Annotated in this window: 56 protein-coding genes (2 of these 56 only partly in view); 27 read left to right on the top strand and 29 right to left on the bottom strand. The window is 57.3% G+C overall.

Annotation, left to right across the window (positions count from 1 at the left end; genetic code table 11):
* On the bottom strand, positions 1–869 hold the 5' portion of the coding sequence (gene gap / locus BXY66_RS11400; protein ID WP_132860224.1) for a type I glyceraldehyde-3-phosphate dehydrogenase. The gene continues 139 nt to the left of window position 1, outside the view; 869 of the gene's 1,008 nt are visible here — the first part of the coding sequence; the start codon lies at positions 867–869; its stop codon lies beyond the left edge, outside the window.
* 157 nt (positions 870–1,026) lie between these two features.
* On the opposite strand from gap (BXY66_RS11400), the gene BXY66_RS11395 reads away from it, so the two are divergent.
* The gene (locus BXY66_RS11395) at positions 1,027–2,016 is read left to right on the top strand and encodes a LacI family DNA-binding transcriptional regulator (RefSeq protein ID WP_132860223.1); all 990 of its coding nucleotides are present in this window, start codon (positions 1,027–1,029) and stop codon (positions 2,014–2,016) included.
* Positions 2,017–2,018: 2 nt separating this feature from the next.
* Here BXY66_RS11395 and BXY66_RS11390 read toward each other — a convergent pair whose 3' ends face one another.
* From BXY66_RS11390 to BXY66_RS11370, 5 genes are all read right to left on the bottom strand, one after another.
* Positions 2,019–2,723 carry a CbiX/SirB N-terminal domain-containing protein gene (locus BXY66_RS11390; RefSeq protein ID WP_132860222.1) on the bottom strand — a complete coding sequence of 235 codons (705 nt, stop codon included), beginning with the start codon at positions 2,721–2,723 and terminating at the stop codon, positions 2,019–2,021.
* A complete protein-coding gene (locus tag BXY66_RS11385; protein WP_132860221.1) occupies positions 2,720–3,280 on the bottom strand; it encodes a DUF4202 domain-containing protein in 561 nt (186 codons plus the stop codon). Before BXY66_RS11385 ends, BXY66_RS11390 begins: the two co-directional genes overlap by 4 nt.
* 110 nt (positions 3,281–3,390) lie before the next feature.
* Complete coding sequence (locus BXY66_RS11380) at positions 3,391–5,595, bottom strand: hybrid sensor histidine kinase/response regulator (protein ID WP_132860220.1); 2,205 nt, start codon at positions 5,593–5,595, stop codon at positions 3,391–3,393.
* 9 nt (positions 5,596–5,604) lie between these two features.
* Complete coding sequence (locus tag BXY66_RS11375; protein WP_132860219.1) at positions 5,605–6,786, bottom strand: FIST N-terminal domain-containing protein; 1,182 nt, start codon at positions 6,784–6,786, stop codon at positions 5,605–5,607.
* Between the two features lie 69 nt (positions 6,787–6,855).
* Complete coding sequence (locus BXY66_RS11370; RefSeq protein WP_132860218.1) at positions 6,856–7,524, bottom strand: response regulator; 669 nt, start codon at positions 7,522–7,524, stop codon at positions 6,856–6,858.
* Between the two features lie 137 nt (positions 7,525–7,661).
* On the opposite strand from BXY66_RS11370, the gene BXY66_RS11365 reads away from it, so the two are divergent.
* Positions 7,662–8,408 (top strand): META domain-containing protein, encoded by a 747-nt coding sequence (locus BXY66_RS11365; RefSeq protein ID WP_132860217.1) that lies wholly within the window; start codon positions 7,662–7,664, stop codon positions 8,406–8,408.
* 11 nt (positions 8,409–8,419) lie between these two features.
* Positions 8,420–8,605, top strand: a complete 186-nt coding sequence (locus BXY66_RS11360) for a CTP synthetase (RefSeq protein WP_132860216.1) — start codon at positions 8,420–8,422, stop codon at positions 8,603–8,605.
* Here the strand turns inward: BXY66_RS11360 and BXY66_RS11355 are convergent.
* The gene (locus tag BXY66_RS11355; protein ID WP_132860215.1) at positions 8,590–9,360 is read right to left on the bottom strand and encodes an alpha/beta fold hydrolase; all 771 of its coding nucleotides are present in this window, start codon (positions 9,358–9,360) and stop codon (positions 8,590–8,592) included. The two genes, BXY66_RS11360 and BXY66_RS11355, sit on opposite strands and share 16 nt — an antisense overlap.
* A 73-nt stretch (positions 9,361–9,433) precedes the next feature.
* Between BXY66_RS11355 and BXY66_RS11350 the strand changes: the two genes are divergently transcribed.
* A complete protein-coding gene (locus BXY66_RS11350) occupies positions 9,434–9,808 on the top strand; it encodes a hypothetical protein (protein WP_165929159.1) in 375 nt (124 codons plus the stop codon).
* Here the strand turns inward: BXY66_RS11350 and BXY66_RS11345 are convergent.
* On the bottom strand, positions 9,805–10,992 hold the full coding sequence (locus BXY66_RS11345; protein ID WP_132860213.1) for a winged helix-turn-helix domain-containing protein: 1,188 nt from the start codon (positions 10,990–10,992) through the stop codon (positions 9,805–9,807). The genes BXY66_RS11350 and BXY66_RS11345 overlap by 4 nt on opposite strands.
* Positions 10,993–11,083: 91 nt before the next feature.
* Complete coding sequence (locus BXY66_RS11340; protein ID WP_132860212.1) at positions 11,084–11,962, bottom strand: LysR family transcriptional regulator; 879 nt, start codon at positions 11,960–11,962, stop codon at positions 11,084–11,086.
* Positions 11,963–12,052: 90 nt separating this feature from the next.
* On the opposite strand from BXY66_RS11340, the gene BXY66_RS20495 reads away from it, so the two are divergent.
* Positions 12,053–12,259, top strand: coding sequence for a hypothetical protein (locus tag BXY66_RS20495; protein ID WP_165929158.1), 207 nt, complete (start codon positions 12,053–12,055; stop codon positions 12,257–12,259).
* 104 nt (positions 12,260–12,363) lie between these two features.
* On the opposite strand, the gene BXY66_RS11335 is transcribed toward BXY66_RS20495, so the two are convergent.
* Together BXY66_RS11335 and glyA are read right to left on the bottom strand one after the other, a co-directional pair.
* On the bottom strand, positions 12,364–12,900 hold the full coding sequence (locus BXY66_RS11335) for an RNA 2'-phosphotransferase (RefSeq protein ID WP_132860211.1): 537 nt from the start codon (positions 12,898–12,900) through the stop codon (positions 12,364–12,366).
* A gap of 68 nt (positions 12,901–12,968) precedes the next feature.
* Positions 12,969–14,261 (bottom strand): serine hydroxymethyltransferase, encoded by a 1,293-nt coding sequence (gene glyA, locus BXY66_RS11330; RefSeq protein ID WP_132860210.1) that lies wholly within the window; start codon positions 14,259–14,261, stop codon positions 12,969–12,971.
* Between the two features lie 181 nt (positions 14,262–14,442).
* Here glyA and BXY66_RS11325 point away from each other — a divergent pair, with 181 nt between their 5' ends.
* From BXY66_RS11325 to BXY66_RS11315, 3 genes are all read left to right on the top strand, one after another.
* A complete protein-coding gene (locus BXY66_RS11325; RefSeq protein ID WP_132860209.1) occupies positions 14,443–15,204 on the top strand; it encodes an NAD kinase in 762 nt (253 codons plus the stop codon).
* Between the two features lie 115 nt (positions 15,205–15,319).
* A complete protein-coding gene (locus BXY66_RS11320; protein WP_132860208.1) occupies positions 15,320–15,556 on the top strand; it encodes a hypothetical protein in 237 nt (78 codons plus the stop codon).
* 106 nt (positions 15,557–15,662) lie between these two features.
* Positions 15,663–16,097 (top strand): RrF2 family transcriptional regulator, encoded by a 435-nt coding sequence (locus BXY66_RS11315; protein ID WP_132860207.1) that lies wholly within the window; start codon positions 15,663–15,665, stop codon positions 16,095–16,097.
* Between the two features lie 40 nt (positions 16,098–16,137).
* Here the strand turns inward: BXY66_RS11315 and BXY66_RS11310 are convergent, their stop codons facing one another.
* A complete protein-coding gene (locus BXY66_RS11310) occupies positions 16,138–18,030 on the bottom strand; it encodes a propionyl-CoA synthetase (protein ID WP_132860206.1) in 1,893 nt (630 codons plus the stop codon).
* A gap of 286 nt (positions 18,031–18,316) precedes the next feature.
* On the opposite strand from BXY66_RS11310, the gene BXY66_RS11305 reads away from it, so the two are divergent.
* The gene (locus tag BXY66_RS11305) at positions 18,317–19,549 is read left to right on the top strand and encodes a hypothetical protein (RefSeq protein WP_132860205.1); all 1,233 of its coding nucleotides are present in this window, start codon (positions 18,317–18,319) and stop codon (positions 19,547–19,549) included.
* Positions 19,550–19,597: 48 nt separating this feature from the next.
* Here BXY66_RS11305 and BXY66_RS11300 read toward each other — a convergent pair whose 3' ends face one another.
* The gene (locus BXY66_RS11300) at positions 19,598–21,877 is read right to left on the bottom strand and encodes an NADP-dependent malic enzyme (protein ID WP_132860204.1); all 2,280 of its coding nucleotides are present in this window, start codon (positions 21,875–21,877) and stop codon (positions 19,598–19,600) included.
* Between the two features lie 151 nt (positions 21,878–22,028).
* On the opposite strand from BXY66_RS11300, the gene BXY66_RS11295 reads away from it, so the two are divergent.
* The 6 genes from BXY66_RS11295 to upp are packed head-to-tail and all read left to right on the top strand — an operon-like array spanning position 22,029 to position 27,664.
* Positions 22,029–23,120: a cupin domain-containing protein gene (locus BXY66_RS11295; protein ID WP_132860432.1), complete on the top strand. Its 1,092-nt coding sequence runs from the start codon at positions 22,029–22,031 to the stop codon at positions 23,118–23,120.
* Positions 23,117–23,524 (top strand): cytidine deaminase, encoded by a 408-nt coding sequence (locus BXY66_RS11290; RefSeq protein ID WP_132860203.1) that lies wholly within the window; start codon positions 23,117–23,119, stop codon positions 23,522–23,524. Before BXY66_RS11295 ends, BXY66_RS11290 begins: the two co-directional genes overlap by 4 nt.
* A gap of 15 nt (positions 23,525–23,539) precedes the next feature.
* Complete coding sequence (locus tag BXY66_RS11285) at positions 23,540–24,844, top strand: thymidine phosphorylase (protein ID WP_132860202.1); 1,305 nt, start codon at positions 23,540–23,542, stop codon at positions 24,842–24,844.
* Entirely contained in the window at positions 24,844–26,052 is a 1,209-nt protein-coding gene (locus BXY66_RS11280) for a phosphopentomutase (protein ID WP_132860201.1), read from the top strand. Before BXY66_RS11285 ends, BXY66_RS11280 begins: the two co-directional genes overlap by 1 nt.
* Positions 26,049–27,035 (top strand): adenosine deaminase, encoded by a 987-nt coding sequence (locus BXY66_RS11275; RefSeq protein WP_132860200.1) that lies wholly within the window; start codon positions 26,049–26,051, stop codon positions 27,033–27,035. The genes BXY66_RS11280 and BXY66_RS11275 overlap by 4 nt, the downstream gene beginning before the upstream one ends.
* Positions 27,032–27,664, top strand: coding sequence for a uracil phosphoribosyltransferase (gene upp / locus BXY66_RS11270; protein WP_132860199.1), 633 nt, complete (start codon positions 27,032–27,034; stop codon positions 27,662–27,664). The genes BXY66_RS11275 and upp overlap by 4 nt, the downstream gene beginning before the upstream one ends.
* A gap of 382 nt (positions 27,665–28,046) precedes the next feature.
* On the opposite strand, the gene BXY66_RS20490 is transcribed toward upp, so the two are convergent.
* Positions 28,047–28,325: a hypothetical protein gene (locus tag BXY66_RS20490; protein ID WP_165929157.1), complete on the bottom strand. Its 279-nt coding sequence runs from the start codon at positions 28,323–28,325 to the stop codon at positions 28,047–28,049.
* 175 nt (positions 28,326–28,500) lie between these two features.
* Between BXY66_RS20490 and BXY66_RS20485 the strand changes: the two genes are divergently transcribed.
* Entirely contained in the window at positions 28,501–29,085 is a 585-nt protein-coding gene (locus BXY66_RS20485; RefSeq protein WP_165929156.1) for an SPOR domain-containing protein, read from the top strand.
* A gap of 45 nt (positions 29,086–29,130) precedes the next feature.
* Here the strand turns inward: BXY66_RS20485 and BXY66_RS11260 are convergent, their stop codons facing one another.
* Together BXY66_RS11260 and BXY66_RS11255 are read right to left on the bottom strand one after the other, a co-directional pair.
* Positions 29,131–30,138: a hypothetical protein gene (locus BXY66_RS11260; protein WP_132860197.1), complete on the bottom strand. Its 1,008-nt coding sequence runs from the start codon at positions 30,136–30,138 to the stop codon at positions 29,131–29,133.
* 101 nt (positions 30,139–30,239) lie between these two features.
* Positions 30,240–31,868 carry an AMP-binding protein gene (locus BXY66_RS11255; protein ID WP_132860196.1) on the bottom strand — a complete coding sequence of 543 codons (1,629 nt, stop codon included), beginning with the start codon at positions 31,866–31,868 and terminating at the stop codon, positions 30,240–30,242.
* Between the two features lie 351 nt (positions 31,869–32,219).
* Between BXY66_RS11255 and BXY66_RS11250 the strand changes: the two genes are divergently transcribed.
* Positions 32,220–32,858 (top strand): Hint domain-containing protein, encoded by a 639-nt coding sequence (locus BXY66_RS11250; protein WP_165929155.1) that lies wholly within the window; start codon positions 32,220–32,222, stop codon positions 32,856–32,858.
* A 126-nt stretch (positions 32,859–32,984) separates the two neighbouring features.
* On the opposite strand, the gene BXY66_RS11245 is transcribed toward BXY66_RS11250, so the two are convergent.
* From BXY66_RS11245 to BXY66_RS11220, 6 genes are read right to left on the bottom strand one after another with little or no spacing between them, the layout of a single operon-like run.
* Entirely contained in the window at positions 32,985–35,183 is a 2,199-nt protein-coding gene (locus BXY66_RS11245) for a 3-hydroxyacyl-CoA dehydrogenase NAD-binding domain-containing protein (RefSeq protein ID WP_132860194.1), read from the bottom strand.
* A gap of 24 nt (positions 35,184–35,207) precedes the next feature.
* Positions 35,208–36,419: an acetyl-CoA C-acetyltransferase gene (locus BXY66_RS11240; protein ID WP_132860193.1), complete on the bottom strand. Its 1,212-nt coding sequence runs from the start codon at positions 36,417–36,419 to the stop codon at positions 35,208–35,210.
* A 23-nt stretch (positions 36,420–36,442) separates the two neighbouring features.
* Positions 36,443–37,081 (bottom strand): glutathione S-transferase family protein, encoded by a 639-nt coding sequence (locus BXY66_RS11235; protein WP_132860192.1) that lies wholly within the window; start codon positions 37,079–37,081, stop codon positions 36,443–36,445.
* 37 nt (positions 37,082–37,118) lie between these two features.
* A complete protein-coding gene (locus BXY66_RS11230; RefSeq protein ID WP_132860191.1) occupies positions 37,119–37,331 on the bottom strand; it encodes a hypothetical protein in 213 nt (70 codons plus the stop codon).
* 60 nt (positions 37,332–37,391) lie between these two features.
* Entirely contained in the window at positions 37,392–39,167 is a 1,776-nt protein-coding gene (locus tag BXY66_RS11225; RefSeq protein WP_132860190.1) for an acyl-CoA dehydrogenase C-terminal domain-containing protein, read from the bottom strand.
* A gap of 18 nt (positions 39,168–39,185) precedes the next feature.
* Positions 39,186–39,587 (bottom strand): MerR family transcriptional regulator, encoded by a 402-nt coding sequence (locus tag BXY66_RS11220; protein ID WP_132860189.1) that lies wholly within the window; start codon positions 39,585–39,587, stop codon positions 39,186–39,188.
* A 342-nt stretch (positions 39,588–39,929) separates the two neighbouring features.
* Between BXY66_RS11220 and BXY66_RS11215 the strand changes: the two genes are divergently transcribed.
* Positions 39,930–41,000, top strand: coding sequence for a GSCFA domain-containing protein (locus BXY66_RS11215; RefSeq protein ID WP_132860188.1), 1,071 nt, complete (start codon positions 39,930–39,932; stop codon positions 40,998–41,000).
* Positions 40,997–41,764, top strand: coding sequence for a hypothetical protein (locus BXY66_RS11210; protein ID WP_132860187.1), 768 nt, complete (start codon positions 40,997–40,999; stop codon positions 41,762–41,764). The genes BXY66_RS11215 and BXY66_RS11210 overlap by 4 nt, the downstream gene beginning before the upstream one ends.
* A 26-nt stretch (positions 41,765–41,790) precedes the next feature.
* Here the strand turns inward: BXY66_RS11210 and BXY66_RS11205 are convergent, their stop codons facing one another.
* Positions 41,791–42,168 (bottom strand): MerR family transcriptional regulator, encoded by a 378-nt coding sequence (locus tag BXY66_RS11205; RefSeq protein WP_132860186.1) that lies wholly within the window; start codon positions 42,166–42,168, stop codon positions 41,791–41,793.
* Positions 42,169–42,284: 116 nt separating this feature from the next.
* Between BXY66_RS11205 and BXY66_RS11200 the strand changes: the two genes are divergently transcribed.
* Genes BXY66_RS11200 through BXY66_RS11190 form a run of 3 tightly spaced genes read left to right on the top strand, consistent with a single transcriptional unit; the run spans position 42,285 to position 44,543 of the window.
* A complete protein-coding gene (locus BXY66_RS11200; RefSeq protein WP_132860185.1) occupies positions 42,285–42,707 on the top strand; it encodes a PaaI family thioesterase in 423 nt (140 codons plus the stop codon).
* On the top strand, positions 42,707–43,216 hold the full coding sequence (locus BXY66_RS11195; protein WP_132860184.1) for a PaaI family thioesterase: 510 nt from the start codon (positions 42,707–42,709) through the stop codon (positions 43,214–43,216). Before BXY66_RS11200 ends, BXY66_RS11195 begins: the two co-directional genes overlap by 1 nt.
* Positions 43,209–44,543: an MATE family efflux transporter gene (locus BXY66_RS11190; RefSeq protein ID WP_132860183.1), complete on the top strand. Its 1,335-nt coding sequence runs from the start codon at positions 43,209–43,211 to the stop codon at positions 44,541–44,543. Before BXY66_RS11195 ends, BXY66_RS11190 begins: the two co-directional genes overlap by 8 nt.
* Here the strand turns inward: BXY66_RS11190 and BXY66_RS11185 are convergent.
* Positions 44,533–45,333, bottom strand: a complete 801-nt coding sequence (locus BXY66_RS11185) for an ABC transporter permease (RefSeq protein ID WP_132860182.1) — start codon at positions 45,331–45,333, stop codon at positions 44,533–44,535. The genes BXY66_RS11190 and BXY66_RS11185 overlap by 11 nt on opposite strands.
* Before the next feature lie 139 nt (positions 45,334–45,472).
* On the opposite strand from BXY66_RS11185, the gene BXY66_RS11180 reads away from it, so the two are divergent.
* Both BXY66_RS11180 and BXY66_RS11175 read left to right on the top strand, forming a co-directional pair.
* Complete coding sequence (locus BXY66_RS11180) at positions 45,473–46,066, top strand: GcrA family cell cycle regulator (RefSeq protein ID WP_132860181.1); 594 nt, start codon at positions 45,473–45,475, stop codon at positions 46,064–46,066.
* 93 nt (positions 46,067–46,159) lie between these two features.
* Complete coding sequence (locus BXY66_RS11175; RefSeq protein ID WP_132860180.1) at positions 46,160–46,888, top strand: hypothetical protein; 729 nt, start codon at positions 46,160–46,162, stop codon at positions 46,886–46,888.
* Here the strand turns inward: BXY66_RS11175 and BXY66_RS11170 are convergent.
* From BXY66_RS11170 to gap (BXY66_RS11155), 5 genes are all read right to left on the bottom strand, one after another.
* Complete coding sequence (locus tag BXY66_RS11170; RefSeq protein ID WP_132860179.1) at positions 46,885–47,643, bottom strand: prephenate dehydrogenase; 759 nt, start codon at positions 47,641–47,643, stop codon at positions 46,885–46,887. The genes BXY66_RS11175 and BXY66_RS11170 overlap by 4 nt on opposite strands.
* Positions 47,644–47,843: 200 nt before the next feature.
* The gene (locus BXY66_RS11165) at positions 47,844–49,043 is read right to left on the bottom strand and encodes a multidrug effflux MFS transporter (protein WP_132860178.1); all 1,200 of its coding nucleotides are present in this window, start codon (positions 49,041–49,043) and stop codon (positions 47,844–47,846) included.
* Positions 49,044–49,052: 9 nt separating this feature from the next.
* Entirely contained in the window at positions 49,053–50,990 is a 1,938-nt protein-coding gene (locus tag BXY66_RS11160; protein WP_132860177.1) for an AsmA family protein, read from the bottom strand.
* Positions 50,991–51,073: 83 nt separating this feature from the next.
* Positions 51,074–51,217, bottom strand: a complete 144-nt coding sequence (locus BXY66_RS20480; RefSeq protein ID WP_165929154.1) for a hypothetical protein — start codon at positions 51,215–51,217, stop codon at positions 51,074–51,076.
* An 89-nt stretch (positions 51,218–51,306) separates the two neighbouring features.
* Positions 51,307–52,305, bottom strand: coding sequence for a type I glyceraldehyde-3-phosphate dehydrogenase (gene gap / locus BXY66_RS11155; RefSeq protein ID WP_132860176.1), 999 nt, complete (start codon positions 52,303–52,305; stop codon positions 51,307–51,309).
* 318 nt (positions 52,306–52,623) lie between these two features.
* Here gap (BXY66_RS11155) and BXY66_RS11150 point away from each other — a divergent pair, with 318 nt between their 5' ends.
* The 3 genes from BXY66_RS11150 to BXY66_RS11140 form a co-directional block, all read left to right on the top strand.
* On the top strand, positions 52,624–53,565 hold the full coding sequence (locus BXY66_RS11150; protein ID WP_165929153.1) for a hypothetical protein: 942 nt from the start codon (positions 52,624–52,626) through the stop codon (positions 53,563–53,565).
* Between the two features lie 145 nt (positions 53,566–53,710).
* Positions 53,711–54,169 carry a (2Fe-2S)-binding protein gene (locus tag BXY66_RS11145; RefSeq protein ID WP_132860174.1) on the top strand — a complete coding sequence of 153 codons (459 nt, stop codon included), beginning with the start codon at positions 53,711–53,713 and terminating at the stop codon, positions 54,167–54,169.
* Between the two features lie 2 nt (positions 54,170–54,171).
* Positions 54,172–55,305, top strand: partial view of a xanthine dehydrogenase family protein molybdopterin-binding subunit gene (locus tag BXY66_RS11140; protein ID WP_132860173.1) — the 5' portion only. 1,107 nt of this gene lie beyond the right edge of the window; 1,134 of the gene's 2,241 nt are visible here — the first part of the coding sequence; its start codon is at positions 54,172–54,174; its stop codon lies beyond the right edge, outside the window.

Raw genomic sequence — 55,305 nt, 5'->3', positions numbered from 1 at the left:
GAGTGCGGGTCGTGGTTGAAGTCTTGTGAAACCAGTGGCGCCTCTTCATACCCAAGCACGCCCTTCAGCGGACCTTCGGCAGCGGCTTTCATTGCTGCGTTAATACCGCCAACGGTCGCCTCTTTCTCGGGGACGATAACCAGATCAACCATGGAAACGTTGGCTGTGGGAACGCGCACTGCGGAGCCTTCAAGTTTGCCTGCCAGTTCCGGGAGAACCAGAGAAATGGCGCGGGCCGCTCCGGTGGACGTCGGTATCATCGACAATGCGGCGGCGCGGGCGCGATAGAGGTCCTTGTGGTTTGTGTCGTGGGTAGGCTGGTCACCGGTGTAGGCGTGAATAGTCGTCATGTAGCCAGTTTTGATGCCGTAGGTGTCTTTGAGAACCTTGGCCACCGGCGCGAGACAGTTGGTGGTGCAGGACGCGTTGGAAACGATGATGTCGTCAGCAGTCAGAGTGTCGTCGTTGACACCGAAAACGATGGTTTTGTCAGCATCTTTTCCAGGAGCCGAGACCAGAACACGTTTTGCTCCGGATTTCAGCAGAAGTTCAGCTTTGTCTTTTGCGGTGAAAATGCCGGTGCATTCGAACGCAACGTCTACGTCAGACCAAGGCAGGTCTTCTGGGTTGCGGATCGCTGTCAGGCTAATGGTTTGGCCGGCGACCTTCATTGTGTCGCCGTCCAGCGAAACGTCTGCATTCAGGCGGCCGTGAACGCTGTCGTATTTTAGCAGGTGCACCAGGTGATCGTTGGGAGACAGGTCGTTGATTGCTACAACTTCGATATCGGTTGCACCACTTTCAACGAGGGCCCGCAAAACTCCGCGGCCAATGCGGCCAAATCCGTTGATTGCAATCTTCGTGGTCATCTTAAAACTCCTAACCCGTAGACAAGCGCATTTCGATTGCGCTACCGTTAGCGCTATCGGTACAGTCGAACGCATCAGAAATCAAGGGGGTTGCGGCACGGCGTCCTTCACAAGTTTTGGGCTTGCGAAACTGGGGGCAGTGTCAGACCATCACGCCATGGGGAAAAAGCTGCTTCTCAAAGATATTGCCAACCTTGCGGGCGTCAGTGAAATGACAGCTTCGCGGGCCTTGAGGGGTGCGCCAGACGTGTCGCAGCGGACGCGCGAGAAGGTCGAGCAAATCGCCAAGGATGTCGGATATGTTCCGAATCGCATTGCCGGAGCGCTGGCCTCCAACAAGGTGAACCTTGTTGGTGTTGTTGTGCCGAGCCTGAATTCCTCTGTTTTTCCAGAGGTGCTCTCCGGCATTTCTTCCAAGCTTAAGGACACGCCTCTCAAGCCTGTAATCGGGGTGACGGCCTATGATCTTGAGGAGGAGGAGGAGGTGATCCGCGAGATGCTAAGCTGGCGTCCCGCGGGAATTGTCGTTGCGGGGTTGGAGCACACAGAGGCGGCCCGCAAGATGATGGCCAATGCGGATTGTCCGGTTGTTGAAGTTATGGATGTGGACGGCGATCCGGTACGCCATTGCGTGGGCATTTCGCACCTAGCCGCGGGACGTGCAATGGCGCGCACCATTCTGGATGCGGGTTACAAGCGTATCGGCTTTATCGGGACAAAGATGCCGCAAGATTTTCGGGCCGAGAAAAGGTTGACCGGCTTTCTGGAAGAGCTGGAAAAAGCAGGCGTCTCCCTGGCCGATCAGGAGCTTTACTCCGGTGCGTCTTCGATCGAGAACGGCCACCTGTTAACGAAGGAACTGTTGGCCAGAACACCGGACCTCGACTGCCTGTATTTTTCGAGCGATGTCATGAGCGTAGGCGCCTATATGCATTGCGTTGCTGCTGGGCTTTCGGTGCCGGATGAGCTGGCGCTGGCGGGTTTCAATAACCTGAACCTCTTGCGGGGTTTGCCGATCAAGCTGGCAACAACAGACGCGCACAGGTTTGCAATTGGCGAGGCCGCTGCAGATATCATTCTCGATGCTCCGAAAGCGGCGAAGCTTGTCCAGTTGGAACCGGAAGCCATTAGAGGCCAGTCGCTCTAATCCTATTGCCGCTCTTGCGTCAGGGCGCTTGCCACGAGTTCGGGAAGGGAATTGGCGTGCCCCAAAGGGGGCAACCGAAGTCCTACAAAGCCGGCATTGTCGAGCGCTTCAGGAATGTCTTCTTTGCAATGACCGCCTTCGAGCGCGAAAAATGGCAGGCAGATCGCCTTGGGGCCAAGATCACGAGCCGCGTCGAAGATAAACGGACTTTCTTCGATAAGGCCTTGAATAATATCAATTTCCGGGAGGCGTTCCGAGAGGGCTTCGGCGAAATTTCGGGTCGAAAGAGCCGCCTTGTCGCCCTTGGCGGAGCCATGGCCGGCAAGGAGAAGACGGGTGTCGGCCTGCGGCCATCCCTGAGCAATCAAATGGGATTGGATCAGCTCGGTTGCCAAATCTGGCAAGGCGGAATGGAAGCCGAGCGGAGGCAGAATGCGCAGGTTACGGCCTTTCAAACGGCGTGGCAGAACACGACCGACAAACCAGCCGTCTGCCATGAACATGGGAAAGACAAGCGCGTCTTCTTCCATGCTAAGAGATTGATTTTCCAGCGCTTCCGGTTTTGCGATGGTTGCGGATCTTATGTCCCAATCAGGTAAGAGCAGGCCGACCTTGGCCGCGAAACCGGAAAGCCAGAGTTCCGGTGGCTCAGGATCAGATGGCTGGCCGTGGGCCACGATCAGGGCTTGTTTGGGCGGAATGCTCATGCCTCAAAGGCAGCGGCGAGGTCTGCGGGCAAGTCGAATTCGGACAGCGCGCGAGTGCGGGCTTCGGGTGACATCTTTCGGGCGGTTTTTGTGACGATATCCAGAACTTTCTCATGCGGATGCTTTGCCGCAAAGGGAGCGAAGTACCATTTGACAAATACGAAACAAATAACGTCTTCAAGGGTTTGGACCTGATCGTTGCGTTTGATCCCTTCTTTGCGCAACATGGCGCCCGCTTTGGAAATGTCTTCGTCTGAATAGCCCGCGCCTGCCATGATCTCGCCAACGCGTGTTGCGTGATGCGCGCCGAGGTCGCGGCGCCACTTGAGATAACCTGCTCGACCTTCGGGATAGTCGGCGCGCAAAAGAACCCATCGTTCGATGTGCTGACCTCGCGCGGCGATCTGCAACACTTCGGACGCATTCGGGAAAAGCCGGTTGCACTCGGCGCTCATCCGCTGGCCATAAAGCAGCGCTTCCGGTTGTCCGTCGTCCATCCTCGGGTCTTTGGCATTGGCAGCGTCGATGGCTTTGAGGACAGAATCAAGCTTGGACATGGGGCGCTCCGGTGATTTTGATTTGCGGCGAATTTACGGGCAACTTCGGATGTCTGCAACGCGTCGGCAGAGCGTCGGTATCGTGTCGGTGCGGATTGTGGGAGGCGGGTTTACGAAAATCCGGGCTGGGCTTCCAGAGCCGCCCGCAATGCATCGAGGTCCAGCGGCTTGTAAAGCAGGCGGGCGTTCAAAGCGGCGGCCTCGTTCTGCACCTCCGGTTCCCGGTTGGCTGTTATCACGACAGCCGGGAGCGGACCGTAAATGGCCTGCAGGTCCGCAATCAGGCCGGTGCCGGTAGCGTCTTCGTCGAGCTGATAGTCTGCAAGGATGACGTCTGGCGCTATGTCGATTTCCTGAAGGAGTGCGATGGCCTCGGAGTGGCCTTCGCAAGCCAGTACGTCAGCTCCCCAGTTTTCAAGCGTCATGGATATCGCGTTGCGCAATTCTGTGTCGTTTTCCACTAGCAGAACAATGCGATGCGCCAAGGGAGTACCTGCAACAGGATCATCTTGTGGTTCCATGGCCGTATCTGTGGGGCAAGCCAGTGGCAGATCGACGGAAAAGCGGGTGCCGGAGCCCGGAGTTGAGCGCATGGTCAGCGGGTGCTGCAAAAGGCGACAGGCGCGGTCCACAATGGCCAGACCAAGGCCAAGACCTTCGGCGGCGCTTGCGGCGGCATTCACGCGATGAAACTCGTCAAAAATCTTGTCCTGCTGTTCTGGTGGGATGCCGGGACCGGTGTCATGGATTTCCACGATCACTCGATCGCCGCGACGGCGCGCGCCGACCAAAACGCGCCCATTGTCCGTGTAGCGGAGAGCGTTGGAAATCAGGTTCTGCAGGATGCGGCGCAGATAAGTGGCGTCGGAAGACACATGGGCCGAGTTTGGCACGACATCAAATTGAAGGCCTTTTTCAGCGGCCAGTGGCGCAAGTTCGTCACGCATCTGGTCCAGCATGACGCCCAAGGGGATTTCGCTGGGATGAATGGCGGCACGGCCTGAATCCAGCCGTGAGATGTCCAGCAACGCGCCGAGAATGTGTTCAACGCTTTGCAGTGCGCTGGATGCTTTTGTCAGGCGCTCGCGTTGATCCGGGTCCTCGATATCGCTGTCCAGCGAAGCCATATAGAGTTTTGCCGCGGAGAGCGGTTGCAAGAGATCGTGGCTGGCAGCTGCCACAAAACGGGATTTGGACGCGTTGGCGCGTTCGGCTTCTGCCAGAGCGTCCTGAAGTTCAAGCGTGCGCTCGGTTACTCGTTTCTCAAGGGTTTCATTGACTTGCGATATCGCGCGCATTGCAGCGCGTTCGGCGGTGATGTCGGTGAAGGAAATCACAAAACCACCGTCAGGCATTTGTTGCGCGAAGACGGCAAGAATGCGGTCGGTTCCGATCTCGACTTCGAAGCTGAGTGCCGCGCGTCTGTCTTTGCGCGAAGTCCAGCGGGGTAGGGCCTCCGCGTCTTCGGTCGAGGCAAATGAGACCTTGCGGCTGAGTTGTTCGAAAATGGTTTGGAAGCTTTGGCCGATACGGAACCGACCGATCTGGATTGACAGCAACTCACCCATTCGACGGTTCCAGCCTATGAGGCGCTGTTCGCTGTCAAAGATACCGACACCTTGATTGAGGTGCTCGAGAGTGGCTTTGATAAGTGCAGCCTGATCGTCCTTTAGCCGTTCACGTTCCTGTCTCTCCAACAGCATCATATCCGTGACGTCGGTTTGCAGAACGACTGTGCCACCGTCGCGGGTGCGGTGCTCCGATACCTGAAGCCACCGGTCGCCTGCCATACGAGCGTTGAAGACGACGTGTTGTTCCTTGTGTCGGGCCATGCGCTGTGCGGCCCACTGCGCTGGCGTCTCACCCTCTGGCAGTTCGAGGTAGGGGCTGGCGGAAACGATGTGGACGTAATCCCGGAACGGAAGGCCGGGCTGAAACTGATGGTGGACGTCACGCATGTGTTTCCCAAAGCGAGAATTGCACATCACGAGATGTTCATTGGCGTCAAAGAGGGCAAAACCTTCCTGCACGGTTTCGATTGCATTCGCGAGGTTGGCGCGGGCGGCTTCAGCTTCGGCGTTGGCGGTGGCCAGCTGAGCGTTGGAGGAATTTAGCAGGTCGAGTGCGTGTTCAAGCTCTCGAGTGCGGGCGCGCACCTCTTCCTCGAGCATGACGGCGCGTTCGAACTGGGCATAAGCGACACCGGCGGTGTCGGGGCCCTGCTCGGCGCGGCGCATGAGGGTGTCCACGATTTTGAGCAGCTTTTCGTTTTGCCGCGCAAGCGTATCGGTCGGGTTGATGAGTGATTGGGCCATGGGTCCGGCCTAGTCCGTTTCCGGGGGATAGATCGCGACACCGGTGAAGGTCTGGTTCACATGCATAGAGTTAACCTGTTCCCCGTAGGTGGAGAAGCCGACCACGTTGTGGCGGGCCATGACTTCCGACAGGCCTGTGGTCATCTGTTTTTGCGTCGCTTCGACACGACGCAACAAGCAATCGCAACCTAGGATCATATCGGGCGTTTTGCTCTCTGACAGGATCGACAGTTCCCGGTCCAGGTGAGTGACCATGTCTTCGGGTTCGGCAAGCGTGAGAACCATGCCCTCATCGATGGCACTAAAGAAAACGAGGTCACCGTTTTCCGCCACACGCTGAATCGCACGCACATGCGTCTGGTCACCAATGCGCACAACAACCGGATGTGCCGCAAACGTGAAGGTCGACAACTGTTCCGGATCTTTGCCAAGTATGCGGGCGTATTCGCGGGCCGCAGGTTCGGCGTTGATTTCAGAGACCAGCCGGTTGGCAGGGTCGGCGGCGGTCACAACCATACGGGCGTCTGTTGGTTGCAGATGGTCGGTCTTGAAAACACGCACCGGACAATTTGAGCGGACTTGAACGAGGACTGCCGCATTGTCGCGTATCTTGCCATCGAATATCAGATGCGTTTGTTCGAAGTCTTCGCCATCGCCTGCGGAGCCGCCGAACAGCGGGACGGGGCCGAGACCGACGGCGAGCTCGTTGGCAAGCGCGTCTTCGCGCAGTGACAGGCCATCCACCATCAGGAATGCAAATTCCGAGTGCCAATCGGGCTGCCGTGCGGCGAGCGCATTGCGATTGTGGATCATCTGCGGGATGCGCTCGGACGCGCGGATGTCGTTGAGGTCGTCAATCAGAAGCGTTGTGGCGGCAAAGTGGGCTTCGGGGAAGCCCACTGCAACGATCTCGCCCTCGGTATAGCCTTCGGCGCCAAGCTCGCCGGCCGTTGTGCAGCCCACAACCTGAGCATCGCCGAAACGGTTTTGGGCGGCCTCGAGAAAGGTTGTGAGGGGTGTCTGCGGGGAGAGGAAGAGGATCACCAGCGCCAGCGGATCCGGTCCCAGTGCAGCAGCCAGACGATCAATCGCGTCTGGCGCGTCACAAGGCGCAAACCCGCGGCGCACGTGCCCAGTGGCCTCCTCTCTCCACTGGGCGGGGTGGCGAGACTGGCCGGTCGCGCCGTCCATTCCTGTGATCTCCTCCCTTTGGCGGCCTCTCCCCAAAGCCGCGCGCGCAGCTTAGGCGCGCAAATGCGTCTAGCGCAAGTGTTCGTCGAAACTCGCTTCTTTGGCAATCAATACGGCCTGGGTGCGGGAGTGCACCCCAAGCTTGCGCATGATGGCTGTGACATGTGCTTTTACGGTGGTTTCCGCGATGGACAGGTCAAAAGCGATTTGCTTGTTGAGCTTGCCTTCACAGATCAGCTCAAGAATGCGGGACTGCTGCGTTGTCAGGGAGGCCAGACGCGCTACGGCATCCTGAGTCGCAGTGTCAGCTTCCGGAACGTGGTCTTCGGGAACAAAAGTGCGGTTGCGCGCGATGGCGTCGAGGGCTCTGCGGAACATGTCGCGCTGGCTGTGTTTTGGCACAAACCCGGCTGCACCCGCAGAGATAGCTGCATTAATCGTGCGCGCGTCCGCCATTGAGGAAACCACCAGAATGGCAGCATTTGTGGACTTTCGCAGCCTTATGAGACCATCAAAGCCGTTCACGTCGGGTAGGTTCAGGTCGAGTACAACGACGTCAGGGGACACACTGTCCAACGCCGTAATTGCCTCGGTCAGGCTGGCCGCTGTGGTGACCGTTTCCACCGAAGAAACCGCTTGAAGCGTCATCACCAGCGCGTCGCAAAACAATGGGTGGTCGTCGACAACCAAAGCTGTCTTGAAGCTGTTTCGGTGCGGAAGGCTGGAGAGAGCTGGCATCTGGTTCGCGTCGGTTGCTTTTGCTTAAGCGTAACATCGCCTGTCGGGATTGGAAGGGAGGCTAAAGTCGTAGCGCAGGCTTGTGTCATACGCAGACTGAAGTAGGCTCGGATCACGCGGTTCTTGGAGAATACGGTATGAAATGGTTTTGCTCTTCTGTTGTGGCGCTTGCGCTGACTGCCTCGGCTGGCCTGGCGGAGATGCTGGACCTCGAAGGCAGCGTGGTCTATCGCGAAAAGATTGCGATGCCTTCGGGAGCAATGGTCGAGGTGACTTTGCAGGATATTTCTCTGGCCGATGCGCCTTCGGTTGAGTTGGCAACGGTTGTGATCCGGCCAGAGGGGCAGGTGCCGGTGGACTACCGGCTGGTCTACGATAGCGGGATGGTGAAGGCGGGACACCGGTACGCCGTTCAAGCTAAAATTACGGTTGCGGACGACGTGATATGGCGCACCACGCAGGTGTTTCCCGCTTTGGGGGAGAACGATCCGGAGCGGGTGGATGTGATGGTCGAAAAAACGCAGCGATTTGAATTTTCAGGCACAAAAGTGCCCGAGCAACTTACCCAGTCGTCCTATATAGTGGTCGCAATGAACGGTGAGGCAGTTCAGACCGAACGCGTGCCAGAGCTTGTCTTTGCCGAAGACGGCAAGATCAGCGGGACCAGTGGTTGCAACCGGTTCAATGGCACAGTTGAGGTCGACGGAGAGGCCATGACTTTTGGGCCTTTGGCCAGTACGCGCATGGCATGTCCCGGTCCGCTTGATGCTCAGGAAGCCGCGTTTTTTGCCGCGTTGTCTCAGGTTACCGGCTTTGCCTTTGAGAATGGCGTTGCACTCACGGACCAAGGCGGCAACATTCTCCTTCAACTCATGGCGCAATAGCGGACGGACACATGTTTCACCTGACGCTGGTTCTGCACCTTTTCATCGGAGCGACGCTGTCAGGTGTCGCCATAGTCGGGGTGCTCGTGGCAGGGTTTAGCGGCCTTTGGATGATCCTTGGCGCCGCGCTTGCCGGAACGGTTATTGCTTTTCCGATCAGCAGGGTTGTTGCCAGAAAGCTCTATGACGCGGGATGAGCCAGCCATGCTTCGACTGAGGCAATGAATTCGCGCGGTTTCTCGGCATGAAGCCAGTGGCCCGCTCCGGTGATTTTGGCAAAGCGTGCTTTTGGAAATTTGCCGCGAATTGTCGTGCGGTGCTCGGGCAAAACGTACGTACTAGCCGCACCGGAAAGAAAGAGTGTGGGCCCCTCAAATACACCGTCCAGTTCGGGGAAGGAAAGAATTTTGTCCATCTCCCGTTCAAGAACATCAAGATTGAGGCGCCAGCGTCGTTCCTTCACATCAAGCGACTGGGTGAAGAAGCTTTGCAGCGTTGTGTCCGGAATACGCAGGGCAAGCTGAGCAGACGCGTCCGCGCGTTTGGTGACTTTGGTAAGGTCAACCGAGCGCATGGCTTCGATATTTTCATTTTGATCGTGGCTATAGGGCACAGGCGCGATATCTGCCACGATGAGGCGGTTCACCAACTCCGGTCGGGTCAGAGCGAGCGTCATCGCTGCTTTGCCACCCATGGAGTGCCCGCACACATCCATGCGTCCGCCGAAATGCGTGACAACCTCCGCCAGATCGTCTGCCATATCCATGTAGGAATGGCTGTCAAACCACGGGGAATTGCCGTGATTGCGTTGGTCTACGGCAATGACTTGGCGCTTGGGGGCAAGGCGTTTGGCTATCGCGCCCCAGTTTCGGCCTGAGCCAAACAACCCGTGTACAATCAGAAGGGGCGGTTCGGCGGTATCGGCAGGGCCATGATCGATCACATTCAGCATGGCCCAGCATTAGAGTGCATTTCAGGGAGGTTCCAGAGTTGAGTGTCCCTTGGCAAAGTCCTACACAGGTCAAATGATGGACGCTCAGACCCTAGATCGCAAAACCGACGAGGTACTTCTGCTTGCAAAGGCCAAATTCGGCGTGCGCAGCAAGTCTCTGGACAAGGCGATGAAGAAAATTGGCCGTCGGGTGCCAAACTGGTTGCACAAAGAAGCAGCTGTAATTGCGGATGCGCGCGGTTTGACCGGACACCCCAAGCTGATGATGCAGATGGATCATGTACGTGTGCAACGCGCGTTTGACAGCATCAAGGCGCATCTTGAAACAGTGGACCGGCGCGAGCGGCGGATTGACCGCATATTGGATGTTCTGGGTTCTGTGAGCTTCAACCTGATTGTTCTGACGGCGCTGGTAATCTTGTTCCTGCGCTGGCGCGGATTTATTTAACCCACGGGCGATGCGTCAGGGATGCGTGACGCGGCCCAGACAATTTCGGGTGTTCCGATGAAACGGCCCATGCGGTCAAGTTCCGCGTCCAGTTTGGCGGAGCGCGCGTTGGTCCATTTCACGCCCTTTTCCGCCCAAAGGCGGGTCACGGTGAGCGTGCCTTTCTTGCGGTCTGCCTTGGCCTCCAAGCGACCGACAAACCGGTCGCCTTCCAAGAGCGGGTAGACGTAGTAGCCCCAGATGCGTTTGGCGGCAGGCACGAAGATCTCGATGCGGTAGTCCATGCCGAATAGGCGTGAGAGGCGGTCGCGGTCGCGGATGACGGGGTCAAACGGGTTGAGGATGCGCAGTCGGGACGTGGGCGCGGGAGCGGATTGAATGCGGTCAGCAATATCGGGCGGCGCCAGCATCGGAAACCATTCGCGGTTCGCAGATTGCACCTCGACCTCCGCCAGGTCGGCTCCGGTCACCCAATCCTTGACCTCGGCGGTATCGACAGCCTCCCAAAACCGTTTGATATCTCCCGAGGTGGCGAAGCCAAGACGCTCAACGGCCTGACGGCACAACCAGTCGATTTGCTCTTCACGCGCAATCTGGGTTGTGCGGATATTTTCGGGGATGACCCGTTCCGGCAGATTGTAGAACTTTTTGAAGTTCTGTCGGTAACACGTTGCCAGATCTCCCGCGTACCAAAGGTAATCCAGGGCTTGCTTGTGGGGCGGACGGGACCACATTTCCTTTGGCCCCTCGATCTTGGTGTCGAAAGCCTCCGTCGATAGAGCGCCTTCGGTGGAAATCCGTGTTTTGATGTCATTCAGGTCCACTTTATCAAGCGCGGATTTGAACCAGCCCTTGGCGTCCATGCGGGCCTTGCGGCGCTCAAACTGTGCACGCCAATAAGGATAGGTTTCGATTGGCAGAGCGCTTGCGTCGTGGGTGAAATGCTCAAACACCGCGCGGTCTTGGCCCAAGAGCTTGTCCAGCATCGGCTCGCGGTAGTTCTGGTTGCGGGACCACAGGATGTGATGATGGGCGCGTGACAGCACTTGAATGCTGTCCAGTTGAACGAACCCGAGCTTCTGGATGGTCGCGCGTGGATCAGCGGGACCGGTGGGCGTTTCTGCGAGACCTTGATTGGACAGCCACAATCGGCGGGCGTCGCGGTTGGAAATACGATAAACCATGACGGCACCCTAGGAAGGTGATCGGAACAAATAAAGAACAATTTTGGAATTTGAAATCTCTGTTCCGCGGCGGAATTTTTCGTTCCGGATTTCAAGTTTCTTTTGTGGTGTCCAGCAGCCAGGACGTGAAAGTTTTCAGTGCCGGGCTTTGGTTGTCCGCGCGCGTAACCATGTAATAGCCCAATGGCGGTTGGCTCAGCGCGTGAACCTTTGTGAGCCGGCCTGCGTCAACGTCGCGTTCCACCAGCGATTTTGGGTGCACGGAGAAACCATGGCCCGAAAGCGAGGCTGATAGGACAAGTTCGTTTGTTTCGAGCAGGGTGACATTGTCCTCATGCAAGATGATGCCGGCATTTTCGAGTACGCGTCGGAGTTCGAGCATGTAGGGCTCCAGAATCCAGCGGCCGTCGGGAATGTCCTGCAGTTGGGGCGGTGGACCGTTTGGCAGCAGGTCGGGATGGCAGACAACCCAGAAATCTCCGCCCGTCAGAAGTCTGCTCTTCACTCCGGGCCAGTCGCCAGTGCCGTAGCGCAGGGCCAAATCGAAATTGTTGTGCTGCAAATCCATCACCTGAATGGCCGGAACAAGCTGGACGGTGATGTCAGGATGGGTTTGCCAAAAATCTGCCATGCGCGGGATCAACCAATTGGCGGCAAAGGACGGAGTTACAGTTACGCTGAGCGGACGTGTGGTGCCATAAGCCTGCAAGGCCTCAACTCCGGTCGCGATCTGACCAAAGCCTTTCTGCAAATGGTCCGCAAGCAACTGGCCGGCGGGTGTGAGCGACATGCCGCGACCCCGGCGGGTCACGAGTGAGGTCTGAAAAGTTCCTTCAAGCGTGCGTACGTGCTGTGCGATGGCAGCGTGCGTGACATTCAAGTCGCGTCCGGCCGCCGTGTAGCTTCCTGTCCGCGCGACCATGTCAAAGGCGCGCAAGGCAGACAAAGACGGAATTGCAGACCAGTCCATAATGTAAGCTCAGCTTTCAATTTAGAAATCATATTGAATCGAAATTTTTGACTGTGTCCATAAGAATATTCACATCCAGCAATCAAAAGGATGGACGCGATGTTTGGTATTTTTTCTGACGTTTTGCGTGTTGCGGCGCGCGAAGACCACTGGAGCCGGGCGGCGGCTTTTTCTTCCGGCTGCAAGGGGAAGTCAGAGAGCTATCCCCATCTTACGGCAGATCCGCTAGCTCGACGCGAGTATCTTCGCGATTTGGAGATAGACCTGTGCAAGGCAAAGACCGGGCAGCGCAGCTGACAGCGTCGTCAGGTGTCTTTGTGCCACTCCAATTAGGGCGCTCCGTGCATTGTCGGAACAGTTCCCGCCCGCTGGCCAATCTCTGGCTCACGAAAGCGCACTGTTCAGTGCCAAACCAAAAACTTCGGTGGTACATGATCCACCAGCCAGACACCGTTGTCGGATTGGTAGAAAACTGTTCCGGAGCGGGCCATATCACCTGAATTTACTGTGAGCACGACAGGTTTGCCATGGCGGCCGCCGACAGATGTTGCGGTGGCCGTGTCCGACGAGAGATGCACATGGTGCCGGCTGCCTTTGACCAACCCGTCGCGCCGGATGGACGCGAGGTGTTTCTCTGCAGTGCCGTGAAACAGCGTTTCCGGCGGCGCTTTCTCGGCAAGTGCGAGATCAACCTGGATGGAATGCCCTTGGTTTGCGCGAATGTGGTTTCCGTCCTCACTAAGGGCGAAACGCTGTTTTGCGTTGGTGCTCACAACTTCGGCGATCAACTCACGGGTGAGCGGGTGTTCCGACTTCTCGATTAAGTCGTCGGTCCGCGCCCATCCCCGGGCGTCAAGGTTCAGGCCGATGCTGTCAGGCGCGTGACGCAGGATGTAGCTCAAATACTTACTGGTCGTTTTCAAATTGTCTTTGGTCATGGCGCCAAAAGAAAAGGCCGCCGCTGGAATGTCCAGCGACGGCCAATCGATTTCTGCAACCTGTGGTTTTACAGGTTCGGATACATCGGGAATTTGGCGCAGAGATCCGCGACCTTGGCTTTCACCGCGGCCTCAACCTCGGCGTTGCCTTCCTCACCGTTGGCGGCCAGACCATCGACCACTTCGACAATCATGTCGGCAATGGCGCGGAACTCGTCTTCGCCAAAGCCGCGGGTGGTGCCTGCGGGGGTGCCAAGACGGATGCCGGAGGTGACCATCGGCTTTTCCGGATCAAACGGAATGCCGTTTTTGTTGCAGGTGATGTGGGCGCGACCAAGGGCTTTCTCGGTGGCGTTGCCTTTCACACCTTTGGGGCGCAAGTCGACCAGCATGACGTGGGTGTCGGTGCCGCCGGTGACGATGTCCAGACCGCCTTTGACCAGTTGATCGGCCAGCGCGACAGCGTTGGCACGGACTTGTTTCTGGTAGTCTTTGAATTCCGGGCGCAGCGCTTCGCCAAAGGCCGCTGCCTTGCCCGCAATTACGTGCATCAGCGGGCCGCCCTGAATGCCGGGGAAGATCGCGGAGTTGACCTTTTTGGCGATGGTTTCGTCGTTGGTCAGGATCATGCCGCCACGCGGGCCGCGCAGGGTTTTGTGGGTTGTGGTAGTAGCCACGTCCGCGTGCGGGAAGGGCGAGGGGTGTTCGCCCGCCGCAACCAGACCGGCGAAGTGCGCCATGTCGACCATCAGGTAGGCACCAACCTCGTCTGCGATTTCGCGGAACTTGGCAAAGTCGATCTGACGCGGGATGGCGGAGCCGCCAGCGATGATCAGCTTGGGTTTGTGCTCGAGTGCCAGTTCGCGGACCTGATCATAATCCAGCAGGCTGTCCTGCTTGCGCACACCGTATTGGATGGCGTTGAACCATTTGCCGGACTGGTTGGGCTTGGCACCGTGGGTCAGGTGGCCACCTGCGTCGAGCGACATGCCGAGGATGGTGTCGCCAGGTTGCAGCAGCGCGGTGAAGACACCCTGGTTTGCCTGAGAACCGGAGTTCGGCTGCACATTGGCAAAATCACAGCCGAAGAGCTCTTTGGCGCGATCGATGGCAAGGTTTTCCGCTACGTCCACATATTGGCACCCACCGTAATAGCGGCGACCCGGGTAGCCTTCGGCGTATTTGTTGGTCAGTACGGAGCCTTGGGCCTCCATCACTGCCGCGGAGACAATGTTCTCCGACGCGATCAGTTCAATCTCGTCGCGCTGGCGGCCCAGCTCGTCGGTGATGGAAGCAAATAGCTCGGGGTCACGGGAAGACAGGGACTCGGTGAAAAAGCCGGCGTCGCGGGTCGCAGTCATGGATGCATCTCCAGATCAGGTGTTCACGTTGGCCGCTAGCTAAAGGAAATATGAACGGGACGGAAGGTCATAAAACGACGCAATGTCTTGTCTGAACGCCGTGAATGGTGCAGGGGATAAACATATGCCGTCATAGGAAACTTTGTGACGGCTGTGAAACGATCTCGGCGGACCAGTAGAGATGCAGAAAAGAATCGCCTTTATGGCCAGTCGTGCTCCGGTCGCACAGACCGCGCGGGCTGCGTTGATCGGCCGGTATGGTGACTGTGCACCAGAAGATGCGGACGTGATTGTTGCGCTTGGTGGTGACGGATTCATGTTGTCGACGCTGCACGATACGCAGACGCTTGAAGCTCCGGTTTATGGCATGAACCGCGGGACCGTTGGCTTTCTGATGAACAGTTATCTGGAAAGCGATCTGCTTGAACGTCTCGCTGCGGCTGAGGAAGAGGTCCTGAACCCGCTTTCGATGCGAGCGACCTGTGCCGATGGGTCCGTTCACGAGGCGCTGGCGATCAACGAGGTGTCCCTTTTGCGCGCGGGGCCGCAGGCGGCGAAGCTCAAGATCACTGTGGACGGGCGTTTGCGGATGGAAGAACTGGTCTGCGACGGGGCGCTGGTCAGCACTCCTGCCGGATCGACGGCTTATAACTACTCAGCGCATGGGCCGATCCTTCCGATCGGCTCGGATGTTCTGGCTTTGACTGCGATCGCGCCATTTCGTCCGCGCCGCTGGCGGGGGGCTTTGCTACCCAAAGGCGCTCAGGTCCAGTTCGACGTTGTCGAGGCAGATAAGAGGCCTGTGATGGCGGATGCGGACAGCCGGTCGTTTGAAAACGTGGTGCGTGTCGAGATCCGGTCCGAGCCTTCTGTCGCGCACAAAATTCTGTTCGACCCGGGGCACGGACTGGAAGAACGCCTTATTAGAGAACAGTTTGTCTAAAGCAAGTTGCTGATTTTCCTAGGAAAATGAATATATATTCATCTTGAATGAATATTATATTGCAGAATCGCCATCGCCATATTAGTTCGTTTCATATGAATGATAAGGAATGGCCATGTTTGTAATTGTGTTTATCGCCGAAGCGTTGACTGCGGTTTTCCTCCTGACGTTTTGTCTTATGCTGGCGTCAGATGGGCTTATGGGGAAAGTGTTCGAGATCAAGGTGAAAGACGGGGTGGGGCGTTTTCTGATCCGCAACGCACAGGTCGCCTTTGTCGTGGGATATACTGCCTTCTTTGCCTTTTCGATTTATGAGGTCGTCGATGTCATCCAGAACGGTCCGGGAGTTTAAAATGAAAAACAGTCAAGTGTTCTACAAATGCCTTGCCGCGGGTCTCGTTTGGATTGCGGCGCCAGCCCCTCTTTGGATCATGCTGGCTTTTTCGGCGTTTCAGTAAATGCGCGTCACAACTCATAGCGACTACGGTTTGCGGGTCTTGATTTATGTCGGGCTCGCAAACGGGCGGATGTGCAAGATTCAGGAAATTGCGGAGTCCTACGACATCTCCCGAAGCCATCTGACGAAGGTGGTCTGGAAGCTGTCAGAGGCAGGTTTCCTGAAAACGACCAAAGGTCGAAACGGCGGAATGGTTTTGGCGCGGGCGCCCGAAGAAATCAATTTGGGCGCCGTTTTGCGATTGATGGAGAGCCGAACATCAACGGTAGAATGTTTCGGTCCCAACAACGCCTGCAAGATCACGTCATCCTGTTCGGCTCGCAGCATCTTTCGCGAAGCACAGGAAGCGTTTTTTGCCGTTTTTGACCAATACTCGTTACGCGAGCTGGTTGCACGAAAGTCAGATCTGATGCGGATATTTGAAATGATCGAGTGAGGCGCGGAGGTTGTCCGCGCCTCTTCTTTTGGAGCGCGTGTCAGCCGCCAGCGTAACCGATGGTTTTCAGCGCCTCGGTGATTTCGTCGAGGATTACAGGATCATCGATGGTTGCGGGCATTTTCCACGGCGTACCATCGGCGATGTTCACCATGGTGCCGCGCAGAATTTTACCGGAGCGGGTCTTGGGCAGGCGATCCACGACAACGGCAAGCTTGAAAGCGGCCACTGGGCCGATTTTTTCGCGAACCAATTTCACCACCTCTGCGGCAACCTCGGCGTGATCCCGATCACTTCCGGCATTCAGGCAAAGGAAGCCGACAGGCATCTGGCCTTTCAGTTGATCAGAAACGCCGATCACAGCGCATTCTGCAACATCGGGGTGCGATGCAAGAACTTCTTCCATGCCGCCGGTGGACAGGCGGTGACCCGCGACGTTTATGACGTCATCCGTACGCGCCATGATGTAAAGGTAGCCGTCTTCGTCGATCATGCCGGCATCGCCGGTTTCATAGTAGCCGGGGAAGGTGCTGAGATAGCTCTTGCGGAAACGGTCTTCGGCGTTCCACAGGCCGGGGAGGGTGCCAGGTGGCAGAGGCAGTTTGATTGCAATGGCGCCCAGCTCGTTCGGACCGAGCGGGTTGCCGCCTTCGTCGAGAATTTCGACATCGTAGCCTGGCATCGGGACAGACGGGCTACCGATTTTCACGGGGATCTCCTCCACGCCAAGCGGGTTGGCTGCAATGGCGAAGCCGGTTTCGGTCTGCCACCAGTGATCCACAACCGGAACCTTGAGGTGGTCAAAGGCCCATTGAATGGTGTCCGGGTCTGCGCGTTCGCCCGCCAGGAACAGCGCGCGCAATGAGGACAGGTCATAGTCCTTCATGAGCTGGCCGGTGGGATCTTCTCGTTTCACGGCACGGATCGCAGTGGGTGCGGTGAAGAAGCTGCGGACGTTGTGTTCGTCGATAACCCGCCAGAAAGTACCTGCATCAGGCGTACCCACAGGTTTGCCTTCGAAGACGACGGTTGTGTTGCCGTGCAGGAGCGGACCATAGCAGATGTAGCTATGACCGACGACCCAACCGACGTCGGAGGCTGCCCAGAACACATCGCCCGGCTTTACGTCGTAGATTTTCTCCATTGTCCAATAGAGCGCGACCATATGGCCTGCGGAGGCTCGGATCACACCCTTGGGGGCGCCAGTGGTGCCGGAAGTGTAGAGGATATAGAGCGGGTGGTTGCCTTCGACCGGAACGCAATCGGCTTCCGGTGTATTGGCCTGAAAGTCGTGCCAGTCCACGTCGCGACCATCGATCAGATCCGCGCGCTCTTGCTCGCGTTGGAGTATCACGCAGAAGTCCGGCTTGTGGTCTGCCAGTTCGATGGCGCCGTCAACAAGAGGCTTGTAGTGGACCACACGACCCGGCTCGAGGCCGCAAGAGGCAGCGATGATGGCCTTGGGTTTTGCGTCGTCGATGCGAACGGCCAGTTCGTTGGAGGCAAAGCCGCCAAACACAACAGAGTGTATTGCGCCGAGGCGGGCACAAGCCAGCATGGCCACAAGCGCTTCGGGAACCATCGGCATGTAAATGATAACGCGATCGCCTTTGGCAACACCTTTGTCTGCCAAGCCTCCGGCAAGTGAAGCGACTTGGTCGCGCAATTCGGAGAAGGACACCTTGTCTTTCTTGCCGGTGATCGGGCTGTCGTAGATGATCGCGGTCTGATCGCCCCGACCCGCTTCGACGTGTCTGTCGACAGCGTTGTAGCAAGTGTTGCCCAAACTGTCGGAGAACCATTCATACAGACCGTTGCCTTTGTCGGTCAGTGCTTTGCTGGGAGCTTTGTCCCAGTCAATATAGCTGGCAGCCTCAAGCCAGAAGCCTTCGTGGTCGTCCTGCCAGTTCTGATAGACGTCTTTGTACGACATGGGGTCCTCCTCTTCCTTGTCTCAGGCATAGGGGAGCAGGTGCCGTTGCGGCAAGAGCGGGAGGCTATGGCGTGGCAGATTATCGCAGAAAATTTGCAGAGTTTGCGATTTGACCCTGCAAAGATTTGCAAACCACTCCTTCTTTGGAATTCGCCGCAAACTCCGACTTGGAGGTTTGCAAAGTTGCAAATTTTTTGCCGCCGGACGAATCGCCACGGTAACTGTGAGGTTCTGTTGACAGCTTTGCTGTCGGCGCGTCATTGTTTTGGCAATAGAGGGAAAGCCAATGGCGGATATTCATTTACAACCGGATCAGAGCGTCGGGTTGGATCGGTTTTTCAAGATGAACTGGGTCTTCAGTGCACGGAGAGATCTGATCTTTCTGATTGGGTCGGTTCTGTCTGGATGGCTCATCTTTGGCATCTATCTGGTGCTGGGGTGGAACATGATCCTGGTATGGCTGGTTTGGGTCATCGTGTTGGACACGCCGCATTTCTTTGCCACTTACAGCCGCACATATCTTGATCGTGAGGCACGCAAGCAAATGCCTCGCCTTCTGATCCTGTCGCTTGGTGTGTTTCTGGTCGGGCCGGTCACGCTTGCAGTTTCTTATGGGCTTGAGGCCTTGGGGGCACCATTCTGGAAGGCACCTTGGTACGGGTTCATGATCGTTGTGAGCTTGTGGGCCTATTGGCATGTAACCCGCCAGCATTACGGGATTTTGCGGCTTTATCACCGTGTGAACGGAGAGACCGGCACCAAGGATGCGCGGATCGACAGTTGGGTGCTCTATGGCTGTCTGCTGGTGCCTTTTGTGGCGTTTCTGGCACGGCACGCGGGTGCGCGGCGGCGTGTGGGGCTTGAGGGGCGGCTGACCTTTCCGGAGCGGGACGCCGGGCAGTCATGGTTTGACTATGTCGCGGCTTTGCAATGGGAGCTTTGGGTTGTGTTGGCGACAATGGCGATCGTTGTCGGTCTGCTTGGCGTGTTTGTCGCGCGACAAGTGCAAAGGGTGAGCCGTGGCGACAAAATTGCCTTGCCCAAGCTTGCGTTTCTGGCGGCGGTCCTGCCGTTGCACCTTTACATGTGTTATTCGGACCACCTTTTGTTTACGAGCCTGCTCGTGTTCACCATGATTGTGACGATCTATCACGACGTTCAGTACCTCGCGATTGTCTGGTTCTATAACGAGAACCGCTATGGCGGAGAGCCGGCAAAGGCAGAGAAGACTTATGGGTTTGCAGCCAAGTTGTCGCGCAACTTCTGGATTTATCTGGCCTTTGCTATTGCGGCGATTTCCCTGCCTGTATGGGGGCTTGGTTGTCTGATCGGGCGCATCAAAGTTTGTGCGCCGGGACCGGTGTGGGGGGATCAGCTGGAAATTGGTGGAACCACGTGGATCGCGTTTTACGTGATGCTGACACTTGGTTTCCAGATGCATCACTATGTGCTGGACCAGTTCATCTGGCGGCCCAGTAAAGACAAGAAATTGCGCGAAGATTTGAAGGTAGAGGCCTGAAGATTCTTCAAGAGCAGGTGCGCGGGCGGCCGCGCACCTGGCTTTGTTTTAGCCGTAATGGGTCACCGGCGTTCCGGCGATCGCGGCCATGTTTAGAAGGCCACGGGCGGTGATGGACTGGCTCACGATGTGCGCCTTGTTGCCCATTCCCATCAGGATCGGTCCTACCTCCAGTGCATCGGCACGCATTTTCAGAATGTTGCGCACGGCGGAAGCCGCGTCCGCATGGGCAAATACCAACACATTGGCCGACCCTTCGAGGCGTGTACGAGGGAAGATGCGGGCGCGGAGTTCCGGATCGAGAGCCGTGTCGACGTTCATTTCGCCTTCGTAGGTAAAGTCGCGTGGGCGGCTGTCTAGGATCGCCATTGCTTCGCGCAGGCGTTTGCCGGAGCCTTGGCGATGGTTGCCAAACTGACTTTGCGAGCAAAGCGCTATCTTGGGTTCCAGACCGAAGCGGCGCACGTGACGGGCGGCGCCTTCGGTGATGCGCGCGATATGTTCGGGGCTGGGAAGCTCATGAACTTGTGTGTCGGCGATAAAGAGCGGACCGTCTTCAAGGATCATTAGCGACAGCGCGCCGTGTGGCGACAAGGAGGCATTGCCAAGCACTTGTTGCACGTAGTTCAGATGCCAGCGGTATTCTCCGAAGGTGCCGCAAATCAGACTGTCGGCCTCCTCGCGATGAACCATGATGGCGCCGATAGCGGTTGTGTTGGTGCGCATGATCGCTTTGGCGAGGTCGGGCGTGACGCCTTCGCGTTCCATGAGCTCGTGATAGCTGTTCCAGTAGTCAAAGTAGCGCGGGTCATTTTCCGGATTCACGATCTGGAAATCTGAACCCGGCCGGATCGTGAGGCCCGCACGTTCGCAGCGGGCTTCGATGACCTCGGGACGACCAATCAGGATGGGAGTTTCGGTGGTTTCCTCGAGGATCGCCTGCGCTGCGCGGAGTACGCGTTCGTCTTCCCCTTCGGCAAAGACGATGCGCCGGGCAGCGTTTGAGGCGGCTTCAAAAACAGGGCGCATAAGAAGCGCGGATTTGAACACCGACTGGTTGAGCTTGTGCGTGTAGGCTTCGAGGTCTTCGATCGGGCGCTGGGCAACCCCGCTTTCCATTGCGGCTTGCGCAACTGCGGCGGAAACAACGCCGACGAGGCGCGGATCGAAGGGTTTCGGGATCAGATAGTCGGCCCCAAAGGTGAGTTGCTCGCCTTTATACGCCGCGGCGGCTTCGGCGGAGGTGGTTGCGCGTGCCAGTTCGGCAATGCCGTTCACGCAGGCGACGCACATTTCATCATTGATCTCCGTCGCGCCAACATCCAAAGCCCCGCGGAAGATAAATGGGAAACAAAGGACATTGTTGACCTGATTGGGGAAATCCGATCGCCCCGTGGCGATGATGGCGTCCGGCGCAACCTTGCGGGCTTCATCAGGCATGATTTCGGGTGTCGGGTTCGCGAGCGCAAATATGATGGGCTGCGCGGCCATCTTGGACACCAGTTCAGGCTTGAGAACGCCAGGGCCAGAGAGGCCTAGGAACATGTCCGCTTCGTCCATTACCTCCGCGAGAGTTCGCAGGTCGGTGGATTGGGCAAATTCGGCCTTCTGCGGGTTCATGTCTTCGGTCCGGCCTTCATACACAAGGCCGTGGATGTCGCAGAGCCAAACGTTCTCGCGCTTGACGCCGAGCTTCAGCAGCATGTTGAGGCATGCGATCCCCGCTGCGCCGCCACCGGTAGAGACGATTTTGATGTCTTCGAATTTCTTGCCCGCCACCCTCAGGGCATTGGTTGCTGCGGCGCCGACGACAATAGCTGTGCCGTGCTGATCGTCGTGAAATACCGGAATATTCATTCGCTCTCGGCAGAGCTTCTCAACAATGAAGCAATCCGGTGCCTTGATATCCTCAAGGTTGATGGCGCCGAACGTCGGGCCCATTGCGCAGACAATGTCAGCTAGTTTCTCGGGGTCCTTTTCGTCAAGCTCGATGTCGAAGCAATCGATGTTGGCAAATTTCTTGAATAGGACGGCCTTGCCTTCCATCACAGGCTTTGAGGCTAGCGCACCTATGTTTCCAAGGCCGAGCACAGCGGAGCCATTGGAGACGACAGCCACCAGATTTTGGCGCGCTGTATAGAGTGCGGCGTTGGCAGGATCATCCTTGATCTCGAGGCAGGCTTCTGCGACGCCGGGGGAGTAAGCGCGCGAGAGGTCGCGCCCGTTGGCGAGCGGTTTGGTGGCGCGGATTTCGAGCTTACCCGGTTTGGGATTTGCGTGGTAGAACAGGGCCGCATCGCGGAGCGATTGGGTGCGGTTGTCGGACATTCGGGTTACCTCGGATCAGGGGTTTTCGGAGATAGTTGAGCCTTAAACTAGTTTTGTCGCGGTGAAAATGGGCAATCCTGACGCAACGGCAGCATCTTGAAATTTTGACCATTTGGTTTCATTCTCGGCCAAATCACGTGAGGGAGCAGATATTTTGGACATTCGGGCGGAGGTACGGCTTCCCACAGACGAGCTGCGGGACGATATCCCTTTTTACACCAAAACGCTGAAAATGCGGATGGATATGATCTATCCGGCGGACGATCCCACGATTGCCGTTTTTTCCGGACACGGTCTGCGGCTCCGTATCGAAAAAGGGGCGCCTGAAGGTCCCGGTATGATCCGTATCCTGACGGAAGATCCCGATGGTTTTGCAGAGGGGGCACGGGAACTGACCGCGCCGAACGGCACCCGGGTGGAGATCGACGAACTGAATCCGCCATTGGTATTGCCGAAGGTCCAGCACTCGTTTGTGGTGCGGCGGCTTGCGGATCAGGCGCCGTGGGTGATCGGACGCGCGGGGATGCACTATCGCGATCTGGTGCCGGACCGGTTGGGCGGCGCAATGATTGCGAGCCATATCCGTATTCCGGACGGCGGTCCGGTGCCCGATATGGTGCATTACCACAAAGTGGGGTTTCAGCTGATTTTCTGTGTGAACGGATGGGTGGATGTTCTTTATGAAGATCAAGGTGGGATGCGTCGACTGAACGCGGGTGACTGTTTCATCCAGCCGCCCGAGATCCGTCACATGGTGTGCGAAGCCAGTGATGATCTGCAAGTCATCGAGATCGGTGTGCCCGCTGACCACGTGACAGAGATCGATCATGAAATGGCATTGCCGACGCCGCATGAGCGCCCGGACAGGGAGTGGGACGGACAGCGGTTTGTGCACAATCTGGCAGAGGGGGCGGAGTGGACGGATTTCAGGCTGCCCGGGTTCGTGTGCCGCGACACGACGATTGCCGCGAACACCAGAAATGTTGCCGGCGTTCAAGTGATCCGGCGCGGCACGGGCAATCCCCAGTGGGCGCGGCATGACGCAGATATCCACTTTACCTTTGTGATGAAGGGCACGATGGTTTTGGAGGGCGAAGGGCGCGACCCCTTTGCACTTGAAGCCGGTGATGCCTTTGTGATCCCGCCAGGAATGAAAACCCGTTACACCGACCCCAGTGCGGACATCGAATTGCTCGAAGTCACGCTTGCAGGGGCCTTCAAGACGAAAGTGATAGAAGAATGAGCCTCGAAAAATCTGCTTTTGCGGTGCGTGAACATGCGTATGCGCCCTATTCAAACTTTAAGGTCGGCGCAGCGATCCGTTCCATGAGCGGCGTCGTCTATTCCGGCTGCAATGTCGAGAATATTGCTTACCCGGAAGGTACTTGTGCGGAGGCCGGCGCAATTGCGGCTATGGTGGCGGCGGGAGAAACGAGGCTCAAAGAAGTGTTTGTCGTCGCCGACAGCAAAGAGCCGGTCAGTCCCTGCGGCGGGTGCCGTCAAAAGCTGGCTGAGTTTGCCGCGGGCGACGCTGTTGTGACGCTTGCTAACCTGGACGGTGTGCGTGTGACGATGACAATGGCCGAACTTCTGCCTGGCGCCTTTGGTTCTGATCACATGGATGCCGATCACAAAGACCGCGACTAAGCAGGAGATTTGCGGATGGATGCACGTGCGATCATCGCCCAGTTGAGACGCGGGGAAGACCCAAGCCGCGAAGAGCTTGCGTGGTTTGCCAAAGGATTGGCCGATGGGGTGGTCAGCGACGCGCAGGCCGGTGCATTTGCTATGGGTGTATGTTTGCGGGGGCTGACCGAAGAAGGGCGCGTGGCTCTGACACTCGCAATGCGGGACAGCGGCGATACCATGGTCTGGGAATTGCCAGGGCCTGTTCTCGACAAGCATTCCACTGGCGGTGTCGGCGATTGTGTCAGCCTTGTGCTGGCGCCTGCGTTGGCGGCGTGCGGTGCATTTGTGCCAATGGTTTCGGGCCGCGGCCTTGGACACACCGGCGGCACTTTGGACAAACTTGAAGCCATTGCAGGGTATCAAACGGGTCTTGATGAAGGCCGGTTTGCTCAGGTCGTTCGAGACTGCGGTGCGTCGATCGTCAGTGCGACGGCTGATATCGCTCCGGCGGACAAACGCCTCTATGCGATCCGCGATGTGACGGGGACGGTCGAGAGCTTGGATCTCATCACCGCGTCGATCCTTTCAAAAAAGCTCGCGGCTGGGCTGCAGGGGTTGGTTCTGGATGTAAAGCTCGGCTCAGGAGCGTTCATGAAAACGCTGGATGATGCAGAAGCGCTGGCGCAGTCACTGGTCAGCACCGCAAATTTGGCAGGGTGTCCGACAAGTGCAGTGATTTCGGATATGAACCAACCCTTGGCGCCCAGTCTTGGCAACGCGCTTGAGGTCGCCGAGTGCATGGAAGTGCTGTGCGGATCGAAAGGCGGCCCTTTGGCAGAGTTGAGCGTATCGCTTGGGGGCGTGCTGTTGGCCAACGCCAAGTTGGCAACGGACGTCGAAGATGGCGTTGCAAAAATGGTTGCAGCTTTGGCGGACGGGTCAGCCGCCGAAGCATTTGGGAAAATGGTGTCCGCACAGGGCGGGCCGGTGCGGTTCGTCGAAGAATGGCGGCGGTTCTTGCCGGAAGCCTCGGTTATTCGTCCGGTGAAGGCCAAGCGTGCGGGATATGTATCGGCCATCGATGGAGAGGCCCTTGGTCTTGCCGTCGTCGGGCTTGGCGGCGGTCGTCAGGTGGAAAGCGACGTGATCGATCCTTCTGTCGGGTTTTCCGAAGTGGTGAGATTGGGAGATCGCGTCGAAATCGGCGACAACTTATTGCGCCTGCATGCCGCACGCGAAGATAAGGCCGAGGAGGTTACGGCGGCTGTGCTTTCGGCGATTGTCATTTCGGATGAAATGCCGGATATCCCGCCTCTTATTCATGAGAGGAACCGGTAATGACGCGCGCGTTTTTGGTAGTGATGGATTCGGTTGGCATTGGCGGCGCACCCGATGCGGGACGGTTTTTCAACGGTGCGGTGCCGGACACAGGTTCAAACACCTTGGCCCACATAGCGCAGGCTTGCGCGGCGGGGCGGGCGGAAGAAGGACGTTCCGGTCCGCTGAGGGTTCCACATCTGGACGCGCTTGGGCTGGGCGCAGCGACGCGATTGGCCAGTGGCGCAAACGTACCAGGGCTGGATGCCGAGCCATCCGGCGTCTGGGGCGCAGCGACGGAGCAATCCCCGGGAAAGGACACGCCTTCGGGGCATTGGGAACTGGCAGGTTTGCCGGTGCCTTGGGATTGGGGTTATTTCCCCGTGGAAACGCCTTGTTTCCCGGAAGAATTGGTGACCGAAGTCTGCCGTCTCGCCGGCACCGATGGGATCCTAGGGAACTGTCACGCATCTGGGACGGTGATTATCAATGAGTTGGCAGACGAGCATATCCGAACGGGCTTTCCGATTTGCTATACGTCAGCGGACAGCGTGTTTCAGATCGCCGCGCATGAAGATCACTTCGGGCTCGATAAGTTGCTGGGACTTTGCCGTGATTTGGCGCCAACATTGCATGCGATGAAGATTGGACGCGTGATTGCACGGCCGTTCGTCGGGGACGCAGAGCGGGGGTACTCGCGTACGACCAACCGTCGCGACTATGCCATTGCGCCACCAGAAGCCGTGTTGACCAACTGGATTCAAGATGCAGGTGGAAAAGTGCATGGCGTCGGGAAAATCGGCGACATCTTTACCATGGCGGGCATCGATGATTGTACAAAGGGCAGCGACGCCAAGCTGATGCAGGATTTGCATCGATGGGGTGATGAGGCTGAAAACGGCAGCCTGACCTTTGCGAACTTTGTGGAATTCGACAGCTTATACGGGCATCGGAGGGATATCTCCGGTTATGCCAAGGCCCTGGAATGGTTCGATACGGAGATCGGCGCATTTATGGATAAAATGCGGGAAGGTGACCTCTTGATCCTGACGGCGGATCACGGCAATGACCCGAGTTGGTCCGGCACCGATCACACGCGGGAGCGTGTGCCGGTTCTGTGTGCCGGTGTCGGCACGAAAGAGGCCGGAATTTTGGATTTTGTGGACGTCGCCGCAACCTTGGCGACCCATTTGGGGGTAACTCCCCCGCGCGGAAGGAGTTTTTTGTGAGCGTAGCGGATCTGCCGAAAGTCGAGTTGCACCTGCATCATGAAGGTGCGGCGCCGCCGGCTTTTATCAAGCAATTGGCGCATGAAAAGAACGTGGACCTGAGCAAGGTTTTCACGGCGGATGGCGGATATGCGTTCGAGAACTTTGTGCATTTTCTCAGCGTTTATGAGGCGGCAAGTTCCGTTTTGACCGGACCTGAGGAGTTCGCGCGGCTGACAACCGCTATTCTGGAAGAGAGCGCTGCGAACGGGGTGGTTTACACCGAGAGTTTCCTGAGCCCTGATTTCTGTGGCGGTGGCGATGTCGGAGCATGGCGCGAATACCTCGCGGCTATTGAGGAAGCGGCATCGGCGGCCGAAGCCAAGCACGGTATCACGTTGCGCGGCGTGATCACTGCGGTGCGCCACTTTGGGCCGGAGAAATCCCGCGCCTCGTCATTGTGTGCAGCGGAAACAGCGGGTGACTTCGTCACCGGATTTGGGATGGGCGGCGACGAAGGCCAGTTCAGCCAAGGCGCGTTCTCCTATGCATTTGAGCAGGCCAAGGAAGCCGGTTTGCGTTTGACCACCCATGCGGGGGAGTTTGGCGGACCAGAGAGCGTATGGGACGCGATCAAGGACCTGAATGTCGAGCGGATCGGACACGGTGTACGTGCGATGGAAGACCCCGATCTGGTCAAAGAACTGGCGGCGCGGCAGGTCACACTTGAAGTTTGTCCCGGTTCGAATGTCGTTTTGGGACTGTTTCCTGATTTTGTCAGTCACCCGATCCAGAAGCTTCGGGACGCAGGAGTCAAAGTCACGGTCAGTACCGATGATCCTCCATTCTTTCACACCACCATGCGTCGCGAGTACGAGGAGCTTGAAAAGGCGTTTGGCTGGACCGAAGAAGATTTCCGCGCATTGAATGCCACGGCGCTTGACGCGGCCTTCTGTGACGCCGAAACAAAGAAAACCGTAGCCGAGAGACTGGAGAAAATCTGATGGACCATCTGACCGTCGTTGATCACCCGCTGGTGCAGCACAAGCTGACGATTATGCGCGACGAAGCGACTTCGACCGCCGAATTTCGCCGTCTGCTTCGCGAGATCAGCCAGCTTTTGGCCTATGAGGTGACCCGCGAGTTGCCAATGACCACCAAGAAGATCAAGACGCCAATGGTGGAGATGGACGCGCCGACTCTCGCTGGTCGCAAGCTGGCGCTTGTATCGATTTTGCGTGCAGGTAACGGCCTTCTGGATGGTATGCTCGAACTGGTACCATCTGCGCGTGTCGGTTTCGTGGGGCTGTACCGCGATGAAGAAACGCTTGAGCCGGTGCAATACTACTTCAAAGCGCCCAGCGAGTTGAATGACCGACTGGTGATCGCAGTCGATCCGATGCTGGCGACAGGCAACTCTTCTGCGGCGGCGATTGACTTGTTGAAGAAAGAAGGCGCGCAGAACATTCGCTTCCTTTGTCTGCTTGCCGCGCCCGAAGGTGTCGCACGCATGAAGGAGGCCCATCCGGACGTGCCTATCGTGACCGCCGCACTTGACGAACGGCTGAACGAGAAAGGGTATATCCTGCCTGGACTCGGTGATGCAGGTGACCGGATGTTTGGCACACGCTGACGCAAATTTAATAATATCAGCGGTTTACTCATTTAGATAATTCCGGCAAAGTTGCCCCTACATCTTGTGGGGGCAAAATGAAACTGACCAGAGTCATCGCGATCAATGTGATCGTGGCATCTTTGGGCTTAGGCGTGGTACACGCTCAGTCCTTTTCGCCAATGGACTCCCCGGCCGAATTCCCGCCGGCGAGTTATCAAGGCAAGCAGTATGTCGACAGCCGCGGCTGCGTCTATATCCGTGCGGGCATTGATGGCAGCGTCGCGTGGGTGCCGCGGGTGACGCGCGACCGCAAGGTTGTGTGCGGGTTCAAACCGACGTTTGACAAGCCTGTCGCGGGCACTGCCCCTCCGCCGAAGATCGACAAGAATGTCGTTCAAATTCAGCCTGCGGCGACACCTACAGACGGCCCCACTCTTTTCGGAACGCCAAAGAAACCGCAGACCACGACAGCGCCTGCGGCGACCGCTACGGCTCCGGCGGCCATAGCGGCTCCTGCGCCGAAAACGACTGTGAAAAAGTCTACGAAGAAACCCTTGTTTACGACGCCAGTTGCTGTGCCCCCCGCAACAACGACCACGACAACGGCACCCAAGCCGGTGGCCGCTCCGACGACGACCACAACCACAACCACAACCGCGCCGACCCAGACGAGGCGCACTTCGACGCAGCCCGCGCGCGCAGCGGGAAGTGCCTCACCCTGTCGCGGAGGTGCGACGACCTACAAGGGGCTTAAGGTACGGTGTGGACCTCAAGCCGAGTCTCCAGTGACGCCGGGAAGTGGCACTCCGACGGCGACACCCCCAAAGATGCGGTTTAACCAGCAAAATTCATCATTGCGCAGACCGCCCGTAGGGACGGTGGTGCGCGAAGGCGAGGTGGCGAGTGACGTGCGTGTTGTGCCCAAACACGTCTATGAAGCGAACCTGCTCAACAACGTGTCTACCGAAGTGCCCGCTGGCTACAGGCTAGCATTTGATGACGGCCGTCTGAACACGCGTCGCGCTGAGATGACGTTCGCGGGCAAAGCGCAAAGTGATGCGATATGGGAGCGCAAGGTGCCGCGCCGTATGTTGACTGGAATTGCCGTGCCTGTGGTTGTTGCGCGTGACGCTTCTGTTGAGACGCCTCTTGCGCCCGCACCCGTGGTAAGTTCCCGTTCCGCACCGGCCGAAAAGTCCCTGCGGCTTTCCGGCACGACCTACGTGCAGGTGGCGACGTTTACAGAAGCTTCTGCTGCACAGGGGACTGCCAAGCAGGTTCGCAAACTTGGCATGCCGGTTCGGATCGGCAAATACGAGCGCGCTGGTACCGAACACCGGATGGTTCTGGCTGGCCCCTTTGCAGATCAAGCCGCTGCGGAGAAGGCGCTGCTCAAAGCGCGGTCTGCTGGCTACTCCGACGCGTTTCTACGAAAATAAAAGCGACGAATTCTCAGCAATTCATTGCGGCGTTTGGGAGAATTCTCAGGCGCCGCATATGCCTTGAAGCGCCACCCAATCGCCGTCCGAGAGCACCGGTTCCGGCGTCACGGCAAACGGATCGGCTTCGATCAACTCAAGTGTCTGCTCTCCGGATGGGTCCAAGGCAAAAGCGTATGGGCTGATGCGGACTTGATGGGTTTTGAAGGCCTCGATGAGCGCCTGGTCTCCTGGTCTGATGGGTTGGGCGAGCACGACATTCTCGACGTGGCTTCGCAGCAAGTCGTCAGGCAGGGAGCCAGTCGTCAGGAGGCGAAAGCTCGCGCCGATGCCAGCATCTTCCAATAACCGGCGCAACGGATCGCCGGTGGCTTCCTGAACGGCTATGACGAAACCCGCTACCACGTCTGGCTCTTCGAAATCTTCGACGGTGCTTCTGTTCAAAAGGACCGTCCCACCGGGAAGGACTGCAGCTTCGCGTACACCGGAGGGTACGACCATCAAGTGATCGACTTTCAGGCGACGCTCAAGTTTGCGTAGGGCGATTTGCCCCAAATCGTCTTCGCAGGCCTGTCCTGTGACACGGGTGGTGTGTTTGAGGATGGCTTCGCCAATGTCCTGCCGCACGGCAGCTGGCGCCACCTTGAGTGCATGTTCGCTAAGCGCGCCTGGCAACCAGAAAACGCCAAGCGCCGTCAACGCTGCAAGGCTGAGCGCAAAAATACCATAACGTAGACGACCGGGGCGGGGTTGGCGGCGAGCAACTGCGGAGCGCAGTTTCTCGATCGCATCGATCATTTCGGCTTCGCCATCGCCGATTTCCAATGTCTCATCGGCGTCGCCGTCAGGGTGGAAAATCGCCGGTCTCTCGCCTGGGTTGGCGCGACGTACGGCGGGGATCGACCAGTGGGTAATGGCACGGTCCTGCAGATCGGAAATCACCAGAGTGGCGTCCCCGATCGAGACAATCACGTCGCGGCGTTGTTCGTTTGAAGACGCCCTCCAGATGGCGGTCGCCTCCAGGCGGTCGTATTTGTGAAGTGCCGTGCTCATGGAAGGCCTGCTCTGCCTTTTTTGTTGCTCTCAGGCTTATCACAGGCGGTTTGGCCCCCGCAATGGGGCGTCGGGCGCGAGGAAGCGCCCGACAGTTAGGTTCAGAGATCGCGCGCGAGTGTCCGCAACTCGAATTTCTGGATCTTGCCCGTCGATGTTTTCGGAAGTTCTTGAAAGATGACTTTCTTGGGTGTTTTGAACCCCGCCAATTGTGACCGAGCGAAGGAGATCACCTCTTCTTCGGTGGTTTCGGCGCCTTCAAGAAGTTCGAGGAATGCGCAGGGCACTTCTCCCCATTTCTCATCCGGTTTTGCAACGACGGCAGCAAGGGATACAGCCGGGTGATGCATCAGGACACCTTCAACTTCGACGGAAGAGATGTTTTCGCCGCCGGAGATAATGATGTCCTTCGCGCGGTCAGTGATCTGCACATAAGTGTCGTCGTGTTGGACGGCGATGTCTCCGGAGTGGAAGTAGCCGCCTGCAAAGGCTTCTTCTGTGGCTGCGGGGTTTTTGAAATACCCCTTCATGACCGCATTGCCCTTGATCATGATTTCACCGAGACTTTCGCCGTCCATCTCGGTCTGGTTCATTTGCTCGTCCATCACGGTGACTTCGTCAATAAAGGGCATTTCGACCCCCTGACGGGCTTTTATTTCTGCGCGATGGTGTCCTTCCAACTCTCCCCAGCGTTCATGATCCCACAGGCACTCCGTGGCGGGGCCATAGACTTCGGTCAGGCCGTAGACCTGCGTTATGTGGAATCCCATCGGTTCGATCTTGGCAAGCGTAGCGGGCGCAGGGGGGGCGCCTGCGGTGAAAACCTCCACCGTGTGGTCGAAGGAGCGGCGTTCTCCGTCCGGTGAGTTGACCAGCATGTTGAGCACGATTGGGGCTCCGCCGAAATGCGTCACGCCTTCATCTGCGATGGCATCAAAGATGTTCTTGGCAGTGATGTCGCGACAGCAGACAAGTGTTCCACCAACCATCGGCATCATCCACGTGTGACACCATCCGTTGCAGTGAAAGAGGGGCACGATCGTCAGATAGACAGGGTGCAGAACCATGCGCCAGCTCAGGACCTGTCCCATGGCGTTCAGGTAGGCTCCTCGGTGGTGATAGACGACGCCCTTCGGTTTTCCGGTGGTGCCTGAAGTATAGTTCAGAGCAAGGCTCTCCCATTCGTCTTCCGGCATGATCCAGTCGAAAGAAAGGTCTGCTCCGGCGAGGACCTGTTCATACTCCGGATGACGCCCCGTCGCGTGATACCCCTGCTCTGGGGCGGCAACTTCTATGATTTTGGGGGGAGTGCCTTTCATTTCGGCGCAGGCGGATTCTGCGAGAGACAGGAACTCTGTGTCGACAAGCACGACTTTGGCTTCGCCGTGATCAAAAATGTAGGCCACAGTTGCAACATCAAGTCGGATGTTGATGGCGTTCAACACAGCACCACAGGCCGGAACGCCAAAGTGAGCTTCGGCGGCGGCAGGGATGTTTGGCAATATTGTTGCGACGACCTGGCCTGGTTTCACACCCATTTCCACAAGGGCGGAGGCCAGTTGTGTGCAGCGCGTGTGGTATTCCCCATAGGTTTTTCGGTGGCTACCGTGCACCACTGCAAGCTTCTCAGGGAAGATCTTGGCCGCGCGTTTCAGGGCCGACAAAGGTGTCAGTGGCACATAATTTGCTGCGCGCTTTTCCAGCCCGGTTTCATCGGACATCCAACCCATGGCCGCCTCCTCCCTGTTGATCATGGTCGGTGGATATTGCCCATAGAACGCCGCCTTGGGAAGTTGGTAATTCTACGCAGGGTTTTTGCGGGAATCGACGTAGGTCAGGGCGGCAGGGGAAAAGTAAGGATCTTGTCAGGATTGTCCCGAAAGGCTTTCGGTAAAGGGCGCAAATGCGGTGATAACAAGGTATGTTGATCTCGGATCATGGTTAATATGCATTAACCAAGTTGAGTGTTGAGCGTCCTGAAACAGTGCCGCAATTTTTCCCGATTTGTGGCCCAATCACTCCAAACATCTTAGCAGTATGTCCTCAAAGGCATGAAAACCATGCACCTGGGGAAGACGAAGATGGATACGAGCGAGAACTGGTGGAATGACTTAGAACCGCGCAAAGGCAAAATCGCGCCGGTCTATTCCGGGCCGGGTTTTGGGTTGTTTGCGGAAACGCCAGTGGCGACGCCAAACGGTTGGGTTGCGGTTGGCGATCTCGAACGGGGCGATGAGGTCCTGACGTTTGATGCCGGCTTTCAACCGCTGAGCGCGATGGTGCGCGAAGATAGGATACGGTCCGGGTCGCGTTGGCCGGAGGCCCTTCGGCCTGTGATGGTGCCGGCTGGTGCTCTGGAAAACCGCGAGGAAGTCCTGATGCTGCCACATCAGGGTATCCTGCTTGAGATCGAGGATGTCGCGGATCGGTTTGGTGATCCCTACGCCGTGATCCCCGCCGCTTCCTTGGACATCATCCCTGGCGTTGAGCGGGTATCGCCTCAGGCTGCGGCGGACATTGTCCTACCGGTGTTCGCCGATGATCAGATGGTGTTTTCTGCTGGTGGAATGCTGACATTCTGTCAGGCCCACTGGGGCACGCGCGCCGGCCTTATGCCGCGCTTTGGCGCCCCGTCGAACTACAACATGCTTCCTATCAACACCGCCAAGGCGTTGGTCGAGGTGCTCCTGACCGAGTTTGAAGGCGAAGCGATAGCCTGAGGCAATTTTAAGGTCAGAAGGGGAGCGCCCGCCGGGGGGATCGGCGGGCGCTTTTCTTTTGCGGCCTAAAAAAGAAACGCCCGGGAGTGGGGACTCCCGGGCGTTCGATTTTCAGGATGCCGGTTCTTATGCGGCTTTTTCTGCCTGCGGGCCGAAGCGGCCGTAGAAGGTCTGACCCTTCTCTGCCATTTCGCGCAGCAGCGGCGGGCAGGAGAAGCGCTCGCCGAATTTTGCTGTCAGTTCGTCGCAACGCTCGGCTGCCCAAGGGGCGCCAACGATGTCGAGCCAGCTGAACGGACCACCGGACCACGGCATGAAGCCCCAGCCGAGGATCGCACCAACGTCGCCTTCGCGGATGTCTTCCAGAACGCCTGCTTCCAGTGCACGGACGGCTTCGAGAACCTGAGCAAAGATCAGGCGGTGCTGCACTTCAGTCAGTTCGGGCTGGTCGTCCTTGAGGGCGAACTTTTCGTTGAAGCCTTCCCAGTAGCCCAGTCGCTTGCCTTTTTCATCGTAGTCAAAGAAGCCGGCCTTGGCTTTGCGACCAAGGCGGCCTTCGTCGACCATCCAGAAGGTCACGTCATCCGCGATGGATTTCGGATAGGCGTCGCCCATCGCTGCCATGGTGGCCTTGGCGATTTTCGCACCCAGATCCATGGAGGTTTCGTCCACCAGCTGGATCGGACCCACAGGGAAGCCCAGAAGCTGAGCGGCGTGGTCCAGAAGTGGCAGGCCAACGCCTTCGCCAGCCATCATCACGCCTTCGTTGATGTAAGGAATGATGCAGCGGTTTGCGTAGAAGAAGCGTTCGTCGTTCACCACAATAGGCGTCTTCTTGATCTGACGCACATAGTCCAGAGCCTTGGCGACAGCGCGTTCGCCGGTCTCGTTGCCTTTGATGATCTCCACAAGCGCCATCTTCTCAACAGGGGAGAAGAAGTGGATGCCGATGAACTGATCTTTACGCACCGAGGCTTCGGCCAGGCCGGTGATCGGCAGGGTCGACGTGTTGGAAGCAAAGATCGCGTCCGCCGGAATGATCGCCTCGACCTTCTTGGTCATTTCGGCTTTCACTGCGGTGTCTTCGAAAACGGCTTCGATGATCAGGTCAACGTCGGAAAGCGCCTGCAGATCGGTGGTCGCGTTGATACGACCCAGCATGGCTTCTTTCTTCTCGGCCGTCACCTTGCCGCGTTTCATGCCTTTGTCGAGGTAGGCCTCGGTGTAGGCTTTGCCGCGGTCGGCTGCTTCCTGCGTGGTGTCGATCAGAACAACTTCCATACCGGCTTGTGCCGAAACCAGTGCGATGCCTGCGCCCATCATACCTGCGCCGAGAACGCCGAGTTTCTTAACGGACTGATCCGGAACCGCAGGGCGGTTGGCGCCTTTTTCCAGCGCTTCCTTGTTGATGAACAGGGATTGGATCATCGCGGAGGAGGACGGGTTCATCAAAACGTTGGTGAACCAGCGCGCTTCGATCTTGAGAGCGGTGTCAAACGGAACCTGTGCGCCTTCGTAGCAAGCGGACAAAAGCGCCTTGGCGGCAGGGTACACACCCCATGTGTTGGCGTTGACCATGGCGGATGCGCCAACATAGGTCATGAAGCCCTGTGGGTGGTAGGGGTCGCCGCCCGGCATTTTGTAGCCTTTGGCGTCCCAAGGTTTCACGAGATCGGCGTCGGTTGCGTTCAGCACCCATTCGGTCGCAGCGGCAACAGGATCGTCGACCACTTCGTCGATGATACCGGCTGCTTTGGCTTTCTTGGGGTCAACCATCTTGCCTTGCAGCAGGAACTGGGATGCGGCCATGAAACCCATCATGCGGATAAAGCGGGTGGTGCCGCCCATGCCCGGGAAGATACCAACCATGATTTCCGGCAGGCCGATCTTGGACTTCGGGTTGTCGGCCGCGAAGATGCGGTGGGTCGCCAGCGGCAGTTCCAGACCAATACCGAGCGCTGTACCGGGAAGGGCAGACGCAATCGGCTTGCCACCCTTGTTGGTTTTCGGGTCCATACCTGCGCGTTCGATTTTGCGCAGGAAGGTGTGGCCGTTCATGGTGAAGTCGAACAGCGCCTTCGCAGGCTCAGCGCCCGCCTGTTCGCGGATGGTGCCCAGAACGTTCAGGTCCATGCCGCCAGCAAAAGTGTCTTTGCCGGAGGTGATTACGGCGCCTTTGATGTCGTCGTTGCCCAGAACCTCGTCGATCAGCGCTTCGAGTTCACCGAACGCTTCCTGACGCAGGACGTTCATCGACTTGTCAGCCACGTCCCAGGTGATGATGGCGACACCGTTGTCGCCGACTTTCATTGTGAAATCAGTCATGTCTCTTATCCTGTTAGTGGCGGATTACACGCGTTCAAGAATGGTGGCTGCGCCCATACCGGAGGCGATGCAAAGCGTTGCCAGACCGGTTTCCTTGTCCTGACGCTCCATCTCATCCAGCAGGGTGCCGATGATGATCGCGCCGGTTGCGCCGAGCGGGTGGCCCATCGCGATGGAGCCGCCGTTCACGTTGACGATGGACGGGTCCACGTCGAACGCTTGCTGGAAGCGCAGAACCACAGAAGCGAAGGCTTCGTTGACTTCGAACAGATCGATGTCTCCGATTTCCATGCCAGCGTCCTTGAGAATCTTCTGGGTCGCAGGCACCGGACCGGTCAGCATGATGGTCGGGTCGAGACCGATTTTGGCGGTCTGCTTGATCACTGCGCGTGGCTTGAGGCCGTATTCTTCACCGAACTCTTTATTGCCGATCAGCACACCGGCGGAGCCGTCCACGATACCGGAGGAGTTGCCGGCGTGGTGGATGTGGTTGATTTTCTCGAGGTGCGGGTACTTCATCAGCGCCAGTTTGTCGAAACCGGGCATGACCTCACCCTGTTCTTTAAACGCAGGCTTCAGGCCGCCGAGGGACTGCATGTCTGTGCCGGGGCGGATGTACTCGTCGTTGTCCAGAATGGTCAGACCATTGACGTCCTTCACGGCAACAATGGAGCCATCAAAACGCTTGTCTTCCCATGCGGCGACGGCGCGGCGCTGGGACTCGACAGCCAGTTCGTCCGCCTGATCGCGGGAGAAGCCGTATTCAGTGGCGATGATGTCCGCGGAAATACCCTGAGGTACAAAGTACATCTCCATGGCAACAGACGGGTCAACGGCGATGGCTGCGCCGTCAGAGCCCATAGGAACGCGGCTCATCGCTTCGACACCGCCAGCGATGTATGCTTTGCCCGCGCCGCCTTTGACCTGGTTGGCCGCCAGGTTCACAGCTTCCATGCCGGATGCGCAGAAACGGTTGATGGCGAGGCCGGGGATCATCTCGTCAAGGTCAGACGCCAGAACCGCGGTGCGCGCGAGGCAGCCGCCGTTTTCTTTGACTTGGGTCACGTTGCCCCAGATGACGTCTTCGACTGCATGGCCTTCGAGGTTGTTGCGCTCTTTCAGCGCGTTGAGAACCGTGGTGGACAGGTTCAGCGAGGACACTTCGTGCAGGCTGCCGTCCTTGCGGCCTTTGCCGCGCGGGGTGCGCACGGCGTCATAGATATAGGCTTCGGTCATTTTGGTCTCCTTGTCAGGGTCTTTCAGGCGCGGTCCGCGGGGGAACCGGGCATCAGGTCGTAGGGGTGCTTCCACCCCGGCGTTTCGGAAATATTGGTGAGCCAACGGTCGATGTTCGGCCAGTCAGCGCGATCAAAGCCAAAAGGCTCCGGATAGTAGAGATACGAACAGCAGGTGAGGTCGGCGTTGGTCAAGCTGTCGCCCACGATCCAGTCGCGGCCCTCAAGGTGCTTGTTCAGAATGTCATAGGCGCCTTTGAGACGGCCAAGGTTGAAGCCGATGACCTCTTTGGGCTGTTTGTCTTCAGGCAGGAAATTCATCAGGAAGCGCGTCATGCCCGCCACCGAGGAAAACTTGTGGTTATCCCAGAATTGCCACCGCAGAATTTCGCGGCGCTCGGCAGCGTCCTTGCCGCCAAACTTGCCGGTTTTCTCAGAGAGATAATCCTGAATTACAGAAGACTGGGTCAGCGTGACGTCGCCATCTATCAATACGGGCGCTTCACCCATCTCGTTCTTGGTGCCGCGATAATCTTCGCCGCGGGTCTCGCCGGCGAAGAAGTCGACCTTGACCGGCTCCCAGTCAAAGCCGCCAAGCTCAAGCGCGAGAGCGGCTTTGTAAGAGTGTCCAGATTCCCCGAAGCAATATAGTTTGATAGTCATGCCGTCCTCCCCTGTGGCATTTGGCCGGTGTGTCCGATCACCGTTTTCTCGCATCCAGCGTAGCGTTGAACTGGCGCAAACGATGCGCCAGCAAGTCTTCATCCGTCACCGCGTCGAAATTTTCAAAAAGAAAGGACAGTGCTTCGCCTTCGTCCAGACCAGCCTCCGCCGCAAAGCTCTTGAGCTTGCGATACCCATCCTCGGTCATTGAAACCGGGAAGCGGCGGGTCAGTCGAAAACGTTTGGGCATCAGTCCTCCCTGAGATACCGGACGTGGTAGAAAAGGGCGGGTTACCCCGCCCCAAACGCATCAGAAGTTTTCGGCTGCCAGCGCCATCACGGTGTCGCCACCGGATTGGATACGGGCCAGGTGCATGCCGGTCGCAGGCAGGCGGCGCGCCATGTAGTAACGGCCAGTTGCCAGCTTGGTCTCGTAGAACTCGGTGTCAGATGCGCCACCGGCCAGCGCCGCGTTTGCAGCTTTGGCCATCTGCGCCCACATAAGGCCGAGGCAGACGTGACCGAACAGGTGCATGAAGTCATTGGAGCCGGAGAGGGCGTCGTTCGGGTTCTTCATGCCAGTCTGCATGAAGTACATGCCCGCTGCCTGAAGATCCTTGGATGCTTTCTTAAGAGGCTCGATGAAGTCTTTGAGAGCTTCGTCTTCGCCGTTTTCCTTGCAGAAATTCTTGACCAGCTCAAAGAAGGCCATCACGTGTTTGCCGCCATCCGCGGCCAACTTGCGGCCGACGAGGTCAAGCGCCTGAACGCCGTTGGCGCCTTCGTAGATCATCGCGATGCGTGCATCGCGGGTGAACTGGCTCATGCCATGCTCTTCGATGTAGCCGTGGCCACCGTAGATCTGTTGGGCTTTGACGGTCATGTCATAGCCCTCGTCGGTCAGGAAGCCTTTGATGACGGGTGTCAGCAGCGACACAAGGCCGTCCGCGTCCTTGTCACCCTTGCGGTGGGCTTCGTCGATCATGGTCGCGCCCCAGAGAATGAAGGCGCGCGCGGCTTCTGCGAAGGACTTCTGGTCCATCAGCGAACGACGCACGTCAGGGTGCACAATCAAAGGATCTGCTGGACCGTCCGGATTTTTCACGCCGGTCACGTCGCGGCCCTGCAGGCGATCTTTGGCGTAGTCCACAGCATTTTGGTAGGCAACTTCTGCCGCAGCAAGACCCTGCATGCCAACGCCCAGGCGGGCTTCGTTCATCATAGTGAACATGGCGCGCATGCCTTTGTTCAGATCGCCGATCAGGTAGCCTTCGGCTTCGTCGTAGTTCAGCACGCAGGTGGAGTTGCCGTGGATGCCCATCTTTTTCTCGATGTTGCCCACGGACACACCGTTGCGGGCGCCGATGTTGCCTTCGTCGTCCACAAGGAACTTGGGCACGATGAACAAGGAAACACCTTTGATGCCTTCGGGGCCGCCTGGAACTTTCGCCAGTACGAGGTGGACAATGTTGTCCGCCATATCGTGATCACCAGCCGAGATGAAGATCTTCTGGCCGGAGATTTTGTAAGTGCCGTTGTCCTGAGGCTCAGCTTTGGTGCGCATCAGGCCCAGATCGGTGCCGCAGTGCGGTTCGGTCAGGTTCATGGTGCCGGTCCATTCGCAGGAGACCATCTTGGGCAGCCATTTGTTTTTCTGCTCCTCGGTACCGTGCGCAAGGATTGCAGCGGCCGCACCATGGGTCAGACCCTGATACATGGTGAACGCCTGGTTGGAGGAAGAGAACATCTCGCCGACAGCAGTGGACAGCACGTATGGCAGGTTCTGACCGCCGTATTCTTCGGGCATGTCCAGACCGGTCCAACCGCCTTCTTTGACTTGCTCGAAGGCTTCCTTGAAGCCGGTCGGCGTGTAAACGACGCCGTTTTCAAGGCGGCAGCCTTCGTGATCACCGACAACGTTCAAAGGCGCCAGAACTTCACCGGTCAGTTTGCCTGCCTCTTCGAGGACGGCATTTGTGAAGTCGGCTTCCATGTCGGCGTAGCCGGGGATGTCGGAATCGGCGACGTTCAGCATTTCATGCAGAACGAACTGAATGTCTTTTACCGGGGCGGTATAAGTCGGCATGTGTCTCTTCCCTTGGACTTACTGTGCAGCTTTTTGGTCGTTGTTGAAGTCGGCGATGATTTGCTCGCCCCACTTCAGTTGTTCACGCAGATCGTCGATGGCTTCGTTCAGCTCATCGCGCTGCTCTTCCATGTCTTTCAGGCGCTGGCGGGCCACGTCGTAGGTCCGCTGAAGTTGGGTCGCCTGTTGGTCGCCCATGTCGTACAGATCGAGCAGCTGACGGATTTCTTCGAGCGAAAAGCCGAACCGCTTTCCCCGCAGGATCAGTTTCAGTCGGGCGCGATCCCGTTTCGTGAACAGGCGCTTCTGGCCCTCGCGGATAGGGAACAACAGTTCCTTGGATTCGTAGAAACGCAGGGTGCGCGGCGTTACATCATAGGCGTCGCACATCTCGCGGATCGTCATAAGGTCTTCGCTCATCGGTCCTCCTTGGCTCTCTTCTATTGTGAACAGATGGGGTGACTGCCGAAGGGTTACAGTACTGCTTTACGTTAACGTAAGAGAGACGTTGCGTCACAAAAATCGTGACGTAGGATCCTTTGACGTTAGGTCTTTTTTCGTAAAATTTGCATGACGTTGGGTCCAAGTTTGTCGGCTTTGTGGGTGGCGGTGAAACAAACGTCGGCCGCAGGAAATGGTTGACTGTGCACCTAAGTATTTGCGATTCTGGAAAAAACGACCGCAGTAATATCGCGGCAAGGCAGGCAAGGGCTGATCTGGAGGCGAATAGGATTTCAGCAGGCCCGTCAGAGAGAGCAGAGAATGGGCAAATCCCCCAAGACGTCCCCCTATGAGGACGTGCCAAAACGAGGTTATTGGCGCAGCGGCGTCGCACAGCAGGACCCGCTGGCTATTGACGGCATCTATCGGCGCAAGTTCCGCATTTCGCGTCGGGACGCAATTGCGACGGCAGGCAGTTGTTTTGCCCAGCACATCGCACGACATCTGAAAGCGCGTAAGTTCAATGTCTTGCAATACGAGCCTGCGCCGCGAGGTATGAGTGCGGAGCTGTCCAAGAAATACGGTTTTGGCATTTACACGTGCCGCTATGGGAACATTTATACGGCGGCCCAGATGTTGCAGCTTGCGCGTGAGGCATTTGGGCTGTCTGTGCCGGAAGACAGAGTTTGGGAGCGGGATGGGCGCTATTTTGATGCGCAGCGACCCAATGTTGAACCCGATGGGTTTGAAACGCCAGAGCAGGTGCTGCGAGCGAGAGAGGGGCACCTTGGATTTGTTCGACAGATGCTGCTGGACATGGATGTTTTTGTCTTCACTTTTGGACTGACGGAAACCTGGGTACACAAGGACAGCGGGACTGTTTTTCCGACTGCGCCTGGCACGATTGCAGGGACTTTTGATCCTGACATTTATGAATTCCAGAACCACCGCCATAGCCGGGTGCTTGGAGACTTCGTGAAACTGAAAAGGCTTTTGCGACGGGAGCGTGATCGTCCCTTCAAGACGATCGTCACGGTATCGCCGGTTCCGTTGACAGCCACGGCCTCCGGCCAACATGTGCTTGCGGCTTCAACCTATTCGAAGTCCGTGCTGCGCGGCGTTGCGGGGGAGTTGTTCGATACATACCGTGATGTGGACTATTTCCCTTCCTACGAGTTGATCACTGCGCCTGCGACCCGCGGAATGCTCTTTGAGCCAAATCTGCGCAGTGTGACCGAGACAGGAGTGAATACTGCAATGGGGGCGTTTCTGGCGCAGCACGATCCAAGCGGCAACTCTCCAAAAGAACCCAAGAAGCCGGCACAGTTGCCACAATCGGAAGACGCCGATGTCGTCTGCGAGGAAATTCTTCTGGAGGCGTTTCAAAAATGAGCCGGCGGATTTGTGTGATGGGCAACTCGCATGTGGCCGCGCTCAAGGGGGGCTGGGAAGACGGCGCGGCGCCGCGGAAAGACATTCTACCAACCTTCTTTGGTGCTCTTTCCGACGGTATGGGCACCCTTGATTTTGTGGACGGAGAAGTGATTCCGCGCGAGCGAAAGGCCGCTGAGTTCTTCAAAAGGATTTCCGGCACCGGCGGCGGTGTTCGGGCCGAAGACTACGACGCGTTTGTCCTTGTCGGGATGGGGCTTTTCCCGACGCCTGTATTCACGAATTATGCAAGGTTCGCCACACCGAGTACACAGCACGTTGCAGAGCATTTCGTTAGCGATGCGGTTATCGCGGACACGCTTTGGGAGAGCATCGACGGGTCGATGATGATGCATTGCGCAAGGGTGTTGCGGCGCGCGACGGACAAGCCGATTCATCTGGCATGGCAAGCATTCTGCTCGGAAAGCCTTTTTGACATAGATTGGCGCGCTGCGCAGATGCAGCCAATCCTCGACAACGGCGACCAGCCTTTTGTGAACATGATGATGGACGGGGTCGCAGACAAATTGCGCGATGCGGGGTTTGGCGTTCTGGAGCAACCGGAAGAAACCAAGCGCGATGGCGTTATGACCAAAGCGGAATTCTCGCGAGGTTCGGTGTTATTTAGGGCCGTTGAAAAGAACGCGAAAGAGCACCGCGAAAACGACGTATTCCACATGAACAGCCTATATGGGCGCACGTGCTGGAACCGTTGGGAGATTTGAGGCCCAAAAAGCGCCCCAAGGTCCGATTATTTTTCTTTTGACAGGAAGCCTGCGGTCTCGTCCCGAAGTTCCTTGAGCTCGCGCATGGCTTCGTCGAGTTGCTCGCGCTGTTCCAGCAGCTCCGCATATTGCCGGTCCGCCATGTCCACAAAGGCCTGCATCTGGGCAGCGGTGCCCTCGTGTTCATAAATCAGCAGCCACTGGCGGATGTCTTCGAGTTTGATACCGAACCGACGTCCTCGCATGATCAGGGTCATGCGGGCGACTTCCTTTGGGCCGAAATAGCGGCTTCGGCCTTCGCGTTCGGGCTGCAGAAGCTCGATGTATTCATAGTAACGCAGCGTCCGAGGCGTCACGTCGAATCGGGCGCACATTTCCTTGAAAGACAGGCGATTTTCGCTCATTTGGCAGGTCTCCTTGCCGCGGAACTTAGTTATCTTGCCTCGGTAGGGCAACCGCCCCCCTTGCTCCTGCGCCAAAATGTCGATCTTAATTGGCGCAAACAACCCCGAGGTTCAAAATGCAGGGCGACAAGTCAAAATTTGCCGAACAGTTCATAAACCTGATCCCGCATTGTCAGGCGCTGGGCATGAAGTTAACGGCGATTGGCGACGGTATGGCCGAAATGGAGTTGCCTTACAGCGAGCAAATAGTGGGCGATCCGGAAACTGGTGTTTTGCATGGAGGAGCGGTGTCGGCGCTAATGGATACCTGTTGCGGGGCGGCTGCAATGAGCCATCCGTCTTCGCCGTCCGGAACGGCGACCATCGACCTTCGAATCGATTATATGAGAGCGGCGACGCCCGGGCAGGCAATACGGACAAAAGCAGAGTGCTATCACATCACCAGATCGGTGGCCTTTGTTCGCGCCACGGCAGTTGATGATGATGCCGAAAGGCCGGTGGCGACCGCGACCGGTGCTTTCACTGTGGAGAGAAAATAATGCCACGTTCCCGACCCGAACCTGTTCAGGTGGTCAAGCAACGCCGTGATGCTGCGCTTTCAGCCTTGGTGCATGGCGTGCCGTATATTCAATTCTTGGGAATCGAGTTCGACCGGCGGGGGGACGAACTGACTGCCGTTTTGCCTTATGACGACAAACTGATCGGCAATCCGCTTTTGCCTGCCATTCACGGTGGGGTTACGGCCGGATTCCTTGAGACAACTGCTGTGATCGGGCTGGCTTGGGCCAGTCTTTGGGATGACATCGAGGCCGGCAGGTTCGATATGGAGGAACTGACCCGCGGACATCTGCCGCGGTTGCCAAAAACCATTGATTTTACGTTGGATTATCTGCGTTCGGGCCTTCCTCGAGACGCCTACGCCCGGGCACGTGTGACGCGTTCCGGCCGGCGTTATGCATCAGTCCAAGTCGAAGCTTGGCAGGACCAGCGCCACCAACCTTTTGCGCAGGCCACCGGACATTTCCTGATGCCAGCGCGCGATGAGTGAAACGGTGAGCGGCGTCGGGGAGATCACCCATCGCCGCATTTTGCGCACGGCGCTACCCATTGTCTTGAGCAACGCTACAGTGCCGATTTTGGGGGCTGTGGACACAGGCGTCGTTGGTCAAATGGGCGAAGCCGCTCCGATCGGCGCTGTCGGTATTGGCGCGATAATCCTCAGCGCGATTTACTGGGTCTTCGGCTTTTTGCGGATGGGCACGACCGGGCTGACGGCAAAGGCGCAGGGAGCTGGGCGTCAAGGAGAAGTCGCAGCCATGCTGACCCGCGCAGTTATGATCGGCGTAGGCGGCGGATTCTTGGTGATGGCGCTTCAGGTTTGGCTGTTTCGAGGGGCATTCTATGTGTCGCCTGCGTCTCCGGAAGTTGAGGCGCTTGCGCGGGACTATCTGTCAATTCGGATTTGGTCTGCTCCAGCGGCGATAGCTATATACGGCCTCACCGGCTGGCTGATCGCGTTGGAGCGGGGCAAGGCGGTTCTGATCATTCAAGTGTGGATGAATGGGCTCAATATACTGCTCGATATCTGGTTTGTTCTTGGGCTCGGATGGGGCGTTGGTGGGGTCGCGATTGCGACCGTGATTGCCGAAGTTTCAGGCTTTGCGCTCGCACTTTGGATGTGTCGCGATGCCTTTAAACGCGCTGCGTGGCGGGACTGGACGCGGGTCTTTGACAGAGCGGCACTGCTGGAAATGGCGGCGGTCAATCGCGATATTTTATTGCGATCATTGATGCTTCAGGCGATTTTTGTGAGTTTCTTGTTTCTTGGGGCCGATTTTGGGGACGTAACGCTCGCGGCCAATCAAGTATTGCTGCAATTTCTGTCAATTACGGCCTACGCGCTGGATGGATTTGCGTTTTCCGTCGAGGCACTTGTCGGGCAGGCTTTTGGCGCGAAGGACCGCGCCGGGCTGCGAAAGGCGTCAATCATGTCGAGCCTCTGGGGAGGATTGTGCGTGATCGTTTTGGCCGCCGTTTTCGCCTTGTTCGGTGGCGCGATTATCGACGTTATGACGACGGCGGAAGATGTCCGCTCGGAGGCGCGTGTTTATTTGATTTGGATGGTTCTTGCACCGTTGCTCGGCGTGGCCGCGTGGATGCTGGACGGCATTTTTATAGGAGCCACGCAGGGCCGCGAGATGCGGAACATGATGTTCATTTCAGCCTTAATCTATGTGGCCGCGGTGCTCGCTCTTGTTCCGGCGTTTGGCAATCATGGGCTTTGGGGGGCGATGCTGATCAGCTTTGTGGCGCGAGGCGTCACGCTTGGGGTGCGCTATCCGCGACTGGAGAGGCTCGCCGAGATCAATTCTTGAGACGATATCCTGTTTTGATCATCGCCCAAGCGATCAGGACGACGATGACGGTTGTGCCGCTCACCACTGCGAGCCCAAGTTCAGGGGCGCTGTCTGAGGTACCGATCACACCAAAACGTGCGCCGTCGATCAGGTAGAATACCGGATTAAAATGGGTGAAGGTGTTCAGTCCGGTCGGCAAGGCTTCGACAGAGTAAAAGGTGCCGGAGAGGAAAGCCAAAGGCGTCACGATGAAGTTAGTGATGGCTGCCATCTGATCGAATTTGTTGGCGAAAATACCAGCAACCATGCCGATTGCGCCCAGCAGGGCGCCGCCAAACACAACAAAAGTCAAAGCCCAGAGCGGATGAACCGGAAAGATACCCAAGAAGATTGCGAGAGCGACAAGAATGGCGAGGGCGACGACAACGCCGCGGGCAACCGCGCCTGCGAGATAGCCAAGGACAAGTTCCAGCGGAGACAAAGGCGGCATAAGAGTGTCCACGATGTTGCCTTGGACTTTGGAAATCACAATTGAAGAAGACGTGTTGGCAAAGGCATTCTGGATGACGGTCATCATCATGATCCCCGGCGCCAGAAAGGTGATGAACGGGACGCCCATAACGTCGCCTCTGCTTGGGCCGATTGCGATGGAAAAGATCAAAAGAAAGAGACCGGCGGTCACGAGCGGGGCCAGAAGGGTCTGTGTCCAGACAGTTGCAAAACGCAAGATTTCGCGAAGTGCGAGGGTTTTGAGGCCAAGCCAATTCACCCGACCAAAGCGTCGCACGCCCATTTCTACGTTTTCCATGCTCTTTTCCTCGCGTTCAGAGTGCCGCTGGCTGATTCTCTGCCTTGTAACTCGGGCTGGGGTGATTAGAATAGGCCCCTGACCAAGAAATGCGGGGCGGTCCTTTTTGGGGGCCGCTTTTTAGCTGAGGAAATATGGCATGTCGTGGACCGACGATCGCGTTGAACTGTTGAAGAAGATGTGGGGCGAGGGCCAATCGGCCAGCCAGATCGCCAAGGAACTGGGTGGGGTGACCCGCAACGCTGTGATCGGCAAGGTGCACCGTCTTGGCCTTTCCAATCGCTCGCCAGGTGGCGGTGCAAAGGCCGAAGCAAAACCGAAGGCTGCTGCGAAACCCAAGGCAGCAGCCAAACCAAAGGCCGCGCCCAAGCCGAAGGCCGAAGCCAAACCGGCTCCGAAACCCGAGCCCAAGACAGAACCGGCCGTTGCAGCAAAACCGGCGCAGCCATTGCGCAAGGCGATTATTCCTGCAGGTCAACCGCTGCCACCGCAGCCGTCTGCGAACGAGATCAGCCCGGAAGCTCTGGCAAAGGTGAACGAAGTCGAGAAATCGGCAAAGAAACTCACGTTGATGGAGCTCACCGAACGGACTTGTAAATGGCCCGTCGGAGACCCGGCAACCGAAGACTTCTGGTTCTGCGGTCTGCCTGTTCAGGCAGGTAAACCTTATTGCGAAGCCCATGTCGGCGTGGCGTTCCAGCCGATGAGCGCGCGTCGAGATCGTAAGCGGTAAGCAGCCAACCAAAACGATTTTCAAAGCCTCAAGGAGTTGATCCTTGGGGCTTTTTTTGTGTTAGCTAAACATCAGCGAAAGGGAGCGGACGGCTTGGGCACTGGCTTTACGGTATATGAAGCGACAACGCTGCTGGTGATCAGTTTTGCCCATATAGGCGCCATGCATGTTTATCGGAGGCAGCCGGACCTTTCCCGGTGGCTGCTGGATTTTTCGTCCGGTCTGGGGATTGGCTACGCGTTCCTATATCTGCTGCCGAAAATCGGGACCATGACGATCGCGCTCCAGACGAGCCTTCCTGCCAACAACGTTTTGATGCAGTACCAGCTCTACTTTTATTTGCTTGGCGGATTTCTGGTCTACTACCTCGTCGATTTCAAAAGGCACGAGGCGCGTCCGAGCCACATCGGGGAAGCCTTGAACCTGGCATCGTTCATGGCCTACAGCGCTTTGATTGGCGCTACGGTGGTTCACCTCAATTCGGATATTCGTGGCGTTTACCTCACCTCTGCCGTGGTTTTCACCCTGCACCTTTTTGGTGTGAACAACTTTTTGTTCAGAATGTATCCGGAGGACTTCGGTCGATGGATGCGGTGGGCGTTTGTGGTGGCATTGATGGCGGGGGGGTATGCCGGAACGCAGGTTGAAAAATATAATCCATATCAATCGGTTGCGACCGCTGTGGTCGGCGGGGTCATCATCATTCTGTCGGTTCGGCTCAAACTTCCTGCACGGGCGAGAGTCAATACAAAGGCGTTTTTGCTGGGTGTGGCCACCGCAGTGTTCGCGGTGGTCGTTTATGTCCGAACGGATACGTATTAGACAGCTTCAAATTGCGCTCTGATCTTTTCAGCGCGATCAAAAAAGGCGTTTCTGATTTCAGCTGCATAGGGGTTTGCGACTTCAATAGCATGCAGAACCGTGGGTGGATCGTTTTTGACCATGCCAACAGCTTCGCGCAAAAGATCGAAGCTTACGGTGGTCATTTGGTCGGGCAGGGGGCCAAGATCGTTCAGTACTTTGGCAATCAGATGCGTGAGGCCCTGAACCATTGCCGCTTCCCGATCGTGAGCCTCGGCGGTTGTTTCGATGACTTCCAGTCCGAGAGATCGCAGGAAGCGCCTTGTCACTCTTTGCCGGTTTCCGCGCTCTCGACATATCGCGATTTTACGATCAGCAATGCCACTTTTTGCTGATTGGGGACCAAACAGGGGATGTGTTCCGAGGATATTCGCGTGTCGCGGCAGATGTTTTGCCATATGGCCCATAGGGGCCGTCTTGACGCTTCCGACATCCACCACCAAAGCGCCAACACGAATATGCGGGGCAATTTGCTGGCAAACATGGGCTATGCGGGCGACCGGTACGGCCAGAACAACAATGTCCGCCCGCGCGGTTTCCTCGGCGTCCCGCATTGCAAATGCGCGACCATCTTCCAGCACCGCTCCAACGTAGGCCGGATCGCAAACCGTTATTTCAAAATGATCGGCGAGTTCACGGGCGACGAGTTTGCCAAAGGCCCCAAAGCCGAAAAGGCCAAGGGTCAATGGGCGGTTAGTTTCGATAGTGTGTCCCATAAGGCGGTTCCTAAATAAGGCCGCGCCAACGGGAGTTTGAAAACCTATGGTGCCTCTGATGCTACCCCCGCGCCGCGGCGAGAGTGCATGATGATAGCCCCGCCACTTATGTGGTCAGGGAATAATAGACGAAGAAAGTGAGGTCAGGCTTGGTCATGCACGCTTGGTCGCACGATTTCGTCGGGCAGGTCAAGACGGGATCATTCAGGCAATGGATCGCGCATGTCCACCCAGCGGACATAGAGAGCGGCGAGGAGCGATAACAAAACGCTGGCAAGGACCAGCAACATCAAGGTCAATGCGCCTGTTTCCGGGGTCAGGACGGCGCCTGTTAGCGATGTGAGCGCTGCACCGCCGGCAACGGCCATCGCACCAGACAGGCCAGCCGCGCTGCCAGACAGTTGAGGGCGCACGGACATGATGCCGCTGTTGGCGGAAGGGATGGTCAACCCGTTTCCCATTCCGACAAGCGTGATCGCGCCAAAATAGGTGATTGGATGCAGCACACCGGCTGCCATCAGCAATAGTCCCAATGTAGGCCCGCATGCAGCCACAACCCGGCCCGAGATGACCATTGTCGTCAATGGGAAACGATTGGCAAAGCGCCCCGACAGGAAACTGCCCACCGCAAATCCACAGGTTATGATGCCGACTCCCGCGCCGATGGCTGCAGGAGAAAGCCCAAATACGGCACCGCCAACCAAAGCTGCGCCGGTTATGTAGACATAGAAGGCACCAAGGGAAAATGTGAGACAAAATGCGTAACCCCAAAACCGCCGTGACCTTAACAATTCGGGGTAAGTTTTGAATTGCGCTCTGATCGTGGCGCTTGGGGTTTCGTTGGTTTCCCCCATGTCGGCCCAGGCGAGCCACCACAAAAGAAAGCCGGCGGCGACGAAGAAGACAAAAGTGGCTCGCCATCCAAAAAGCTGGTCGAGAATTCCGCCGAACAAGGGCCCTGTCATTGGCGCGACAGCCATGGCCATCGAGATGTAGCCCAAAAGGCTGGCTGCCTTCTGAGGGCTGTGCTGATCTCGCACCGCAGCACGGGACAGCGTCATACCTGCGATCAAAGCGCCTTGCAGGAGGCGAAACGCAAGGAAAACCCAAATGTCCGTTGCCAAAAGACAGCCGATGGAGGCGAAACTGAAGATGCCAAGCCCGGCCAGCATGACTGGACGGCGGCCAAAACGGTCTGACAGCGGGCCCATGATAATCTGCAATACAGCAGTTATGGCGAGGTAGCCGGCAATTGACAGGTTCGCCATCGCGTAATCGACTTGAAAGTCTTTGGCGATGTTTTCCAGGCTCGGCAAAAACATGTTCAAAGACAGAACGGAGAAGGCCGTCAATAGAACAAGAGTGGTCAGGCTAGGTGGGGAGGTAGCAGCGCGAAACATGCCTTCTGGTTAGTCGCCGCCGAGCAGTTTTAGAAGGCCCTTCGTCGCCTCGTCCTCGAGTTTCTTTTTGAGAGCATCTTCCGCAGACTGGCCTTCTTCGATGGTCACGCCCAACTCTTTGGCAGCAGCCTCCTTGGCTTTCTGCTCAAGTTCCTCTTTTTCTTTTGCGAAGTTTTGTTTGATGACCTTGTCCAACTCCGGGGCGATTGACGGGTTGTCCCAACTGCCTTCGATTTTCACCGGTACAACCAGCAGCGGGGCGTCGTCGCCACGGATCTGGGGGGAAACGACATAGTCGATCGTGCGCAGGCCAAGGCCAATTGTGCCTGCGCCCGTTGCTGCGAGGCGTGGCAGCTCCATTCGCAGATCATCATTGCGTAATACGCCATTGAGCGTTGTCCAGGTCGCCGTCAGCTTGTCAAACACCGTTGTGCCTCCGGTTACGTCGCCACGCAGAAGCTCGTCCAGGTCGATGCCCTCGATAGTGCCGCGCCCGACAGAAACGGAGCCTTCCCCGTCAAGCGAGTTCATAATTGCAAACACTGAGTTGCCGGAGCCGAGCACAGAAGTTTTGAGGTTTGCCTTACCAGTAAAGTTCTTGATGTCTGCTGTAGCTGTTAGAAACGGCTGAAGCGAGATTTGGTTCACGTCGAGGTCGGCGCGAACCGAAAGGCCGTTGCGATTGTTGGCGACAAATATGCCCGTGACGAGACCATCATATGCTTGCAGTTCGCGCAGCGTCGCGACCGCACGGGCGTTGTCTATGGCGATGGTTGCGCGCGTTCGGCCAACGGCAATGTCCCCCATGTCGATTTTTTCGGAGGCAAAACTGATCGTGCCGTCAATCAGCCCAAGCGCGCTGGCATCGATGGGGGTCTTGGACCAGCCGGTGGAAGGGGCCTTTCCGGCAGGGGCCGGGGACGATGCTCCGCCCGGACCCGATGCCGACCCCGAGATGAGCGGCTTGAGATCGAGCGTTTGCGTGGCAATCTGTGCGTTCACGACGGGTTTGGCCCCGTTCAAGTTTACGTCTGCTTGAGCTGAGATCACGTTGCCGAAAGCTGATATGGCACCCTGACGCAAGCTCAGCTGCAAGTCGCGTGTCAGTGTCACATCTCCGGCAATAGAAAGTGGGCCAGGGATCCCGCCGGGCATTCCCAATGCATTGAGGAAGGCGTCGGCGTTTGGCAAATCCACGGCGATTTTTCCAGCCGCTTCGGGGGCGATGCCCGCGCGACCGTCGAAAGTGACCAGACCTTTCGCAGCTGTGATGTCGGCTGTCAGGTCACTGATATTTCCCGCAAGAAAAGCATCCATATGCGTGATCGTTGCGGAGATGTTGACTGGTGCGTTGGCTGGTTGCGCCTTGAGATCGAGTTTTGCGGGCAACGTCCGATCTGCCCAAGAAAGTTCGGCGTCGAGGTTTGATATCTCAACCGGCGTTTGTCCTGCCGCCCAAAATCGGAGCCGAGCATTCTTGATCACCATGCTTTCCAGGGCGAAGCCGCCGACTGCGGATGCGTCTGACTGAGGCGCTGCCACCGGAGCCTTGTCTGTCGAAGAAGTCAGAAGGGACCAGTTAGCCTCTCCGCCGGCGGTCTGTTCAAGAAGAATATCAGGTCCAATCAACTCGATTTTCTTGATGCGTATATCCCCTGAAAGGGCTGACATTACATCAACTCCGATGGTTGCGCTTGCTGCTGAAAACATTGGGCCGTTTGTCGACCATGGTGCGTTGGATAAAGTCACCTTGCCAGTGGAAACGCCGATCGTCGGAAACCAGCTTATACCCACGTCACCTTCGAACTTTAGGGCGCGACCCGTCTTGGATTTCACCTGTTCTGACGCAATGGCGGCGATTTTTTCGCCAGGTAGGAAGACGACCAATGCCCCTAGCCCCAAAACGACAAGTGCCATCAGGGCAAAAAGAAAACGGACGACGCGCATGGTGCACCTCTTTGCTGCTCAACGGCAGCCTAGCGGTTTCATCACAGGCAGTGCAACGATGGGTGCATGGGAAAAACCGGTGATCAGCGCCAGAACGCAACCCACTCGATCAGGTCGAAGAATTTCCGCACGATAACAAGCGTGGCGTCACCGTTGTTGAAAAGCAAATCCGCGCCGAGTCCCGTCAGGATAAGGAGCACGAGAAAAACGGCGATCGGGTTGGTCATGACGTAAATACGCCCCTGCGGTTGGTGGTCAGTTCAGGTATGCCTGACCACCCGCAGGGGCGCAAGATTTTGCACAGAATTGAGAGTGTTTAGATGCGGCCCATTTTGGCAGCCACATCCGCCATGCGCGCCGAGAAGCCCCATTCGTTGTCGTACCAGGCCAGAACGCGAACCAGACGGTTCCCGAGCACCTTGGTTTGGTCTGCTGCGAAAGTGGAGCTTTCTGTAGTGTGGTTGAAGTCTACGGAAACCAGCGGCAGGTCGTTGTAACCCAGAACACCTTTCATCTCACCTGCAGCCGCTTCCGCCATGATGGCGTTCACGTCTTCGGCGGTGACATCCTTGGATGCTGTGAATGTCAGGTCCACCGCGGAAACGTTCGGGGTTGGAACGCGAATTGCGGAGCCGTCCAGCTTACCTTTCAGTTCGGGAAGCACTTCGCCCAAGGCTTTCGCAGCGCCTGTGGAGGTCGGGATCATCGACATGGCCGCAGCGCGGGCGCGATACAGGTCGTTGTGGCGGCGGTCCAACGTCGGCTGATCGCCGGTGTAAGCGTGGATCGTCGTCATGATGCCATTTTCGATCCCGATGGCGTTGTGCAGTACCTTTGCCAGCGGAGCGAGGCAGTTCGTTGTGCAGGATCCGTTGGAGATCATGTTGTCGTTAGCTTCAAGCGTATCGTCGTTCACACCGAACACGATGGTTTTTTGCACGTTCTTGGCCGGAGCAGAGATCAGAACTTTTTTTGCGCCGCGCTCAAGGTGCTTTTTTGCTTTCTCGCCGTCGTTGAAGTTGCCGGTGCATTCCAGGACGACGTCAACCCCGTCCCAGTCCAGCTCGTCCATGTCGTATGTGGAGTACATACGCATCGGGCCCTGACCAACGTCCATGGTACCGTTGCCTGCGATCACCTCGTTGCGGAAGCGGCCGTGAACGGAGTCATAGCGGATCAGGTGCGCGGCGGTTTCGAGGGGGCCGGTTGCGTTCACCTTGACGACACGCACGTCTTCGCGCGCCTCTTCAGCAATGTGCATGAGTGTGGAACGGCCAATGCGGCCAAAGCCGTTGATACCTACGGTGACGGTCATCCTGCTCTCCTGACGCTCGGGATCTTCGGTTGGATTGTGTTTCCTATAGGGAACAAGGGTGTCGCCTGAAAGGTAAGATTGTGTGAAAAAACGGGATGTTAGCGATAAACCTTACCGGTGCCGCCAACGGTAACGCTAACGATATGGCTGCTTTGGAAAAGGTTAGCGTTCACATTGGCCTATGTTGCGCATTTTCATCGCAAGCGATTCGAATTCGCGGTTTCTCCCAAGACAATTGTCGCGCGCTTTGGAAGTTTGGTATGTATCTTTTGAGTAGAGCGCGTGGTGAGGCTTGGGCAAAATTTCGAGTGCCAAAGAATGCCGCTCCACAAGACCGTGATTTCAATTGCCGTGCAATCGGCACGATGCGAGGGCCTTTTTGTGATTAAGTCAGTAAAAAAAATTATCTCCGGTGCGGCACTGAGCGTGGCTGTATTTGCCCAGCCAGTCCTATCGCAATCGGGCGACAGCGCCCGGTATTATGGAGGAGACGCGCGTCCGGTAAAGCACATTCATGACGCGCGGCAGTTGCGCCAAGGGGAGTCGGTTTATTGGCTGGACCATGCGAATATTGTGAATTCAAATGTCAGCTCGCCGCCAAACTACTTCTCTATCGGCGGGTATTGGGGTGTCAGTGACCGCTGGCAACTCGGCGCGGTACTTACATCCACCTATGGGCTTCGTTCTACGTTTTCGGGGCTTCTGGACACTGACGGTGTTGGCACGATCGGCGCCCATGCGAAGTATCAGCTTGCGCAATGGGGTGACTGGAACCTCGCGGTTATGGGGGCGATCGAATACATCAACTGGCAGCAAAGTGTTCCGGTCGGCGGCCGTTTGATGAGTGCGTCACCGGCTGGGTCGGTCCATCTTCCGGTGACTTATGCGCCTTCCGAAATGTTTGCCCTGAGCGGGTCGCTGTCTTACGCGCTACTGCCGCAGTACTCGCGCAAGGGCGGTGAAGTTGGCCAAATTTTTTCTATCGGCGGTGGTGTGAATATCAACCCTGCCGGGCCGTTTAGTTTCCACGGCTCCCTAGATTACCCGATTTCAGGGGAAAACCGTCTTGGGTCGGGTGGCAATCTCGATAAATTGGCGATCTGGTCTGTGGGTGCGCGAGCCGACCTTGGACAGGGTTGGGCACTCGATCTGACAGCATCCAATGGCTATGCGAGCACGCCGACTACTAAGTTGTTGTCCAACCAGCGCAAAGACGCCTTCTTGGTGACACTGGGCGTCTCCAAAAAGCTGGGCCGCTGAACGGCCGATCAAAAAGTGTGACAGTGCGGTGTTTTGCGTTGTCACAACTTGCATGACGTTTGGCACGATCTGCGAGTGGTTTTTTTGAGCATCCCGATTACCTTGTTCGTAACGCAACAGGACACAGGTTTTCGGGAGGCAGCAAATGCAACTGGTCGTGGACGGGAAACGGCACGAAGTGGATGTCGAAGATGACATGCCGCTTCTGTGGGTTTTGAGGGACGAACTCAACATCAAGGGTGTGAAGTACGGGTGCGGTGTCGCTGCGTGCGGCGCTTGCACGGTTCACATTGATGGCGTGGCGGTGCGGTCCTGCCAGACAGCGGTTTCTGACGTGGACGGAGAGGTTACAACGATCAACGGGTTGGGTACGCCTGATGCGATGCACGCCGTTCAGGAAGCCTGGGTTGAGCATCAAGTCGCGCAGTGTGGGTATTGCCAGTCTGGCCAGATCATGCAGGCGGCATCTTTGCTGACCGATACCCCTAATCCGACAGATGAAGACATCGACGACGCCATGAGAGGTAACCTTTGCCGCTGTGGGACCTATCCCCGTATTCGCGCTGCGGTGAAAACTGCCGCTGCCAAACTTCAGGAGGCATGATTATGGGCAAAGTTGGAAAAATCGCCCGTCGTACTTTCCTGATCGGTGCCGCTGCTGTCGCGGGGGGCGTTGCATTCGGTGTTTACAAGGTACGAACGCCTTATGAAAACCCACTGAAAGACGGCCTTGCCGATGGGGCCGCCACATTCAATCCTTGGGTCGTGATCGAATCTGACAAGATTACACTGGTCGGACCGCATGGCGATAAAGGCCAGGGCATCATGCATGCCCAAGCTGCGTTGATCGCAGAAGAGTTGGACGTTGAGTTCGGGCAGTTCGAAACGACTTTCGGCAAGCCAGACAAGGCGTACTGGAACCGTGCGATGGCAGAAGATGGCGTGCCGTTTATGTCTACGGACAAAAGCTTCTCCGCTGAAACCACGCGGTCCGTCATGGGCGGCATGATGAAGTTGATCGGATTGCAGGGCACCGGTGGATCAAGTTCGATACCGGATAGTTTTGTCAAATTGCGCGAGGCCGGAGCGGTAGCGCGCGAAACTCTTAAGCTGGCGGCGTCCAATGTCAGTGGCGTGCCTGTACGTGATCTCAGAACTGCCAATGGCATGGTCATTTTGCCTGACGGAACGGAGCTGGCCTACACCGCGCTGGCCGGCGAAGCGGCGAAACTCGAGCCTGTCACCGAGATCAAACTGCGCGAACCGAGCGAATGGCGTCTGATCGGCAAGCCGATGCAACGTCTTGATATTGTTGCAAAATCGACTGGCACAATGGACTATGGCATCGATGTAGAGGTCGAAGGCGCCGTTCACGCGGCGGTGGTTTGCAACCCGCGTCAAGGGGGCGCGCTAAACGGCTATGATGCTTCGGCGGCACAAGATATGCGTGGTGTTCAGAAAATATTGGACGTCACTGGTGGGGTCGCAGTGGTTGCCGACAATACATGGCGCGCGATCAAGGCTGCGGAAGCCATAGATTTTGACTGGGGCCCTGCGCCATATCCCTCTGAGCAGGACGACCATTGGGCAGAAGTTGCCGCGTCGTTTACTGAAGAGCGGTTGGACAAGGAATGGCGGGCTGATGGCGACGTGGATCAGGCTATGGCGGCGGGCAAATCTGTCGAAGCCGAATACCGTGTGCCGTATGTTGCCCATGCTCCGCTGGAGCCGTTGAACGCC

This window comes from Shimia isoporae, from assembly GCF_004346865.1.
Taxonomy (GTDB): domain Bacteria; phylum Pseudomonadota; class Alphaproteobacteria; order Rhodobacterales; family Rhodobacteraceae; genus Shimia; species Shimia isoporae.
This window is presented reverse-complemented; position numbering and strand designations above follow the sequence as displayed.

Excerpts from the sequence above, each read along its gene's own strand:
- BXY66_RS11395 (WP_132860223.1), top strand. The coding sequence starts at position 1,027 with ATGGGGAAAAAGCTGCTTCTCAAAGATATTGCCAACCTTGCGGGCGTC.
- BXY66_RS11390 (WP_132860222.1), bottom strand. The coding sequence starts at position 2,723 with ATGAGCATTCCGCCCAAACAAGCCCTGATCGTGGCCCACGGCCAGCCA.
- BXY66_RS11385 (WP_132860221.1), bottom strand. The coding sequence starts at position 3,280 with ATGTCCAAGCTTGATTCTGTCCTCAAAGCCATCGACGCTGCCAATGCC.
- BXY66_RS11380 (WP_132860220.1), bottom strand. The coding sequence starts at position 5,595 with ATGGCCCAATCACTCATCAACCCGACCGATACGCTTGCGCGGCAAAAC.
- BXY66_RS11375 (WP_132860219.1), bottom strand. The coding sequence starts at position 6,786 with ATGGACGGCGCGACCGGCCAGTCTCGCCACCCCGCCCAGTGGAGAGAG.
- BXY66_RS11370 (WP_132860218.1), bottom strand. The coding sequence starts at position 7,524 with ATGCCAGCTCTCTCCAGCCTTCCGCACCGAAACAGCTTCAAGACAGCT.
- BXY66_RS11365 (WP_132860217.1), top strand. The coding sequence starts at position 7,662 with ATGAAATGGTTTTGCTCTTCTGTTGTGGCGCTTGCGCTGACTGCCTCG.
- BXY66_RS11360 (WP_132860216.1), top strand. The coding sequence starts at position 8,420 with ATGTTTCACCTGACGCTGGTTCTGCACCTTTTCATCGGAGCGACGCTG.
- BXY66_RS11355 (WP_132860215.1), bottom strand. The coding sequence starts at position 9,360 with ATGCTGAATGTGATCGATCATGGCCCTGCCGATACCGCCGAACCGCCC.
- BXY66_RS11350 (WP_165929159.1), top strand. The coding sequence starts at position 9,434 with ATGATGGACGCTCAGACCCTAGATCGCAAAACCGACGAGGTACTTCTG.
- BXY66_RS11345 (WP_132860213.1), bottom strand. The coding sequence starts at position 10,992 with ATGGTTTATCGTATTTCCAACCGCGACGCCCGCCGATTGTGGCTGTCC.
- BXY66_RS11340 (WP_132860212.1), bottom strand. The coding sequence starts at position 11,962 with ATGGACTGGTCTGCAATTCCGTCTTTGTCTGCCTTGCGCGCCTTTGAC.
- BXY66_RS20495 (WP_165929158.1), top strand. The coding sequence starts at position 12,053 with ATGGACGCGATGTTTGGTATTTTTTCTGACGTTTTGCGTGTTGCGGCG.
- BXY66_RS11335 (WP_132860211.1), bottom strand. The coding sequence starts at position 12,900 with ATGACCAAAGACAATTTGAAAACGACCAGTAAGTATTTGAGCTACATC.
- glyA (WP_132860210.1), bottom strand. The coding sequence starts at position 14,261 with ATGACTGCGACCCGCGACGCCGGCTTTTTCACCGAGTCCCTGTCTTCC.
- BXY66_RS11325 (WP_132860209.1), top strand. The coding sequence starts at position 14,443 with ATGCAGAAAAGAATCGCCTTTATGGCCAGTCGTGCTCCGGTCGCACAG.
- BXY66_RS11320 (WP_132860208.1), top strand. The coding sequence starts at position 15,320 with ATGTTTGTAATTGTGTTTATCGCCGAAGCGTTGACTGCGGTTTTCCTC.
- BXY66_RS11315 (WP_132860207.1), top strand. The coding sequence starts at position 15,663 with ATGCGCGTCACAACTCATAGCGACTACGGTTTGCGGGTCTTGATTTAT.
- BXY66_RS11310 (WP_132860206.1), bottom strand. The coding sequence starts at position 18,030 with ATGTCGTACAAAGACGTCTATCAGAACTGGCAGGACGACCACGAAGGC.
- BXY66_RS11305 (WP_132860205.1), top strand. The coding sequence starts at position 18,317 with ATGGCGGATATTCATTTACAACCGGATCAGAGCGTCGGGTTGGATCGG.
- BXY66_RS11300 (WP_132860204.1), bottom strand. The coding sequence starts at position 21,877 with ATGTCCGACAACCGCACCCAATCGCTCCGCGATGCGGCCCTGTTCTAC.
- BXY66_RS11290 (WP_132860203.1), top strand. The coding sequence starts at position 23,117 with ATGAGCCTCGAAAAATCTGCTTTTGCGGTGCGTGAACATGCGTATGCG.
- BXY66_RS11285 (WP_132860202.1), top strand. The coding sequence starts at position 23,540 with ATGGATGCACGTGCGATCATCGCCCAGTTGAGACGCGGGGAAGACCCA.
- BXY66_RS11280 (WP_132860201.1), top strand. The coding sequence starts at position 24,844 with ATGACGCGCGCGTTTTTGGTAGTGATGGATTCGGTTGGCATTGGCGGC.
- BXY66_RS11260 (WP_132860197.1), bottom strand. The coding sequence starts at position 30,138 with ATGAGCACGGCACTTCACAAATACGACCGCCTGGAGGCGACCGCCATC.
- BXY66_RS11255 (WP_132860196.1), bottom strand. The coding sequence starts at position 31,868 with ATGGGTTGGATGTCCGATGAAACCGGGCTGGAAAAGCGCGCAGCAAAT.
- BXY66_RS11250 (WP_165929155.1), top strand. The coding sequence starts at position 32,220 with ATGGATACGAGCGAGAACTGGTGGAATGACTTAGAACCGCGCAAAGGC.
- BXY66_RS11245 (WP_132860194.1), bottom strand. The coding sequence starts at position 35,183 with ATGACTGATTTCACAATGAAAGTCGGCGACAACGGTGTCGCCATCATC.
- BXY66_RS11240 (WP_132860193.1), bottom strand. The coding sequence starts at position 36,419 with ATGACCGAAGCCTATATCTATGACGCCGTGCGCACCCCGCGCGGCAAA.
- BXY66_RS11235 (WP_132860192.1), bottom strand. The coding sequence starts at position 37,081 with ATGACTATCAAACTATATTGCTTCGGGGAATCTGGACACTCTTACAAA.
- BXY66_RS11230 (WP_132860191.1), bottom strand. The coding sequence starts at position 37,331 with ATGCCCAAACGTTTTCGACTGACCCGCCGCTTCCCGGTTTCAATGACC.
- BXY66_RS11225 (WP_132860190.1), bottom strand. The coding sequence starts at position 39,167 with ATGCCGACTTATACCGCCCCGGTAAAAGACATTCAGTTCGTTCTGCAT.
- BXY66_RS11220 (WP_132860189.1), bottom strand. The coding sequence starts at position 39,587 with ATGAGCGAAGACCTTATGACGATCCGCGAGATGTGCGACGCCTATGAT.
- BXY66_RS11215 (WP_132860188.1), top strand. The coding sequence starts at position 39,930 with ATGGGCAAATCCCCCAAGACGTCCCCCTATGAGGACGTGCCAAAACGA.
- BXY66_RS11210 (WP_132860187.1), top strand. The coding sequence starts at position 40,997 with ATGAGCCGGCGGATTTGTGTGATGGGCAACTCGCATGTGGCCGCGCTC.
- BXY66_RS11205 (WP_132860186.1), bottom strand. The coding sequence starts at position 42,168 with ATGAGCGAAAATCGCCTGTCTTTCAAGGAAATGTGCGCCCGATTCGAC.
- BXY66_RS11200 (WP_132860185.1), top strand. The coding sequence starts at position 42,285 with ATGCAGGGCGACAAGTCAAAATTTGCCGAACAGTTCATAAACCTGATC.
- BXY66_RS11195 (WP_132860184.1), top strand. The coding sequence starts at position 42,707 with ATGCCACGTTCCCGACCCGAACCTGTTCAGGTGGTCAAGCAACGCCGT.
- BXY66_RS11190 (WP_132860183.1), top strand. The coding sequence starts at position 43,209 with ATGAGTGAAACGGTGAGCGGCGTCGGGGAGATCACCCATCGCCGCATT.
- BXY66_RS11185 (WP_132860182.1), bottom strand. The coding sequence starts at position 45,333 with ATGGAAAACGTAGAAATGGGCGTGCGACGCTTTGGTCGGGTGAATTGG.
- BXY66_RS11180 (WP_132860181.1), top strand. The coding sequence starts at position 45,473 with ATGTCGTGGACCGACGATCGCGTTGAACTGTTGAAGAAGATGTGGGGC.
- BXY66_RS11170 (WP_132860179.1), bottom strand. The coding sequence starts at position 47,643 with ATGGGACACACTATCGAAACTAACCGCCCATTGACCCTTGGCCTTTTC.
- BXY66_RS11165 (WP_132860178.1), bottom strand. The coding sequence starts at position 49,043 with ATGTTTCGCGCTGCTACCTCCCCACCTAGCCTGACCACTCTTGTTCTA.
- BXY66_RS11160 (WP_132860177.1), bottom strand. The coding sequence starts at position 50,990 with ATGCGCGTCGTCCGTTTTCTTTTTGCCCTGATGGCACTTGTCGTTTTG.
- BXY66_RS20480 (WP_165929154.1), bottom strand. The coding sequence starts at position 51,217 with ATGACCAACCCGATCGCCGTTTTTCTCGTGCTCCTTATCCTGACGGGA.
- gap (WP_132860176.1), bottom strand. The coding sequence starts at position 52,305 with ATGACCGTCACCGTAGGTATCAACGGCTTTGGCCGCATTGGCCGTTCC.
- BXY66_RS11150 (WP_165929153.1), top strand. The coding sequence starts at position 52,624 with ATGCCGCTCCACAAGACCGTGATTTCAATTGCCGTGCAATCGGCACGA.
- BXY66_RS11145 (WP_132860174.1), top strand. The coding sequence starts at position 53,711 with ATGCAACTGGTCGTGGACGGGAAACGGCACGAAGTGGATGTCGAAGAT.